Source organism: Nocardioides sp. Bht2 (genome assembly GCF_047308515.1).
Lineage (GTDB): Bacteria > Actinomycetota > Actinomycetes > Propionibacteriales > Nocardioidaceae > Nocardioides.
This window is the reverse complement of the sequence record NZ_JBLBWI010000002.1, coordinates 171,360-227,272: the sequence shown is the minus strand read 5'-3', so window position 1 is coordinate 227,272 and position 55,913 is coordinate 171,360. Positions and strand designations below refer to the sequence as shown.

At 69.5% G+C, this 55,913-nt stretch carries 55 protein-coding genes and 1 riboswitch; of the genes, 20 read left to right on the top strand and 35 right to left on the bottom strand.

Annotated features, from left to right (window positions below; translation table 11 throughout):
* Positions 1 to 104 precede the first annotated feature (104 nt).
* On the top strand, positions 105 to 1,616 hold the full coding sequence (locus tag ACLM5J_RS06265) for an FAD-dependent oxidoreductase (RefSeq protein ID WP_413655210.1): 1,512 nt from the start codon (positions 105 to 107) through the stop codon (positions 1,614 to 1,616).
* A 113-nt stretch (positions 1,617 to 1,729) separates the two neighbouring features.
* Here the strand turns inward: ACLM5J_RS06265 and ACLM5J_RS06260 are convergent, their stop codons facing one another.
* A complete protein-coding gene (locus tag ACLM5J_RS06260; protein ID WP_413655209.1) occupies positions 1,730 to 2,761 on the bottom strand; it encodes an AraC family transcriptional regulator in 1,032 nt (343 codons plus the stop codon).
* 70 nt (positions 2,762 to 2,831) lie between these two features.
* Between ACLM5J_RS06260 and ACLM5J_RS06255 the strand changes: the two genes are divergently transcribed.
* The 3 genes from ACLM5J_RS06255 to ACLM5J_RS06245 are packed head-to-tail and all read left to right on the top strand — an operon-like array spanning position 2,832 to position 6,392.
* Positions 2,832 to 4,331, top strand: a complete 1,500-nt coding sequence (locus ACLM5J_RS06255) for a flavin-containing monooxygenase (protein WP_413655208.1) — start codon at positions 2,832 to 2,834, stop codon at positions 4,329 to 4,331.
* Positions 4,328 to 6,007: an FAD-dependent oxidoreductase gene (locus ACLM5J_RS06250; protein WP_413655207.1), complete on the top strand. Its 1,680-nt coding sequence runs from the start codon at positions 4,328 to 4,330 to the stop codon at positions 6,005 to 6,007. Before ACLM5J_RS06255 ends, ACLM5J_RS06250 begins: the two co-directional genes overlap by 4 nt.
* Before the next feature lie 37 nt (positions 6,008 to 6,044).
* Positions 6,045 to 6,392, top strand: a complete 348-nt coding sequence (locus ACLM5J_RS06245; protein WP_413655206.1) for a zinc ribbon domain-containing protein YjdM — start codon at positions 6,045 to 6,047, stop codon at positions 6,390 to 6,392.
* A 6-nt stretch (positions 6,393 to 6,398) separates the two neighbouring features.
* On the opposite strand, the gene ACLM5J_RS06240 is transcribed toward ACLM5J_RS06245, so the two are convergent.
* Positions 6,399 to 7,043, bottom strand: a complete 645-nt coding sequence (locus tag ACLM5J_RS06240; protein ID WP_413655205.1) for an NAD(P)H-binding protein — start codon at positions 7,041 to 7,043, stop codon at positions 6,399 to 6,401.
* A gap of 250 nt (positions 7,044 to 7,293) precedes the next feature.
* Between ACLM5J_RS06240 and ACLM5J_RS06235 the strand changes: the two genes are divergently transcribed.
* A complete protein-coding gene (locus ACLM5J_RS06235; protein ID WP_413655204.1) occupies positions 7,294 to 7,638 on the top strand; it encodes an ankyrin repeat domain-containing protein in 345 nt (114 codons plus the stop codon).
* A 49-nt stretch (positions 7,639 to 7,687) separates the two neighbouring features.
* On the opposite strand, the gene ACLM5J_RS06230 is transcribed toward ACLM5J_RS06235, so the two are convergent.
* Together ACLM5J_RS06230 and ACLM5J_RS06225 are read right to left on the bottom strand one after the other, a co-directional pair.
* Positions 7,688 to 8,470: a 2-keto-4-pentenoate hydratase gene (locus ACLM5J_RS06230; RefSeq protein WP_413655203.1), complete on the bottom strand. Its 783-nt coding sequence runs from the start codon at positions 8,468 to 8,470 to the stop codon at positions 7,688 to 7,690.
* Positions 8,471 to 8,574: 104 nt separating this feature from the next.
* Complete coding sequence (locus tag ACLM5J_RS06225; protein WP_413655202.1) at positions 8,575 to 9,207, bottom strand: hypothetical protein; 633 nt, start codon at positions 9,205 to 9,207, stop codon at positions 8,575 to 8,577.
* A gap of 117 nt (positions 9,208 to 9,324) precedes the next feature.
* Between ACLM5J_RS06225 and ACLM5J_RS06220 the strand changes: the two genes are divergently transcribed.
* From ACLM5J_RS06220 to fdhD, 3 genes are read left to right on the top strand one after another with little or no spacing between them, the layout of a single operon-like run.
* Positions 9,325 to 10,005 (top strand): hypothetical protein, encoded by a 681-nt coding sequence (locus ACLM5J_RS06220; RefSeq protein WP_413655201.1) that lies wholly within the window; start codon positions 9,325 to 9,327, stop codon positions 10,003 to 10,005.
* On the top strand, positions 10,002 to 11,939 hold the full coding sequence (locus ACLM5J_RS06215; protein ID WP_413655200.1) for a YhgE/Pip family protein: 1,938 nt from the start codon (positions 10,002 to 10,004) through the stop codon (positions 11,937 to 11,939). The genes ACLM5J_RS06220 and ACLM5J_RS06215 overlap by 4 nt, the downstream gene beginning before the upstream one ends.
* Positions 11,940 to 11,978: 39 nt before the next feature.
* A complete protein-coding gene (gene fdhD / locus ACLM5J_RS06210; RefSeq protein ID WP_413655199.1) occupies positions 11,979 to 12,812 on the top strand; it encodes a formate dehydrogenase accessory sulfurtransferase FdhD in 834 nt (277 codons plus the stop codon).
* On the opposite strand, the gene ACLM5J_RS06205 is transcribed toward fdhD, so the two are convergent.
* The 3 genes from ACLM5J_RS06205 to mca all read right to left on the bottom strand — a co-directional run bounded on the left by ACLM5J_RS06205 (position 12,790) and on the right by mca (position 16,299).
* Positions 12,790 to 15,096 (bottom strand): FdhF/YdeP family oxidoreductase, encoded by a 2,307-nt coding sequence (locus ACLM5J_RS06205; RefSeq protein WP_413655198.1) that lies wholly within the window; start codon positions 15,094 to 15,096, stop codon positions 12,790 to 12,792. The two genes, fdhD and ACLM5J_RS06205, sit on opposite strands and share 23 nt — an antisense overlap.
* 70 nt (positions 15,097 to 15,166) lie before the next feature.
* Positions 15,167 to 15,403 (bottom strand): hypothetical protein, encoded by a 237-nt coding sequence (locus tag ACLM5J_RS06200; protein ID WP_413655197.1) that lies wholly within the window; start codon positions 15,401 to 15,403, stop codon positions 15,167 to 15,169.
* Positions 15,400 to 16,299, bottom strand: coding sequence for a mycothiol conjugate amidase Mca (gene mca / locus ACLM5J_RS06195; RefSeq protein WP_413655196.1), 900 nt, complete (start codon positions 16,297 to 16,299; stop codon positions 15,400 to 15,402). Before mca ends, ACLM5J_RS06200 begins: the two co-directional genes overlap by 4 nt.
* Before the next feature lie 75 nt (positions 16,300 to 16,374).
* Between mca and ACLM5J_RS06190 the strand changes: the two genes are divergently transcribed.
* Positions 16,375 to 16,767 (top strand): DUF4307 domain-containing protein, encoded by a 393-nt coding sequence (locus ACLM5J_RS06190; RefSeq protein WP_413655195.1) that lies wholly within the window; start codon positions 16,375 to 16,377, stop codon positions 16,765 to 16,767.
* Between the two features lie 209 nt (positions 16,768 to 16,976).
* Positions 16,977 to 17,471 (top strand): transcription elongation factor GreA, encoded by a 495-nt coding sequence (gene greA, locus ACLM5J_RS06185; protein WP_413655194.1) that lies wholly within the window; start codon positions 16,977 to 16,979, stop codon positions 17,469 to 17,471.
* Between the two features lie 224 nt (positions 17,472 to 17,695).
* On the opposite strand, the gene ilvA is transcribed toward greA, so the two are convergent.
* From ilvA to ACLM5J_RS06165, 4 genes are read right to left on the bottom strand one after another with little or no spacing between them, the layout of a single operon-like run.
* Positions 17,696 to 18,928, bottom strand: a complete 1,233-nt coding sequence (gene ilvA, locus ACLM5J_RS06180; protein ID WP_413655193.1) for a threonine ammonia-lyase — start codon at positions 18,926 to 18,928, stop codon at positions 17,696 to 17,698.
* Positions 18,929 to 18,940: 12 nt separating this feature from the next.
* Complete coding sequence (locus tag ACLM5J_RS06175) at positions 18,941 to 20,278, bottom strand: AI-2E family transporter (protein ID WP_413655192.1); 1,338 nt, start codon at positions 20,276 to 20,278, stop codon at positions 18,941 to 18,943.
* 7 nt (positions 20,279 to 20,285) lie between these two features.
* Positions 20,286 to 21,725 (bottom strand): glutamate mutase L, encoded by a 1,440-nt coding sequence (locus ACLM5J_RS06170; RefSeq protein WP_413655191.1) that lies wholly within the window; start codon positions 21,723 to 21,725, stop codon positions 20,286 to 20,288.
* Positions 21,722 to 22,885, bottom strand: coding sequence for a cystathionine gamma-synthase (locus tag ACLM5J_RS06165; RefSeq protein ID WP_413655190.1), 1,164 nt, complete (start codon positions 22,883 to 22,885; stop codon positions 21,722 to 21,724). Before ACLM5J_RS06165 ends, ACLM5J_RS06170 begins: the two co-directional genes overlap by 4 nt.
* A 135-nt stretch (positions 22,886 to 23,020) precedes the next feature.
* Between ACLM5J_RS06165 and msrA the strand changes: the two genes are divergently transcribed.
* On the top strand, positions 23,021 to 23,659 hold the full coding sequence (msrA, locus tag ACLM5J_RS06160; RefSeq protein ID WP_413655189.1) for a peptide-methionine (S)-S-oxide reductase MsrA: 639 nt from the start codon (positions 23,021 to 23,023) through the stop codon (positions 23,657 to 23,659).
* 38 nt (positions 23,660 to 23,697) lie between these two features.
* The gene (locus ACLM5J_RS06155; RefSeq protein WP_413655188.1) at positions 23,698 to 24,078 is read left to right on the top strand and encodes a hypothetical protein; all 381 of its coding nucleotides are present in this window, start codon (positions 23,698 to 23,700) and stop codon (positions 24,076 to 24,078) included.
* A gap of 42 nt (positions 24,079 to 24,120) precedes the next feature.
* On the opposite strand, the gene ACLM5J_RS06150 is transcribed toward ACLM5J_RS06155, so the two are convergent.
* Positions 24,121 to 24,576: a hypothetical protein gene (locus ACLM5J_RS06150; RefSeq protein WP_413655187.1), complete on the bottom strand. Its 456-nt coding sequence runs from the start codon at positions 24,574 to 24,576 to the stop codon at positions 24,121 to 24,123.
* A gap of 116 nt (positions 24,577 to 24,692) precedes the next feature.
* Here ACLM5J_RS06150 and ACLM5J_RS06145 point away from each other — a divergent pair, with 116 nt between their 5' ends.
* Positions 24,693 to 26,660, top strand: a complete 1,968-nt coding sequence (locus ACLM5J_RS06145) for an ArnT family glycosyltransferase (protein WP_413655186.1) — start codon at positions 24,693 to 24,695, stop codon at positions 26,658 to 26,660.
* On the opposite strand, the gene ACLM5J_RS06140 is transcribed toward ACLM5J_RS06145, so the two are convergent.
* The gene (locus tag ACLM5J_RS06140; protein WP_413655185.1) at positions 26,621 to 27,529 is read right to left on the bottom strand and encodes an ArgP/LysG family DNA-binding transcriptional regulator; all 909 of its coding nucleotides are present in this window, start codon (positions 27,527 to 27,529) and stop codon (positions 26,621 to 26,623) included. The two genes, ACLM5J_RS06145 and ACLM5J_RS06140, sit on opposite strands and share 40 nt — an antisense overlap.
* An 80-nt stretch (positions 27,530 to 27,609) precedes the next feature.
* On the opposite strand from ACLM5J_RS06140, the gene ACLM5J_RS06135 reads away from it, so the two are divergent.
* On the top strand, positions 27,610 to 28,212 hold the full coding sequence (locus tag ACLM5J_RS06135; RefSeq protein ID WP_413655184.1) for a LysE/ArgO family amino acid transporter: 603 nt from the start codon (positions 27,610 to 27,612) through the stop codon (positions 28,210 to 28,212).
* A gap of 4 nt (positions 28,213 to 28,216) precedes the next feature.
* On the opposite strand, the gene ACLM5J_RS06130 is transcribed toward ACLM5J_RS06135, so the two are convergent.
* From ACLM5J_RS06130 to ACLM5J_RS06115, 4 genes are all read right to left on the bottom strand, one after another.
* Positions 28,217 to 30,292 carry a vWA domain-containing protein gene (locus ACLM5J_RS06130; protein ID WP_413655183.1) on the bottom strand — a complete coding sequence of 692 codons (2,076 nt, stop codon included), beginning with the start codon at positions 30,290 to 30,292 and terminating at the stop codon, positions 28,217 to 28,219.
* A complete protein-coding gene (locus ACLM5J_RS06125; RefSeq protein ID WP_413655182.1) occupies positions 30,289 to 31,701 on the bottom strand; it encodes a sigma 54-interacting transcriptional regulator in 1,413 nt (470 codons plus the stop codon). The genes ACLM5J_RS06130 and ACLM5J_RS06125 overlap by 4 nt, the downstream gene beginning before the upstream one ends.
* 93 nt (positions 31,702 to 31,794) lie before the next feature.
* The gene (locus ACLM5J_RS06120) at positions 31,795 to 32,289 is read right to left on the bottom strand and encodes an N-acetyltransferase family protein (protein ID WP_413655181.1); all 495 of its coding nucleotides are present in this window, start codon (positions 32,287 to 32,289) and stop codon (positions 31,795 to 31,797) included.
* Positions 32,286 to 33,005, bottom strand: a complete 720-nt coding sequence (locus ACLM5J_RS06115; protein WP_413655180.1) for a VOC family protein — start codon at positions 33,003 to 33,005, stop codon at positions 32,286 to 32,288. Before ACLM5J_RS06115 ends, ACLM5J_RS06120 begins: the two co-directional genes overlap by 4 nt.
* 25 nt (positions 33,006 to 33,030) lie before the next feature.
* Between ACLM5J_RS06115 and ACLM5J_RS06110 the strand changes: the two genes are divergently transcribed.
* The gene (locus ACLM5J_RS06110; protein WP_413655179.1) at positions 33,031 to 33,420 is read left to right on the top strand and encodes a YchJ family protein; all 390 of its coding nucleotides are present in this window, start codon (positions 33,031 to 33,033) and stop codon (positions 33,418 to 33,420) included.
* Here the strand turns inward: ACLM5J_RS06110 and ACLM5J_RS06105 are convergent.
* From ACLM5J_RS06105 to ACLM5J_RS06085, 5 genes are read right to left on the bottom strand one after another with little or no spacing between them, the layout of a single operon-like run.
* The gene (locus ACLM5J_RS06105) at positions 33,402 to 34,058 is read right to left on the bottom strand and encodes a YigZ family protein (protein WP_413655178.1); all 657 of its coding nucleotides are present in this window, start codon (positions 34,056 to 34,058) and stop codon (positions 33,402 to 33,404) included. The two genes, ACLM5J_RS06110 and ACLM5J_RS06105, sit on opposite strands and share 19 nt — an antisense overlap.
* Positions 34,048 to 35,250, bottom strand: coding sequence for a site-specific DNA-methyltransferase (locus ACLM5J_RS06100; protein ID WP_413655177.1), 1,203 nt, complete (start codon positions 35,248 to 35,250; stop codon positions 34,048 to 34,050). Before ACLM5J_RS06100 ends, ACLM5J_RS06105 begins: the two co-directional genes overlap by 11 nt.
* Entirely contained in the window at positions 35,250 to 35,420 is a 171-nt protein-coding gene (locus ACLM5J_RS06095) for a hypothetical protein (RefSeq protein WP_413655176.1), read from the bottom strand. Before ACLM5J_RS06095 ends, ACLM5J_RS06100 begins: the two co-directional genes overlap by 1 nt.
* Positions 35,421 to 35,459: 39 nt before the next feature.
* Positions 35,460 to 35,801, bottom strand: a complete 342-nt coding sequence (locus tag ACLM5J_RS06090; protein ID WP_413655175.1) for a hypothetical protein — start codon at positions 35,799 to 35,801, stop codon at positions 35,460 to 35,462.
* A 50-nt stretch (positions 35,802 to 35,851) separates the two neighbouring features.
* Complete coding sequence (locus ACLM5J_RS06085; RefSeq protein WP_413655174.1) at positions 35,852 to 36,580, bottom strand: pyrimidine reductase family protein; 729 nt, start codon at positions 36,578 to 36,580, stop codon at positions 35,852 to 35,854.
* A gap of 35 nt (positions 36,581 to 36,615) precedes the next feature.
* On the opposite strand from ACLM5J_RS06085, the gene ACLM5J_RS06080 reads away from it, so the two are divergent.
* From ACLM5J_RS06080 to ACLM5J_RS06065, 4 genes are all read left to right on the top strand, one after another.
* Complete coding sequence (locus ACLM5J_RS06080) at positions 36,616 to 37,206, top strand: hypothetical protein (RefSeq protein ID WP_413655173.1); 591 nt, start codon at positions 36,616 to 36,618, stop codon at positions 37,204 to 37,206.
* Between the two features lie 13 nt (positions 37,207 to 37,219).
* Positions 37,220 to 37,495 (top strand): DUF4031 domain-containing protein, encoded by a 276-nt coding sequence (locus ACLM5J_RS06075; RefSeq protein ID WP_413655172.1) that lies wholly within the window; start codon positions 37,220 to 37,222, stop codon positions 37,493 to 37,495.
* 89 nt (positions 37,496 to 37,584) lie between these two features.
* The gene (locus tag ACLM5J_RS06070) at positions 37,585 to 37,782 is read left to right on the top strand and encodes a hypothetical protein (protein WP_413655171.1); all 198 of its coding nucleotides are present in this window, start codon (positions 37,585 to 37,587) and stop codon (positions 37,780 to 37,782) included.
* Positions 37,783 to 37,788: 6 nt separating this feature from the next.
* Entirely contained in the window at positions 37,789 to 38,868 is a 1,080-nt protein-coding gene (locus tag ACLM5J_RS06065; RefSeq protein ID WP_413655170.1) for a hypothetical protein, read from the top strand.
* Positions 38,869 to 39,121: 253 nt separating this feature from the next.
* Here ACLM5J_RS06065 and ACLM5J_RS06060 read toward each other — a convergent pair whose 3' ends face one another.
* From ACLM5J_RS06060 to ACLM5J_RS06000, 13 genes are all read right to left on the bottom strand, one after another.
* Complete coding sequence (locus ACLM5J_RS06060; RefSeq protein WP_413655169.1) at positions 39,122 to 39,925, bottom strand: ECF transporter S component; 804 nt, start codon at positions 39,923 to 39,925, stop codon at positions 39,122 to 39,124.
* Positions 39,922 to 41,517: an ABC transporter ATP-binding protein gene (locus ACLM5J_RS06055; protein WP_413655168.1), complete on the bottom strand. Its 1,596-nt coding sequence runs from the start codon at positions 41,515 to 41,517 to the stop codon at positions 39,922 to 39,924. Before ACLM5J_RS06055 ends, ACLM5J_RS06060 begins: the two co-directional genes overlap by 4 nt.
* Entirely contained in the window at positions 41,514 to 42,722 is a 1,209-nt protein-coding gene (locus ACLM5J_RS06050; protein WP_413655167.1) for an energy-coupling factor transporter transmembrane component T family protein, read from the bottom strand. The genes ACLM5J_RS06055 and ACLM5J_RS06050 overlap by 4 nt, the downstream gene beginning before the upstream one ends.
* On the bottom strand, positions 42,719 to 43,615 hold the full coding sequence (locus ACLM5J_RS06045) for a hypothetical protein (RefSeq protein WP_413655166.1): 897 nt from the start codon (positions 43,613 to 43,615) through the stop codon (positions 42,719 to 42,721). The genes ACLM5J_RS06050 and ACLM5J_RS06045 overlap by 4 nt, the downstream gene beginning before the upstream one ends.
* Entirely contained in the window at positions 43,612 to 45,246 is a 1,635-nt protein-coding gene (locus tag ACLM5J_RS06040; protein WP_413655165.1) for a hypothetical protein, read from the bottom strand. The genes ACLM5J_RS06045 and ACLM5J_RS06040 overlap by 4 nt, the downstream gene beginning before the upstream one ends.
* Positions 45,247 to 45,327: 81 nt before the next feature.
* Positions 45,328 to 45,439, bottom strand: a riboswitch (cobalamin riboswitch).
* A gap of 115 nt (positions 45,440 to 45,554) precedes the next feature.
* Positions 45,555 to 47,051, bottom strand: a complete 1,497-nt coding sequence (gene gatB / locus ACLM5J_RS06035; RefSeq protein WP_413655164.1) for an Asp-tRNA(Asn)/Glu-tRNA(Gln) amidotransferase subunit GatB — start codon at positions 47,049 to 47,051, stop codon at positions 45,555 to 45,557.
* Positions 47,048 to 48,607 (bottom strand): Asp-tRNA(Asn)/Glu-tRNA(Gln) amidotransferase subunit GatA, encoded by a 1,560-nt coding sequence (gene gatA / locus ACLM5J_RS06030; protein WP_413655163.1) that lies wholly within the window; start codon positions 48,605 to 48,607, stop codon positions 47,048 to 47,050. Before gatA ends, gatB begins: the two co-directional genes overlap by 4 nt.
* The gene (gene gatC, locus ACLM5J_RS06025) at positions 48,604 to 48,933 is read right to left on the bottom strand and encodes an Asp-tRNA(Asn)/Glu-tRNA(Gln) amidotransferase subunit GatC (protein ID WP_413655162.1); all 330 of its coding nucleotides are present in this window, start codon (positions 48,931 to 48,933) and stop codon (positions 48,604 to 48,606) included. Before gatC ends, gatA begins: the two co-directional genes overlap by 4 nt.
* A gap of 56 nt (positions 48,934 to 48,989) precedes the next feature.
* On the bottom strand, positions 48,990 to 49,382 hold the full coding sequence (locus ACLM5J_RS06020) for a cupin domain-containing protein (RefSeq protein WP_413655161.1): 393 nt from the start codon (positions 49,380 to 49,382) through the stop codon (positions 48,990 to 48,992).
* Positions 49,383 to 49,387: 5 nt separating this feature from the next.
* Positions 49,388 to 50,146, bottom strand: a complete 759-nt coding sequence (locus ACLM5J_RS06015; RefSeq protein ID WP_413655160.1) for an HpcH/HpaI aldolase family protein — start codon at positions 50,144 to 50,146, stop codon at positions 49,388 to 49,390.
* Positions 50,143 to 51,300, bottom strand: coding sequence for an amidohydrolase family protein (locus ACLM5J_RS06010; RefSeq protein ID WP_413655159.1), 1,158 nt, complete (start codon positions 51,298 to 51,300; stop codon positions 50,143 to 50,145). The genes ACLM5J_RS06015 and ACLM5J_RS06010 overlap by 4 nt, the downstream gene beginning before the upstream one ends.
* A 67-nt stretch (positions 51,301 to 51,367) precedes the next feature.
* Positions 51,368 to 52,183, bottom strand: coding sequence for a fumarylacetoacetate hydrolase family protein (locus tag ACLM5J_RS06005; RefSeq protein WP_413655158.1), 816 nt, complete (start codon positions 52,181 to 52,183; stop codon positions 51,368 to 51,370).
* A gap of 196 nt (positions 52,184 to 52,379) precedes the next feature.
* Entirely contained in the window at positions 52,380 to 54,602 is a 2,223-nt protein-coding gene (locus tag ACLM5J_RS06000; protein ID WP_413655157.1) for a cytochrome P450, read from the bottom strand.
* 174 nt (positions 54,603 to 54,776) lie between these two features.
* Between ACLM5J_RS06000 and ACLM5J_RS05995 the strand changes: the two genes are divergently transcribed.
* Positions 54,777 to 55,883, top strand: a complete 1,107-nt coding sequence (locus ACLM5J_RS05995) for an NDMA-dependent alcohol dehydrogenase (protein ID WP_413655156.1) — start codon at positions 54,777 to 54,779, stop codon at positions 55,881 to 55,883.
* The last annotated feature ends 30 nt before the right edge of the window (positions 55,884 to 55,913 follow it).

Here is a 55,913-nt window from a genome sequence, read left to right as displayed (position 1 = left end):
CGTCGCCGCGCACCGACATGCCACGAAGTGGGATCTCGGCAGCGGACCGACGCCTTCCGGGCCTAGCGTGTGGCGCGGCACACAACCGGACCGAAGGAGCACAGGTGGGTAACGAGCAGGTCTTCGACGTCGTAGTGGTCGGCTCCGGCGGAGGCGCTCTCGCCGCCGCACATCTCGCGGCCAAGCACGGACTGTCGACCGTCGTGGTGGAACGCACCGACAAGGTCGGCGGCACCTCGGCCTACTCCGGTGGCGCCTGCTGGCTGCCCGGCACCCAGGTCCAGACCCGCCTCGGCATCGCCGACTCCACCGACTCCGCGCGCACCTATCTCGGCGCGCTCCTCGACAACCCCGACACCGAGAAGGTCGAAGCCTTCCTGGCCGAGTCGCCGCGTCTGGTCGCTGAGCTTGAGGAGGACGAGTTCCTCGACTTCGAGTTCACCCCGTTCCCCGAGTACTACGACCGCCCCGGCCGAGTCTCCGGCGGCCGCTCGATCCAGCCCTCGAACATCCTCCGCGCCGACCTCCCCGAGCAGGTCGACGCTCTGCTCCGCCCGCCGGTGGAACGGGACCGCGAAGGCCAGGGCGGCCGCCGCACCCTCTCCGGCGGCCAGGCACTGATCGGCCGCCTGCTCGCCGCCTTCGTCCGCGACGGCGGCACCGTGCTTACCGGCCACACGATGACCGAACTCACCCGCGACGGCGACCGGGTCAGCGGCATCGTGGCCCAGACCGAGGCCGGCGCGGTCACCGTGACCGCACGCCGTGGCGTGATCCTGGCCAGCGGCGGCTACGAGGGTTCGCAGGAGCGGCGCGACGCCCGCGGTGTCGCTGGCTCCGCGACCTGGACGATGGCCCCGCGGGGCACCAACCAGGGCGAGCCGATCGACGCCGCAGCCGCCGTCGGCGCCGCCACCGCCCTACTCAACGAAGGCTGGTTCTGCCCCGGCCTGGCTCAGCCCGACGGCTCCGGCACCTTCACCCTTGGCTTCCGCAGCGGCGTGATGCTGAACTCCGACGGCGACCGGTACGCCAACGAGTGCCTGCCCTACGACCGTTTCGGCCGGGAGATGGCCGCAGACCCCAAGCGGATCCCGTCCTGGTTCGTCTTCGACAACGCCGAGGGCGGCCGGCTGCCTGCGATCGCCATGCCGGAGGGTGACCCCGAGGCACACCTCGCCGCCGGCACCTGGGTCAAGGCCGACTCGCTGGAGGAGTTGGCGGAGAAGCTCGGGCTGGCGAACCTGCCGGCGTCGGTGAAGCGGTTCAACGAGTTCTGCGAGACCGGCGTCGACGAGGAATTCGGCCGCGGCGCCGACGAGTACGACACGTTCTTCTCGTTCGGTCCCGGCGCCAACAAGGCGTTGAACCCGGTCGCCGTGGCACCGTTCTACGCCGCGCGTTTCGTCCTCTCCGACCTCGGCACCAAGGGCGGTGTCGTTACCGACGCCGCGGCCCGCGCCCTGCGCGAGGACGGCTCGGTGATCGATGGGCTCTACGCCACCGCCAACGCCACCGCTTCGCTCTTCGGTGCCTATTACCCGGGCCCCGGCGCCCCGCTCGGTTCGGCGATGGTCTTCGGCTCGCTCGCCGTCCGCGACATCCTCGCTTCCTGAGAGCACGCCTAGGTGGTGTCTGACTCCCAGTAGTGAGGAGCCAGACACCACCTAGCGGCTCGGCGCGCGTACTACTGACGGTTCGGCGCGTACTACTGCCGGTTCGGCGCGTACTACTGCCTGTTCGGGCGGGTGGGGGTGGTTCCGCGCCAGCGCTTGAAGGCGACGATGAAGCTGGACGCCTCGGCGTAGCCGAGCCGGAGTGCGACGTCGTCGACACTGAGCAGGCCGGTATCGAGGAGCTGCACGGCCAGGGTCTCGCGGACCTCGTCGAGCAGGCCCTGGTAGCTGGTGCCCTCGGCGGCGAGCCGGCGACGCAGGCTCCGCTCCCCCAGGCCCAGCGCGGCGCAGACCTCCGCCATCGGCGCGCCAGCGACCAGCCGCTGCGCGATCAGCACCCGGACCTCCTGGGCGATCCCGCTGCGTTGACGGCGGCGCGAGACCAGTTCCGCACACATCGCCTCCGACATGGTGTGCGCGGCGCCACCGCCGGTGGGTAGCCGGGTGTTCAACAGCGAGGCGGTGAAGGTGAGCCGGTCGACCGTCGCGTCGAAGACAGGCTCGGTGCCGAACAGTTCGCGGTAGCGCCGCGGGTCCGCCGGCCGGGGCCCGGTCAGTTCCACCGCGGTAGCTGGAAACCCGCCGGGGCGCAGCTGGTCCAGCACCCGCCAGACGGCGGTCAGATCCCGTTCGGCGAGGAACTGCCGGACATCGGCAGGCAGCGCCGAGTCGTCGAACTCGACCACCACCGTCTCCCCCTCGATCCGCGCGTCGGGGATCGCGAAGCTGAAGCTCAGGTCGATGAATCGCAAAGCCAGGTTGGCCGCCTCCGCCACCGTCGCGCTGGAGAGCAGCGCGAAGCCGAGCACCCCGAAGCTCTCCGCGCGGTACCGGGCCCCGAGCTCCACCCCGCGCAGGTCGGGGCGGGCCGCACGCAGGTTGCGGACCACCCGCAGCTCCTGGCGGGCGGTCACCAACCGGTCGCCGGTCGCCAGCTCGTCGGCCGTCAGGGCGGTCCCGGCGAGCAACTGCGGAGCGTCCAGTCCCCACTCCTGGCCGGCGTCGAGGAGCAGGGCCACGGCCGCCGCGTCGCGGGCGAAATCCCAGGAGAGGGCCGCGGGGCGTTCGAGGTCGAGGCCGGACATGTCCGAAATTGTGGATCAGATGTCCGCCGTTGTCTGCCCCTTGGCCCAACCCGATCCCTACGCTGCCGACATGTCCACCCAGCCTTCGGTCCTCATCATCGGCGCCGGTCTCGGCGGTGTCGGGGTCGCCGCCTCGCTGGCCCACGCCGGCTTCCACGACGTCACCCTGCTCGACCGCGGCGAGGGCCCCGGCGGCGTGTGGCGGGACAACACCTACCCGGGCGCGGCCTGCGACGTCCCGTCCTCCCTCTACTCCTGGTCGTTCGCCGCCAAGCCCGACTGGGGTAGGCGCTACGGCACCCAGCCCGACATCCTGGGCTACCTGCAGGACCAGGTCGACCGGCTCGGGCTCCGCACCAAGATCCACACCCGGCAGCGGGTGGTCTCGGCCCGTTGGGACGCCACCGACCACCGGTGGCGGGTGGTCACCGACGCCGGCCGCGAATACACCGCCGATGTCCTGGTCCCGGCGACGGGCCAGCTCTCCGACCCGGTGATCCCGGCGATCGACGGCGCCGACACCTTCGCCGGCCCCACCTTCCACTCCGCCGGCTGGCGGCACGACGTGGAGTTGAAGGGCAAGCGGGTCGCGGTGATCGGCACCGGGGCCTCGGCGATCCAGTTCGTCCCGGCGATCGTCGACGACGTCGCCGCCCTGACGGTCTTCCAACGTTCGGCGCCTTACGTGGTGCCGAAGCCGGACCGCGCCTACACCAAACTGCACCACACCGTCTTCAGGCTCGTCCCGAGCAGCCAGGCCTTCGGCCGCAAGCTGACCTGGGTGCTCTCGGAGCAGCTCAACTCCGCGATGGAGAAAGGCGGCTTCCTGCCCCGGATCCTCAAGCAGGTCTGGCGCGCGCACCTTCGCCTCACCGTGAAGGACCCGGCCAAGCGCGCCAAGCTGGTCCCGGACTATCCGCTGGGCTGCAAGCGGTTGCTCTTCGCCAACAGCTGGTACCCGGCGATCAACCGCGACCACGTCGCGGTGGTCACCGATCCGATCACCGCCGTCGAACCGGACGGCGTCCGCACCGGTGACGGCACCCTGCACCCGGTCGACGTCGTCATCTGGGGCACCGGGTTCGCCGCCACCGACTTCCTCGGCGAGCTGGAGATCCGCGGCACCGAGGCGACCCTGAGCGAGGTCTGGGCCAACGGCGCCTTCGCACATCTGGGGGTGAGCGTGGCCGGATTCCCCAACCTGTTCTGGGTCTACGGCCCCAACACCAACCTCGGCGGCGGCAGCATAGTGTCGATGATGGAGGCGCAGGCCGGCTACATCACCCAGGCCGTGCAACGCCTCGCGACCCACCGACGTGACGGCGAGCGCGGCGCCCTGGAGCTCCGCGGTGCGGTGGGCGTCGCCTACGACGCGGAGATGCAGCGTCGGTTGGGCGACTCGGTCTGGAACAACTGCGCGAGCTGGTACCGGAACGAGGGCGGCCGGATCATCAACAACTGGCCCGGCACGGTCGCCGAGTACCAACGCCGGACGCGGCACTTCGACGTCACCGAGTACACCGAGTCACGGGTCTTCGGGCACCAGGAGAAGGAGAACGCGTCAGCATGAGCAACCACTACGACGTGCTGATCATCGGCTCCGGGTTCGGCGGTTCGGTCTCCGCGCTGCGGTTGACCGAGAAGGGGTACCGCGTCGGCGTGCTGGAGGCCGGGCGCCGCTTCGCGGACGACGAACTGCCCACCAGTTCCTGGAAGGCGCGCGACTACCTGTGGGCGCCCGCCCTTGGCTGCAAGGGGATTCTCCGCACCACCCTGCTCAAAGATGTGCTGATCCTCTCCGGCGCAGGGGTCGGCGGTGGCTCGCTGGTCTACGCCAACACGCTCTACGAGCCCAGCGCCGCCTTCTACGCCGATCCGCACTGGGCGCACATCACCGACTGGGCCGACGAGCTCGCCCCGGCCTACGACCAGGCCAAGCGGATGCTCGGCGCCACCACCTACCCACGGACCTCGCCGTCCGACGAGGTGATGCAGGAGGTGGCCGCCCGGATGGGGGTCGCCGAGAGCTACCACCCGACCGAGGTCGGCGTGCTCTTCGGCGAACGGCCCGGCGATCAGGTCGCGGACCCGTTCTTCGGTGGCGCAGGCCCGGCCCGGTCGACCTGTACCGACTGCGGTGAGTGCATGACCGGGTGCCGTCACGGGGCGAAGAACACTTTGGTGAAGAACTACCTGTATCTCGCGGAACGGGCCGGTGCCCAGGTGCACGCCGAGAGCACGGTGACCGACGTCCGCCTCCGCTCCGGCGGCGGCTACACGGTCAGCGTGCGGCGCACCGGCGGGATCAGGCGGACCACCTTCACCGCCGATCAGGTGATCTTCTCCGCCGCCGCCTTGGGCACCCAACGCCTGCTGCACCGACTCCGTGACCGCGGCAGCCTGCCCTCGATCTCACCACGGCTCGGCGAGCTTTCCCGGACCAACTCCGAGTCGATCCTCTCGGTCCGTTCGCGGCGGGACGACGTCGACTTCACCCGCGGGGTGGCGATCACCTCCTCGATCCACCTCGACGACGTGACCCACCTGGAACCGGTCCGCTACGGCCGCGGCAGCAACGCGCTGGGCCTGTTGCAGGCGATCCTGACCGACGCCGAACCGGGCAGGAACCGGCTGCTGCTCGGGCTCAAGCAGATGTGGGCCAACCGCCGCGACCTGCCCCGGCTGCACAACCCGAAGAACTGGTCGAAACAGTCCATCGTGCTGCTGGTGATGCAGAGCGCCGACAACTCGCTGACCACCAGCACCGTGCGACGGCCGTGGGGCCGGCGGCTCAGCAGCCGCCAAGGCATCGGCGAGCCGAACCCGGTCTGGCTGCCGAACGCCCACGAGGCGGCGCGCCAGGTGGGCGCGAGCATCGATGGGATCCCCGGCGGCACCTGGGCAGACCTGGCCAACATCCCGTTGACGGGGCACTTCATCGGAGGATGTCCGATCGGGCTCTCCCCCGACGACGGCGTGGTCGATCCCTACCACCGCCTACACGGCTATCCGGGCCTCCATGTGATCGATGGATCCACGGTCGCCGCCAACCTCGGCGTCAACCCGTCGCTGACCATCACCGCGATGGCCGAACGTGCGGTCGCGCTCTGGCCGAACAAAGGTGACGCCGACCCCCGCCCACCCGTGGGCACCGGCTACCGGCGGGTGGCACCGGTCGCTCCGCGGAGCCCGGCCGTGCCGCCGTTGGCGCCCGCGGCCTACCGACTCCCGATCTCGCCGATCTGAGGCTCCCTCCCCGAGTCGTCGGCCGTAGAATCCGGGGGTGACCGCTGAACTTCCGCCCTGCCCCAGCTGCGCCAGTGCCTACACCTACGAGATGGGCGAACTCCTGGTCTGCCCCGAGTGCGCCCACGAGTGGTCGCCCTCCGAAGCAGCGGCAGCGGCGGACGCCGCACTGATCCGGGATGCGGTGGGCAATGTGCTCGCCGACGGCGACACGGTGACCATCGTCAAGGACCTCAAGATCAAGGGCGCCGCGGGCACGATCAAGGTCGGCACCCGGGTCAAGGGCATCCGGTTGGTCGACGGCGTCGGCGACCACGACATCGACGGCAAGGTCGACGGGTTCGGCCCGCTCCAGCTGAAGTCCAGCGTGGTCAAGAAGGCCTGACCCCGCTCAGCCGATCGCGTCGGCGATCGGAGTCGCGCCGTTGTTGAACTCGATGGTGCGGTAATGGGTGGACGGCTGATGGAGTACCTGCGCCACGACGGCGGCGACGTCGGCGCGGCCCACCGCACCCTTGACGACGCCGGGCCCGGTCTCGATCAGTCCGGTCGGCGGGTCCAGGGTCAGCCGGCTCGGCCCGAGCACCGTCCACTCCAGCGAACTGGAGCGTAGATGCTCGTCAGCTGCGGCCTTCGCCTCCGCGTAGGCGTAGAAGGAGTCGTCAGGTGCGACCCCGTGCTGCCGCCCAGCCCCGTAGTAGCTGACCATCACGAACCGTTTGATGCCGTCGATCTCAGCGGCGTCGATGGTTCGGATCGCGGCGTCCTGGTCGACGGCGTAGGTCCGCGCCGGGTCGCCGCCGCCGGCTCCCGCCGTCCAGACCACCCCGTGGTGCCCCTTGAGCAGGTCCGCGATCGCCGCCGTGTCCAGCTCCTCGAAATCCGCGACCACAGGTTCGGCACCGGTTTCGACGACGTCGTCGATGTGCGCCGGGTTGCGGAAGAAGGAGGAGACCTGATGGCCCTCTTCCGCCAGCAGACGGGTCAGCTGAAGAGCCACCTTGCCGTGGCCCCCGATCACTGCGATTCGCGACATGGGCCCACGCTAGCGAAGAAAGTGCCCCTTGGCGGTCTAGTCCGCTGAGGGGATTTTGCTCAGATGCCCTAGTTCTAGGCCGATTGTCAGCCGCTTCAGGAGTGTCAACCCCCAACCAGCAGAACTATCCGCGACTGTCCGGGTTGCGTTAAGGGCGATTCTCGTCGCGCGTTTTGTCTCGTCCGCCGGCCGATCGCGGTGGCATGCTGTCTCTACGCGCATCGGCTGCCCGCCAGAAGGGAGCAACGCCATGTCAGCAGGTGACTGGAAGGCGTTGATGGACGCCATCGACAGTGGCGACTACGACCTCGTCGAGTTCTATGCCGTGGTCGGCGTCGACGTGAGCTACATCCATCCGGAGTACCAGTGCACCCCGCTGGTCACCGCGATCCTCGAGGATCATGCCGAGATCGCGATGTTGCTGCTGGAGCACGGCGCCGACCCCAACCAGCCCTCTCCTCTCGACGAGATGAATCCGCTGGAGGCCGCCGAAGCGATGGACCAGGAGCAGGTCGTCGCGCGCCTTCGCGAGTTGGGGGCCGCGCAGCCGGAGCCACCTGCCGAGGGACCACACCAGCACACGCCCCGGTTCTAGGCGAGGCGTGTGCTGGACCGATCGACTGCGGTGTCACCACCGCTGACGATCAGGAGGAGAAGGTGGCGGTCGCCGAGCCCAAGGTGCTGATGGTGGCGGTGACGACCTGGCCCGGCTCGACCGGGCGCATCGGGCCCAGGGCACCCGAGAGCAGCACCTGGCCGGCACGGAGCGGCACGCCGAAGTCGCGGGCGTACTTGGCCAACCAGGCAACGGCGTTGAGCGGGTCGCCGAGGCAGGCGGCACCGTTGCCGGTGGAGACCTCGACGCCATCGATCGTCATCGACATCTCGACCTCGACCGGCTCGAACTCGTCGAGGGTCTTGCGCTCGGTGCCGAGCACGTACAGACCGCTGGAGGCGTTGTCGGCGACGGTGTCGCCGAAGGAGATGTTCCAGTTCTCGATCCGCGAGTCGACGATCTCCAGGGCGGCGACGGCGTAGTCGATCGCGTCACGGACCTGGGCGATGTCGAGCGGACCTTCGGCGAGGTCCTTGCCGAGCACGAAGGCGACCTCGGCTTCGACCTTGGGCTGGAGCAGGCGCGACATCGGCACGACCTGGTCCTCGGTGTACTCCATGTCGGCCAACAGCACACCGAAGTCGGGCTGGTCGACGCCGAGCTGCTCCTGCACGGCCTTGGAGGTGGCGCCGATCTTGCGGCCCACGATCACGCCACCGGCCTCGACCCGGGCAGCGATCAGCCGCTCCTGGACCTGGTAGGCGGCGTCGATGTCGTTCTCACCGATCAGGTCACGAACCGGCGCGCACGGAGTGGTGGTGGTGATCGCCTGGATCAGCCGCTCGGCGGCGGCATCGATGTTGCTCGTCATGGGGCCATGCTGTCCGATAACGAGCCAGGGGCGAACTGCGGGGGTCCGCTCACCGGAACTCCGCTTCGGCGGCCTCGCCGCGCGCCAGGTTCCGACACGCGGCGCTAGGCGCGTCTGCTGCGCAGCCGCCAGGTCGCACCTGCGACCGCCAGCGCCAGGAGTCCGGCCCCCACGACCCACCAGAGGGTCGCATCGGAGTCGGTCTTCTCCTCGGTCGCGCTGCGCTCCGAATCGGTCGAGCCGGGGTTCGGCTCCGCGGGTTTCTCCCCCGCCACCGTCCGCACCGGCGTCGCCGCGCCCAACACCTGCGCCACCTCCGCCCGGTTGGCGGCGTCCGCGGGCACCGGCGCCGAGCAGAGGCCGACGTTGTACGGGCCCGCCGACCGAGTGCCGTCGTCGAGGTAGAGGAACCAGATCAGAGTGCCGCTCGGCACCTGGCCGAGCCCACAGGCCGCCGACTGGGTGGAGGTCTGCAGTTCCACGGTGCTGCCCACCTCGCCGGCGTAGACCTCGTCGACCGTTGCGGTGAAGGTGATCGGCGCGACCGAGCGCCCCTCCGGCTTCTTGACGGTGGCGGCATCCGCCGTGCCGACGAAGACCAGGTCCGCAGAGTTCGCCTGGTCCGTCAGCGAGAACATCGCGCAGGAACAGGCATGCGCGGGCGCCTGCCCCAGGCTCAACGGGATCACCAGCCCGCTCAACAACGCCACCAACAGTCCTGCGAACGTTCGCCTCATCGACGCACCTTCCTTCACCACCACTGCCGGGCCATCCGGAGCCGGCACTCTCAGATGGGACGCTCCGGCATCACATCCGGTTCCCGCGCCCCACCTCCGCTGCGTAGATTCTTCACCGTGACCGACGAGAGTGACGCCAAGACCGCGGAAACCGTCTCCGAGCCGGCAACGGTGACCCTGTACGCCGACGACGTCGAGCTGCAGCAACCACACCGGGTCCTGCTCCCCCGCACCACCCTGGCCTGTACCAGCGGCGAGTTGGTGGTGGCGGTCGGCCGCCCTGGCTCGGGCCATACGGCGTTGGCGTTGGCGTTGGCGGGCCGGCTCAACCTGAGCAGCGGGCAGGTAACCCTGGGCGAGAGCCAGGACCGGGCCCGGCTGCAACGTTCGGTCGCGTTGATCGACGTCCCCGGGGTCACCGAGCCGGACGAGGGCGTACCCCTGCACACGATCATCGGCGAGGAGCTCGCGATGGCCGGCCTCCCCGCCGGTCGATCCAAGGTCCAACCGGTGGCCGCCGAGTTCGGGCTCGGCGAGGCGACGGAGCTGTCCTGGGGCGAGGTGGCGGCACTGCCCCGGCTGCGGCTGATGTGTCACCTGGCCAGCCGTCGGCGCGGCGTCACCCACCTGGTGCTCACCTACCCCGAGCGCCACGGTCTCAAGGCCGACGAACTCATCGACGCCGTACGGCCGTTCACCAAGGCCGGCTTCGGGGTCGTCATCACCGCGTCCCGAGCGGTCCCGATGCCGGGCCATGTCACCGTGACGCCGATCGGCGCCGAGGAGGAGCTCCGATGAACTCGCTGCGTATCGCCTGGACCGAACTCCGCCGGATCACCGCCGGGCGACTGCCCCGGCTCGCGGTGATCGCCATGATCCTGGTGCCCTCGCTCTATGCCGGGCTCTACCTCTACGCCAACCACGACCCCTACGCCCGGCTCAACCAGGTGCCGGCGGCGCTGGTGGTCGCCGACACCGGCGCCACCGGGACCGACGGCCAGCCGATGGAGGCGGGCCGCAAGGTCGCCGACAACCTGTTGAGCAGCAACTCGTTCGACTGGTCGGAGGTCAGCCAGCAGGAGGCGGAGCAGGGCGTCGAGGAGGGCTGGTTCGACTTCGCGCTGGTGATCGGGCGCGACTTCTCCCGCTCCCTCAGCAGCGTCGGTACCGTCGACCCGCGCCAAGCCCGGATCAGGCTGATCACCAACGACGCCAACTCCTACCTCTCCACCACCATCGCCAACACCGTGGTGGACAAGGTGCGCGACGCCGTCGCCAGCGAGGTCTCGTTGGAGGCGAGCCAGACCTTCCTGGTCGGTCTGGCCGACGTCCGCAAGGGCCTCCTCGACGGCGCCAAGGGCGCCAAGAAGCTCCACGACGGTCTGGCTACCGCCCAGCAGGGCAGCAAGACGCTGCGTGACGGCGCCGGACAGCTGAGCACGGGTGCCGGCGACCTCTCCGCGGGTGCCGACGAGCTCAACACCGGCCTGGAGACGATCGTGACCAAGGTCAGCCCCTTGCCGGCCAAGACCGCTGAACTCGCCCGCGGCGCCCGGCAGGTCGCCGACGCCGACCAGCAGATCGCGGACGTCGGCACCCGGGTCGCCGGTGCTGCCGATCGGGTCACCGAGGGCTACCGCGACGGCCGCAACGATCTCTCCGCGCTGATGGACGAGCAGGGTCTGACCGCGGAGCAGAAGCGTTCCCTGCTGGCGATCTACGACCGGCTCGGCGAACCGATCCGGGCCGCCGACCGGGAAGCCGGCAAGGTCAGCGCCAAGCTGAACACGCTGGCTCGCGGCGCCGACAAGGTGGCGGACGGCGCCGATCAGCTCGCCGCCGCGACCCCGGCGTTGGTGAGTGGCGTGCGGCAGGCCGCCGGCGGGAGCCAGAGACTCGCCGACGGCGCGTCGAAGCTGGAGACCGGTGCCACCAGGCTCTCCGCGGGTGCCACCGAGTTGAACGCCGGCCTGAAGCAGCTCACCAAAGGGGCCGGCGACCTCCGCAAGGGTCTCGCCGACGGCGCGGAGCAGGTGCCGGCGATGGACGCCGAGCAGCGGGCCGCGATCGCGGATGCGATCGGCAACCCGGTCGACGTCCGCTCCCAGGCACAGACCGAGGCCGGCTCCTACGGCGCCGGTCTGGCCCCGTTCTTCATGGCACTCGCCACCTGGATCGGTGGCTATGTGCTGTTCCTGTTGGTCCGCCCGCTCTCCAACCGTGCGCTCGCCGCGAACCAGACCCCGGTCCGGATCGCGCTCGGCGGCTGGTTCACTCCGGCCCTGATCGGCGTCGCCCAGGTGACCACCATGCTGGCGATCGTGGGGCTGGCGTTGGGGATCGAACCTGCGAACGTACTCGGTACCTGGCTCTTCCTGATCCTGATCACCGGCTGCTTCGTCGCGATCATCCACGCGCTCAACGCCTTGTGGGGTACGCCGGGACAGTTCCTGGGGCTGGTGCTGATGGTCCTGCAACTGGTCACCGCCGGAGGCACCTTCCCGTGGCAGACGATCCCGCAACCGCTCTACGTGCTGCACCATCTGCTGCCGATGAGCTACGCCGTCGACGGGTTGCGCCAACTGCTCTACGGCGGCCTGGAGGCCCGCGTGCTGACCGACGTCGCGGTGCTCGGCGTCTGGCTCATGCTCGCGCTCTTCGTCACCTCGCGGGTGGCGCGCAAGCAGCGGGTCTGGACACCGAAGCGGGTGAAGCCCGAGCTGGTGCTCTGACGATGCGCCCGCCGGGTGCGACAGTGCTTGGATGGTGTCATGGGTCTTCGTTCACAGCGCCGCAGTGTGCTGCGGGTTCGCGCCGGTCGTGTCGTCCAGCGCCCCGACGCGTTGGCCGTCGAGGAGCCGCTGGAGATCCGGGTCGACGGTGCCGCCCGGGCGATCACCATGCGGACCCCGGGCGACGACTTCGAGCTCGCGGCCGGCTTCCTACTGGCTGAGGGTGTGATCTCCGGCCCCGACGACGTCGTCCAGATGCGCTACTGCGACGACGGCAGCCCCGATCCCCAGCAGAACATCGTCGACGTCACCCTGCACCCGGAGGCGGCCGCCGCCAGCGACCTGGTCGCGGCCCGGCGCAACCTGGTGACCAGTGCCTGCGGCATCTGCGGGCGCGAGAGCCTCGACGAGGTGCGGATGCAGGCGCGCTGGTCGCTCGCCGACGACCCCGCCCAGATCGCTCTGGGGACCCTGCTCGAACTGCCCGAACGGCTCCGCGCCGGTCAGGCCGTCTTCGAGCGGACCGGCGGCCTGCACGCAGCCGCCCTCTTCACCGCGGCCGGCGAACTGCTCGTGGTCCGCGAGGACGTCGGGCGGCACAACGCGGTGGACAAGGTGATCGGCTGGGCACTGACCCAGGGCCGGGTTCCGGCCCGTGGCCTGGTGTTGCAGGTCAGTGGCCGGATCTCGTTCGAGCTGGTGCAGAAGGCCTGGTTGGCCGGTGTGCCGGTCTTCTCGGCGGTCTCCGCGCCGTCCTCACTCGCCGTCGACCTTGCGCAGGAGGCAGGGATGACCCTCGCCGGTTTCGTGCGCGACGAGGGCCTCAACCTCTATGCCGGGGCCGAGCGGGTCAGCGGCGCGGTTCCAGCCTGACCACGACCGACTTCGAGGTCGGCGTGTTGCTACCGGTGGCGGTGGAGTCCAACGGCACCAGCACGTTGGTCTCCGGGAAGTAGGCGGCGATGCAGCCGCGCGCCGTGGAGTAGGCCACCACCCGGAACGACTCGGCGCGCCGAGGCTCGGCACCGTCCCGGTCGGGCAGACCGACCAGGTCGACCAAGGCTCCGTCCGCGATGCCGAGCTCGATCAGGTCGTCGGGGTTGACGAAGACCACCCGACGGCCCTTGTGGATGCCGCGGTAACGGTCGTCGAGACCGTAGATCGTGGTGTTGTACTGGTCGTGCGAGCGGACCGTCTGCAGCAACAGATGTCCCTCGGGCAACCGGAGCACGTCGATCCGGTTGGCGGTGAAGTTCGCCTTGCCGGTGTGGGTCGGGAACCGCCGCTCATCGCGCGGGCCGTGCGGCAGGATGAAGCCGTTCTCCTGGCGGATCTTGGCGTTGAACTCCTCGAAGCCGGGGATCACCCGGGAGATCCGATCCCGCACGGTGTCGTAGTCGGCGGCGAAGCCGGCCCACATCCCGTCGCCGTCGCCGAGCACCGCGGTGGCCAGCCCACTGATGATCGCGACCTCGGAGAGCAGGTCACCGCTGGCCGGCTTCAGGTGACCGCGCGAGGCGTGGACGGCGCTCATCGAATCCTCGACGGAGACGAACTGGTCGCCGCCGGCCCGGCGATCGATCTCGGTCCGTCCCAGGGTGGGCAGGATCAACGCCCGCTGGCCATGGACCACGTGCGATCGGTTGAGTTTGGTGGAGACGTGCACCGTCAACGCGCACTGGCGCATCGCCGCCTCGGTCACCTCGGTGTCCGGGGTGGCCGCGACGAAGTTGCCGCCGAGGGCGAAGAAGACCTTCACCTCGCCGTCCCGCATCGCTCGGATCGCCTCGACGGTGTCGAAACCGTGCTCGCGCGGCGGCGCGAAGTCGAACTCGGCGCCGAGCGCGTCGAGGAACTCCGCCGAGGGCTTCTCGTAGATGCCCATCGTCCGGTCGCCCTGGACGTTGCTGTGGCCACGCACCGGGCAGACCCCGGCGCCCGGGCGCCCCATGTTGCCGCGCAGCAACAGCAGATTGACCGCTTCGCGGATGGTGGGCACGGAGTTGTGGTGCTGAGTGAGCCCCATCGCCCAGCAGAGCACCGTCCGTTCGGAGGCGACCAGCAGGTCGACGAACCTCTCGATCTCGGCGACGCTCAGGCCGGTCGCCTCGCTGACCGTCTCGTCGTCCAACTCCGCCACGTGGGCGGCGTACTCGTCGAAACCGTGGCAGTGCTCGGCGATGAACCCATCGTCCAGCAGGCCGGAGCCACCCGCTGCCCGGTCGGCCGCATCGCGTTCGAGCAACCGCTTGCCGGCCGCCTGGAAGAGCGCCAGATCGCCGTTGAGCCGGATCTGCAGGAAGAGGTCGCTCAGGGTGGTGCCGCGGCCGAGGACACCGGACGGCTTCTGCGGGTTGAGGAAACGGATCAGCCCGGCCTCCGGCAACGGGTTGATCGAGACGATGGTGGCCCCCGCCTGCTTCGCCTTCTCCAGCGCCGAGAGCATCCGTGGGTGGTTGGTACCGGGGTTCTGCCCGGCGACCACGATCAGGTCGGCGTCGTGGATGTCGTCGAGACTGACGCTGCCCTTGCCGATCCCGATCGTCTCGGTCAGCGCGACGCCACTGCTCTCGTGGCACATGTTGGAGCAGTCCGGCAGGTTGTTGGTGCCCAACTTCCGGGCGAAGAGCTGGTACGCGAAGGCGGCCTCGTTGCTGGTCCGCCCGCTGGTGTAGAACGCCGCTTGATCAGGACCGTCGAGGGCAGCGAGCTCCTCGGCGACCAGTCCGAAGGCGTCGGCCCAGCTGATCGGGCGGTAGTGCTCGGCGTCCTTCTCCAGCAGCATCGGCTCGGTGAGCCGGCCCTGCTGGCCCAACCAGTAGCCGCTGCGCCAGTTCAGGTCGGAGATCGAATGCCGAGCGAAGAAGTCGGTGGTGATCCGCCGCTCGGTCGCCTCTTCCGCGACCGCCTTCGCGCCGTTCTCACAGAACTCGGCTGTGTGCCGGTCGTCGGCCTCGGGCCAGGCGCAGCCAGGGCAGTCGAAGCCCTTCTTCTGGTTGATCTTGAGCATCGTGCGGGTAGCCCGCACGACGCCCATCTGATCGTGCAGCTGACTCATCGAGTGAGCGACAGCCGCTGGTCCGGCTGCATGGTCGGCCGGTGGGCTGACCTTCAGTCCGGAGTCGTCGAAATCGTTGTCAGGAGCGCGACGGGTCACCCCGCCAGCCTAGTGGCTCCGATCACACGGCCCCAGGGCCACCTGCGATCCGGCCACCGGGTCCGGGCCGTCAGGGAGTGGTGGAGTCGCCCTTGTCGTCACCGGGCTTGGCGTCGACCGGATCGCCATAGACACCAGCGGCCTTCGCCCGCTCGGCTTTCTTCAGCTGCCGCACCATGCTCCAGCAGAGCAGGGCGACCGCCACCGCGAGACCGACGAAGATCCACAGCGCCGTCCAACCGGCGACCACATCCTTCGCCTCCGGCGGCGAATCGGCGGAGATGACCAGAGCAAACAGCGACGTCATGACTCCATCCTCTCAGCCGGTACCGCGATACCTGCGAACAGGTCGTCCTCGGGGGTGGAGCTGGGGACGTGGCTCACCACGAGCTCGTAGTCCTCCGTCGGCCAGACCTTCTGTTGGATGTCGAGCGGCACCGCGAACCAGTGGCCGTCGGGGTCGATCTGGGTGGCGTGCGCCAGCAGGGCCTGATCGCGGACCGGGAAGTACTCGCCACAGGGCACCCGAGTGGTGATCCGGGCGTCGTGGGCGGGGTCCTCCTTCCACTTCGCCAACCGCTCCTCCCAGGGCGACTCGAGGCCGGCGGCCCGCATCGCTTCGACGATCGCGACGGTGCGAGGCCGGTTGAAGCCGTGGTGGTAGTAGATCTTGAGCACCTGCCAGGGCTCACCCAGCTCCGGTGCGTACTCGGGGTCGGCGGCCTTCTCGAAGGCGAACATCGAGACCACGTGGCACTGGATGTGGTCGGGGTGCGGGTAGCCGCCGTTCTCGTCGTAGGTGGTCATCACGTGCGGCCGGAACTCGCGGATCAGGCGGATGAGCGGGCGCGCGCCCTCCTCCGCGGAGACCAGTCCGAAGCAGCCCTCGGGCAGCGGCGGCTTCGGGTCGCCGTCGGGCCACCCGGAGTCGACGAAGCCGAGCCAGTCCTGGGTGACGCCGAGGATGTCACGTGCGGCGTCCATCTCGGCGCGGCGGACCTCGGCGATGTTCTCCCACACCTCGGGGCGGTCCATCTGCGGGTTCAACACCGACCCGCGTTCCCCGCCGGTACAGGTGACCACGTGCACGTCCACGCCCTCGGCAACGTACTTGGCCGTGGTCGCTGCACCCTTGCTCGACTCGTCGTCGGGGTGGGCGTGCACATGCATAAGCCGAAGACCGGCGCGCGGCGAAGAAGACATGGCTTGATTCTAGGCGTGGAGGTGCAGACGTCCCGAGTCGGCGATCAGGGAGCGCGCATGGGAGAATCCCGAGCTGTGAGCGTTGACTTGGCAGATCGGTACGGCACCAACCGCGGCGGACGCCGGGTGGTGTTGATCGCCGTCACCGTCGTCATCTCCATCGTCTTCCTGGTCTGGCTCGGCTGGGCCGCCTGGTTCAACAGCTCGGCCGGCGCGAAGTCCCAGCTACAGGGCTTCAAGATCGAGGACGAACACACCGCCACGGTGCGGGTCCTGGTCTCGCTCGACGACGGCGCCGAGGACGTCCACTGCCGGGCCCGGGCCCTGGCCGAGGACAAGTCGGTGGTCGGCGAACTCCGGTTCACCCCCAAGGACGGTTTGAACCAGGAGGTGCTCACCACCGAGCGGCTCGCGGTCAGCGTCGACTGGATCGGTTGCACCAGTAAGGGCCAATCCCGGGCCCAGTGAGCGCCCCGGTCGGCACGCCGAATAAGTGCCCGCGTTGATGCCCGTTTGCTAGCATCGCAACTTCACACCTCGTGCAGGCCCTGCCGTACTGCCGTAGAAGGTCGGCACGCGTGCCCCCTATGCGGTTCCGTATTGCCTGAACCGGCCGAGGCTGACACCAGACCACGTGGGACCAATGGCGGTACCCGCACGGCAAGCAGGAGTAGTCCATGACCGAGCAGAAGACCATCTGGCTTACCCAGGAGGCTTTCGACAAGCTCAACTCAGAGCTCGAGCACCTCAAGGGCCCGGGTCGGCAAGAGGTCATCGAGAAGATCGCCGATGCGCGCGACGAGGGTGACCTCAAGGAGAACGGCGGCTACCACGCCGCGCGCGAGGAGCAGGGCAAGATCGAGGGCCGGATCCGGCAGCTCGAAGACATGCTGCGCCGCGCCGAGGTCGGCGAGACGCCTCCCGACGACGGCATCGTCGAGCCCGGCATGGTCGTCACCTACAAGTTCGTCGGCGACGATGACGACGAGGCCGAGAGCTTCCTGCTGGGCGCCCGGGAGATCGCTCCGGACGACCTGAAGGTCTACTCCCCCGAGTCCCCCCTCGGTGCGGCCATCCACGGCCACGCCAAGGGCGAGACGGTGAGCTTCCAGGCGCCGAACGGCAAGACCCTCGAGGTGATCATCCTGGACGCGAAGCCGTTCAGCGGCTGACGAACCTCATCTGAACATTCAGACGCCAAGGGCCGCCCGGCAATGATGCCGGGCGGCCCTTTCCGTTCTCCGGAGATCGAGCTTGTCGAGATCGCCCCACAGGCCGACCCTCCGGAGATCGAGCTTGCCGAGATCGCCCCACAGGTCTCGACAAGCTCGACCAACGGGCTGGCTCGACCAACGGGCTGGCTCGACCAACGGGTTGGCTCGGCCAGGGGGCGGGTTCACTCGAAGACGCGGTATCCGCGACCACGCAGGTGCGCCAGCACGGTCCGGGCGTGTTCCTCGCTCCGGGTCTCCAACTGCACGTGCACCTCTACCTCGTCGAGGGTCAACGTCGGCGAGGTCCGTTCATGGACGACCTCCAACACGTTCGCCTGTTCGGCGGCCAGCTCCGCCATCAGCCGGGCCAGCCCGCCGGGCACGTCCGGGATGCTGACCCGTAGCGCCAGGTAGCGTCCGGCGGCGGCCATCCCGTGCCGGATCACCTTGCCGAGCAGCAGTGGGTCGATGTTGCCGCCGGACAGCACCGCGACCACCGGTCCGGAGAAGCTGCCCCGGTGCTCCAGCAGCGCCGCGACGGCGACCGCACCGGCCGGTTCCACGACCATCTTGGCCCGCTCCATCAGCGACAGCAGCGCTCGCGACGTCGACTCCTCGCTGACCGTGACCACGCGATCGACGTGGCGCGCGACCGCCCGGAACGGGACGTCGCCGGGGCGGCCGACGGCGATCCCGTCGGCCATCGTCTGCATCGTCTCCAGGCTGATCGGCGCACCACCGGACAGGGAGGCCGGATACGCCGCGGCGCCGGCCGCCTGCACACCGACCACATCGACGTCGGGGCGCAGCGCCTTGATCGCGATCGCGACTCCGGCCAACAGCCCTCCCCCACCGGTCGGCACCAGGACGGTGCGCACCTCCGGTGTCTGTTCCAAGATCTCCAGGCCCAGCGTTCCCTGCCCGGCAACGATGTCGGCGTGGTCGAACGGATGGATCAGCACCGCACCGGTCTCGGCGGCGTATTCACGCGCCGCGACCAGGGCCTGGTCCACGTAGCGGCCGTGGAAGACGACGTCGGCACCGTAGCCACGGGTCGCCTTCTCCTTCGGGATCGGTGCGCCCTCGGGCATGAAGACGGTGGCCTTGATCCCGAGCAGTTTGGCGGCCAGAGCGACCCCCTGGGCGTGGTTGCCGGCTGACGCGGCGACCACCCCGCGGGCCCGTTCCTCCGCGCTCAGTCCGGCGATCCGGGTGTAGGCACCGCGGACCTTGAACGATCCGGTGCGCTGTAGGTTCTCGCACTTCAGATAGGCGGGCGCACCGGTCACTCCGGTCAGCCACCGGGACTCCTCCATCGGGGTGCGGATCGCCACTCCCTGCAACAGGTCCCGCGCCGCCTCGATCTCGCCAAGCCCCACATCGACCGGATCGCGGTCGACCTCGTGTCGGCTCATCTCACTCCTTCGTCAGTGCTGATCCTCGTCGTCGCCGGTGGCGGTGGCCACGATGGCGTCGTCGACTGCTTCCTCGGCCCCGCGGGTCGCCGCTTCGCGTTCCGGATGCTCGGCCAGCTCTTCGTCCTGGGCCAACCTCGCCTCAGGATCATCGTCGCCGATCGGGGTGAAGGCGGCCAGGTGCTGGACGACGGCGTTCAGCACCGCGGCCAGCGGCACCGCGACCAAGGCACCAGCCACACCGGCGACGATCACGCCACAGGCGATCGCGACGATCACCGCCAACGGGTGGACCGAGACGAACCGACCCATCAGGAACGGCTGCAGGACATGGCCTTCGATCTGCTGCACGAGGATCACGCCGAGCAACATCAAGAGCGCGACCCACGGGCCTTGGGCCACCAACGCGACCAGGACCGCGACCGATCCGGCCAGGGTGGCCCCGATCATCGGCACGAACGCGCCGAGGAAGACCAGGACACCGATCGGGAAGACGAACGGCACGTCGAGGACAGCGGCGACGATCATGATCCCGGCCGCATCGACCAACGCCACCACCACAGTGGCCCGGACGAACTGGACCAGGGAGGTCCAGGCGATCCGGCCCGAGGAGTCGACCCGCTCACGGGCCGCACGCGGGAAGAGGCGGACCGCCCAGGCCCAGATCCGATCGCCCTCGGCGAGGAAGAAGTAGGTGGCGAAGACGACGATGAAGAAGCCGGCCAGCAGGTGCGTCAACGCGGTGCCGAGCTCGGTGACGTGGCTGAGCACCTGGGGGTCCTGGGAGCGGGCGGTGATCTCCGCCTGCGCCTTGGTCAACCATTCGTCGATCTGGGTGTCGCTGGCTTTGAGCGGCCCGTCCTTCAACCAGGTTCGGATCTTGTCGAGCCCGTCGACCACCTCGTCGGCGAGATCGTAGGAGCCGGCGATGATCTCGCGGCCCACGAAGGTGAGCAGCGCGGCGACCGCGGCGATCCCGGCGACCAGCACCACCAGCGCGCTCAACGCCCGCGGCAGGCCGGTGGCGCTGAGCCACCGCACGAGCGGTGAGGCGAGAGCCGAGATCAGCATCGCGACCACCAACGGCAAGGTGACCACCGCGAAGTAGGCGAGCAACCAGAGCAACGCGAAGAGTGCGCCCCCGATGATCAGGCCACGCCAGGCCCAGGCCGCCATCAGATCGAGGGCCCAGGGCACCTCGGCGCGGCTGAAGTTCGAGCGACCGCCTTCAACGACCGCGGGTTCGTTACGCCGTTCCCGACCGGCCGCCCACTGCTGGGCGATCTGTTGGGCCAGCCGCTCCGCGAACGACTCGCTCTTCGTGGTGTTCGAGTCGTCAGCGTCGTTCATCACAGGCTCAACCTATGCCACCGTCGAAGGTCCTCGACGAGGCGCTCTCCAACAACCCGCGGGCCAACCGTGCCGCGGTCGCCGGATAGGCGTCGAGCAGTAGTCCGGCTGCGGTGATCGACAGTTCTCGGTCGACGACGACCTGGGGCTGCTCCGGGAGCCGGGCCGACGCGGGGGCCACCAGAGCCGCCGCGATCACCTGCCCAGCAACCGGTTCCGACCCCGCGGCGAGTGTCCGGAGCACACCACCGGAGCCGATCACCCAGGCGACGGAACGCAGGTCCGGCCCGTGTTGCGGACCCGTCGCACTCTGGTCGGGGCGGTGCGGATCGCGTCGGCTCCTCGCGCTCCCCCCGGTGTGACGGCGCACCGCAACATGGATCGCGGTGCTGGCCAGCCGCTCCTCCAGTTGCTGATCCTCAGCGGTCGTCGGCAACCAGGACGGTGTGCCGCGCCGGAGCGCGGCAGCCGGTAGGTCGGCGTCGGTGCCCCAGCCGTGCTCGATCCCGGCGGCGACCGTCTCGACGGCCGACCAGCGCATGCCGAGGTCCGCCTCGACGGTCCGGTTCAGCGGCGTGGTGGCCACCACCTCCCGGGAGAGCCCGGCATCCTCCGGGTCCACCTCGACGACGCTGTAGACATCGGTGGTCGCGCCGCCGACGTCGACCAGCAACAGGTCGCCGGCGACGGCAGAGTCCGCAGCGAGGAGCTCCATCCCGCGCAGGACGACGTCCGGGGTCGCGCCGAGCAGCATCGCCGTGAAACGCGGGTCGTTGCTGAGTTGTTTGCCGCCGATCACGTGGTCGAGGAAGCAAGCGCGGACCGCAGCGCGGGCCGGGCCGGGCTCGAGCACCCCGATCTGCGGCATCACGTTCGCCACAGTGACCACCGGGCGGGAACCCAGGGCAGCCACGGCCTTCGGCTGGGCCTCGAGGTTGCCGGCGACCACGACCGGTCCGTGCCAGCCGGAGCGGCCGATCTCCTCCGCGGCAGCCACGAGCGGTGCCGGGTTGCCGCCGTCGGTGCCGCCGACCAGAAGGATCAGGTCGGGCTCGGCCTCGGCGATCTGCGCGGCGAAGGCCAACCCTTCGGCAGCGGCGATCACGCCGACCACCTTGCCACCACTGCCCAGGGCGACCCGGTGCCCGGCCTCGGCGGTGACCAGCCGCTCGTTACCGACCACCAGGATCCGGAGCCCACCACCGGCGCTGGAGGCCGCGTAGGCGGGTGCCGTCGCGGCTGCCGGGTCGATCTCGGCCAACCGCGCACGGCAGGCGTCGAACCCGTCGATCAGGTCGGTGTCGATCGTTGTGCGGTGACTGGTGGCGGCCACGATCCGGGACCTCGCCAGGTCGATCAGGACGACCTTGGTGAAGGTCGAGCCGTAGTCGACACAGAGCACGACGCCGGCGGAGCCAACGGCTGTGTCGACCACGGGCGCCGTCACCCGAGAGCTCGCTCCAGGTCAGCGATCAGGTCGTCGGCGGTCTCGATCCCGACGCTGATCCGGATCAGGTCGGCGGGGACCTCCAGCTCCGTTCCGGCGACCGAAGCGTGGGTCATCCGGCCGGGGTGTTCGATCAACGACTCCACGCCGCCGAGCGACTCGCCCAGGGTGAAGACCTCGGCGTTCTCGCAGACCGCGAGGGCCTGCTCCTCGCCGCCGACGACCCGGAACGAGACCATCCCGCCGAACCGCTTCATCTGCTTGGCCGCGACCGTGTGCCCGGGGTGCTCGGCGAGACCGGGATAGATCACCTGGCTCACCTTCGGGTGCGCGGTCAGGAAGTCGACGATCTTCTCTGCGTTGTCGCAGTGCCGATCCATCCGGATACCCAACGTCTTCAGGCCACGGTGGGTGAGGAAGGAGTCGAACGGCCCGGCGACGGCGCCGATCGAGTTCTGGTGGAACGCCACCTGCTCAGCCAACTCGAGGTCGCGGACCACGAGTGCGCCGCCGACGACGTCGGAGTGACCACCGACGTACTTCGTGGTGGAGTGCACCACCACATCCGCGCCCAGGGTGAGCGGCTGCTGCAGGTAGGGCGAGGCGAAGGTGTTGTCGACGACCAGAAGGGCGCCCGCCTCGTGGGCGACGGCGGCCAGCGCCTCGATGTCGCCGATGTTCAGCAACGGGTTGGTGGGCGTCTCCACCCAGACCAACTTGGTCTCGCCGGGACGGATCGCGGCACGGACGGCATCCACATCGGAGACGGCGGCCGGTGAGTGCGCCAAGCCCCAGTTCCGTTCGACCTTGTCGAAGAGCCGGTAGGTGCCGCCGTAAGCGTCGTCCGGGATGACGGCGTGGTCGCCGGGACGGCAGACGGCACGGATCAGGGTGTCCTCGGCGGCCAGACCCGAGGCGAACGCGAAGCCGCGCTCCCCCTCCTCCAACGCGGCCAGCACGCCCTCCAGGGCGGTCCGCGTCGGGTTGGCGGAACGGCTGTACTCGTAGCCGCCACGCAGGCCGCCGACGCCGTCCTGCTTGTAGGTGCTGGTGGCGTAGATCGGCGGGATCACGGCGCCCGTAGTGGGGTCCGGGTCGTAACCGGCGTGGATCGCGCGCGTCTCGAACCCGGACTTGGCCTTGTGCTCAGAGGTGCTCACGAGGCGAGCCTACTCGGCACGAAGGGTCGTGGCTCCCCGCCTTCGGGCCCGTCCGGGAAGCAAAGCCGGAACGGCGGCGTTGTAGCCACGTGCGAGGATCGACAACGCACCCACCCCACGTCTTTTGGAGGCACCGTGTTCGGCCGCAAGCCACTCGTCGTCCCGACTCCCGACCAGGCGCTGCCGGGTCGCGCCGAACGCTGGTTCACGCTGGCTGATCGGCACCTGGTGCTCAACGCCCCGGTGGTCACCGACGAGGTGCCCGAGGGCCTGGAGGTCGCCATCTTCGGTCTCGGCTGTTTCTGGGGTGCCGAGGAGATCTACTGGGCCAAGCCCGGTGTCTGGTCGACCTCGGTCGGCTACATCGGCGGCTCGACGCCGAACCCCTCCTACGAGGAGGTGTGCAGCGGTCGGACCGGCCACACCGAGGCGGTCCGGATCGTCTTCGATCCGGCTGTGATCTCCTACGCCGACCTGGTGAAGACCTTCTTCGAGGTGCACGACCCCACCCAGGGCATGCGCCAGGGCAACGACGTCGGCACCCAGTACCGGTCCGGCATCTACACGACCACCCCCGCCCAGGTGGCGACGGCGACCGAGCTCACCCGGCAGTACGGCGACGAGCTGGCCCGCCGCGAGATCGGCTCGATCACCACCGAGATCGTCGAGGCGCCGGAGTACTTCTACGCCGAGGACGGGCACCAGCAGTACCTGGCGAAGCATCCGCACGGGTACCGCTGCCACGCGAACACAGGAGTCGCCTTCCCGGCCTGAGGCCGCTCCGCAGGATCGCCGGCATTGCGTTTCTCGCGATGGGGATCGTCGGGATCGTCGAGCTGGGCCGGCCGGTGCATTGGGGCACCTTCACCGAGGAGTCGACCGACTGCCCATCAGGGCTCGAGAAGAACCGAGGCTGTACCCGTACCGGACGCTGGGTCAGCGACGACGGCACCATCGTCAAGGAGAACATCAAGCTCGACGGCACCGTGGATCCCGGGGAATCGGTGCGCGCCGGCTATCGCCCGGGTGGTGCGTGGGACGACACCAACACCGTGCACACCGAACACTGGGTGAACGGCGGGGCGTGGGTCCCGTTCCTGGGTCTGGTGGGCACCGCCCTGCTGACCTGGTGGCAGCACCGGAAATGGCGCAGACGTCCCGATGATGAGGCTCTGTCGACGACGTCTGTCTGAGCGGTCGCTGATGCGCGCCGGGCGTGGCTCGAAGGACGACCCTCAGCGCTCCGTGCCGCGACGGATCCAGACGTTGCCCCACAGGTCGACGTCCAACATCACCCGGTCCTCACGCTGCGTGAGCGCGGAGTAGGCCCAGATCACAGCCCACAGGCCTGCGGTCACCACGGTCATCACGGCGTGCAGGAAGTGCGAGACCGGCTTCCGGAATCCCAAGACGGCTCCCCGCGAGTTCTGCACCAGCAGGGTCGCCTTGTTGTTCAGGATCTGGTCCTGGATCGCGCGCTCCAGCGCCCAGGCCCGGACCTCGTCGTCGCGTTCGGGGTCCTCCGTCAGCGGCCGCGGATCGTTGAGCCGCGCCGGACGTAGTGCGTACAACGCGATCGCCCATCGGCGTCCGTCCCAACGCCGCCAGACCTCGCCGTCCCAGCGGTAGTCACCCGAGGCGGGCGGGCCGAGACGGGTTCCGAGGCGACGTTCCAAGGTCCGATTACGCATGTCGGGAGCTTAGACCGGATCGTGGCGCACGGTTGCGGAACAGTTGGCCTGGCGTTCATCGCCGCCACATCGCCGCGCCGCAACCCGGACCGCCCGCCCCGGCACGGTGTTGCACCATGGGGACCATTGCGTGGCGACGCGGGACGACCGCCGTACTGCTGGGCGCGACCGCGCTGCTCTATCTCTGGGGACTCGACGAATCCGGATGGGCCAACGCCTACTACTCGGCAGCAGCGCAGGCCGGGGCGGCGTCGTGGAAAGCGTTCTTCTTCGGCAGCCTGGACGCCGGCAACGCGATCACGGTCGACAAGACGCCCCTCGCACTCTGGCCGATGGCACTCTCGGTCCGGCTCTTCGGACTCTCGAGTTGGTCGGTGCTGGTGCCGCAGGCGGTCTTCGGCGTCGCCACCGTCTACCTGATGCTGCGGATCGTCCGGCGGTCCAGCGGGTCGCACCAACTCGGTCTGTTGGCCGGCGCGATCATGGCGCTGACACCCGTTGCTGCCTTGATGTTCCGCTACAACAACCCCGATGCACTGCTGGTGCTGCTCCTGGTCGCGGCGAGCGCGGCGACCCTGCGCGCGGTCGAGGCCAGCGCCCTCGATCCGCGCTCAGCCGGGCGCTGGCTCGCCCTCGGGGGTGCCCTCCTCGGGCTCGCCTACCTGGCGAAGATGTTGCAGGCCTTCGTGATCGCGCCCGCCCTGGTACTCACCTACCTGCTCTTCGCGGCGTTGCCGCTCTCCCGCCGTCTGTGGCACCTGGCCGGTGCCGTCACGGCCACCGTCCTGGCGGCCGGATGGTGGGTGGCGACGGTCGCGCTCTGGCCAGCCGATAGCCGCCCCTGGATCGGCGGATCGCAGGACAACTCCGTGTGGGGATTGACGATCGGGTACAACGGGCTGGGCCGCCTCAACGGCAACGAGGAGGGGTCGATCGGATCGGGACACTGGGGCCAGACCTCCTTGCTCCGCCTGCTCTCCCCCAGCAACGGCGGCCAGGCCGGCTGGCTGCTGCCGACCGCACTGGTGTTGCTGGTGGCCGGCCTGGTCCTGGTCCGTAGCCGCCAGCGCCGGACGTCGCTGCAGGCCGCCCTCGTGCTCTTCGGCACCTGGTTGCTGGTCACCCTGATCGTCTTCAGCCTGATGCGCGGGATCTACCACTCCTACTACGCGGTGGCGCTCGCCCCGGCGCTCGCTGTGGTGATCGCGCTCGGTGGTCGCGAGCTCTGGCTGGTCCGGGCCGAACCCGGGTGGCGGGCGCTGACCGTCCTTCTGGTGGCGACCACGGGTGGCTGGTCCTTCGTGCTCTTGGACCGCAGCCCCGACTTTGTGCCCTGGCTGCGCTGGGCCGTGCTGGCGATCGCCGTGGCCGCGGCGCTGGTGCTGCTCCGCCACCAGAGCCGACGCACGGCTCGTTGGGCGTTGGCGCTCTGTCTGACGGTCGGGTTGACCGGTCCGGCCGCCTTCTCCGTCGCCACGGCGGCGCTCCCGCACCAGGGCGCGGTGATCACCGCCGGCCCCGGCGGCCGCGGCAGCGACCTGCCCCATGCCGACGAACGTCTCGCCGAGGCTGCCCTCGGGGCTCCGCCACTGGGTACGGACCGCCCCGCCCGGAACCCTTCGCGGCACGAGCGCAGCGCCGAACTCGACCAGCTCGCCGAGGAACTCGGCCTCGACCTCTACCGATCGACCTACGGCCCGGCGGGCAGTCTGCTCCACGTGAGCACGCCGTCGCCGCGGTTGGTCCACGTACTGCAGAACGGCCACCGTGACCAACCCTGGCTCGCGGCCACCGTCGGAGCGAACGCTGCCGCCGGCTTCCAGCTCGCCACCGGTCGCCCGGTGATCGCGATCGGCGGTTTCAACGGCACCGATCCGAACCCCGACCTCGCCACCTTCCAGCTGCGGGTGCTCCGCGGCGAGATCGGCTGGTTCATCGGCGGTGGCGTACTGGGGCCACAGACCGGCGGATCCCAAGCAGCACGGGAGATCACCGCCTGGGTGGCCGCACGCTACCGACCCTTCCAGGTGGACGGTGTGCTGCTCTACGACCTGAGCCTGGCTCCGTTGCCGGTGGCCCGCTGAGGTCTCCGCAGAGCCTGGGCGGCGACTCGGACGTCGTGGGTGAGTTCGGCGAGGGTCGGGCTGGCGAACCGCCACCGCTGCCAGTGAAGCGTGACGTCGAGGTGCCGGCCGCCCGGGAGCGGGGCCAGACGCCCCGACGCAAGCTCCGGTTCGAGTTGCGCCTCGGGTAGCACTCCCCAGCCCAGTCCGCTCTTCACCGCCTCCAGGAAGTCAGCGCTGCTCGGCACCCGGTGCACCGTCGGTGGCCGGGGCACGCCGTGCCTGTCCAGGACGACGTCTTGGAGCCGATCCTGCTCGTTGAAGACGACCAGCGGGATCCGTGCCCAGTCGACGGATCGGCCGCGGGCGAACCGATCCAGCAGCTCCGGCGTCGCCGCCGGGCGATAGCGGATCGTGCCCAGGGCGGCCACCTCGCAGCCCTGGACCGGCCGCGGATCGTCGGTGACCGCGGCGAGCACCTCGCCCCCACGCAGCAGATCCTGGGTATGCGCCTGATCGCTCAACTGCAGCCGCAGCGCGGCAGTACCCCGTGCCGCGACCGCTGCCAACACCGGCCGGAACCAGGTGGCCAGCGAGTCCGCGTTGACGGCGACCGGCAGATCCACGACGGCCTCGTCGCCAAGCAGCCGGGCCGCTTCGGCGGCCAGCAGTCGCTGTTGCCGGGCGAGTGAGAGCAGCGGTTCCCCGGCTGAGGTGGCTCGGGCCGGGGTGGACCGGTTCACCAGGACCCGGCCGGTCTGCTGCTCCAACGCCCTGATCCGCTGGCTCACGGCACTCGGCGTCAGGTGCAGCCGCCGGGCAGCGGCGTCGAAGGTGCCCTCTTCGCAGATCGCGAGCAAGGTCTCCAGCTGAGCCAGATCGAACCGCATAGGTTCCAGTTAAGCATTGCTTATGTTCCTGAAGGAACCTTCGCTGGTGTGCAGCACCATCGGCACTTAGCCTCGGACTCGTGCTGGAAGCCGTCACCACCGGGGTGCTCACCGGGCTCGCCCTGATCGTCGCGATCGGCGCCCAGAACGCCTACGTCCTGCGCCAAGGGATCACCCGCTCCCAGGTCGGTCCGGTGGTCGCCGTCTGCGCGATCTCCGACGTCGTCCTGATCGCAGCCGGCGTGGCAGGAGTGGGCGTCCTGATCGAGCGTGCCGAATGGCTGGTGGAGACGACCCGATGGCTGGGCGTGGCGTTCCTGATCGGCTACGGCCTCTTCTCCCTCCGGCGCGCCTACCGAGCCGACTCCTTGCACGCGGAGCCGGGCGGGGCCACCGTCGTCCGCTGGCAGGCGGTCGTGACCGCGCTGGCGCTGACCTGGCTCAACCCGCATGTCTATCTGGACACCGTGGTCCTGCTCGGCTCGATCGCCTCCACCCACGGTGACGATCGCTGGTGGTTCGCCCTGGGCGCAGCGGCTGGGAGCATCGCCTGGTTCAGCCTGCTCGGCTACGGCGCGCGCTTCCTGGCACCGGTCCTGGCGCGGCCGCGCGCCTGGCAGATCCTCGACGTCGCGATCGGGGTCACCATGCTGGTGCTGGCGTTCTCGATCGCCCGCGGCTGACGGGCTACTCGACCCAGGAGCCGCGCTCGCCCCACCAACCGCCGGAGCGACGGGCCTGCGGTGCGTCGCCGGTCGTGCCGCGGTTACCACCGCCGGTGCCACGCTTGGCGTCGCGGGAGCCGAGGTAGGAGTCGACGACGGCGACACCGAGGTCGTCGAGCTCCGGCGCCACCACCGAACCGTCGACCTTGCGGGCCAACGAGTCGACGAACCGGGCCAACCCCGGGTCGTCGCCGAGCCGGAAGATGGTGGTCTGCGCGCCGAGCCGGCGGGCGTTCTCCAACTCCTGCACGGTGTTCGCCAAGGTCAGCGGGTGTGGCGGGTAGGAGAACCAGGCCTCCCCATCGGCGCCGAGGTGGGCGGTCGGTTCACCATCGGTCACGATCAGCAGGACAGGTTGGGCGTTGGGGTGTTTCCGGAAGTGCCGGTTTGCCAGCAACAGCCCGTGATGGAGGTTGGTGCCTTTGGCCCACATCGCGTCCAGCGCGGTGAGCTGCTCCACGTCCATCACCTCGGCGTAGCGACCGAAACCGATCAACTCCAGCGCATCGCCACGGAACCGCGAGCGGACCAGCTGGTGCAACGCCAACGCGGTCTTCTTCATAGGAACCCAACGGCCGTCGAGCGCCATCGAGAAGGAGGTGTCGACCAGCAACGCCACCGCAGCCTGGGTGCGCGCCTCGGTGTCGACCACCTCGACGTCGTCGATGGTCAGCCGTACCGGCATCACCGGTCCGCCCTCACCGGAGGAACGGACCACGGCGTTCAACACGCTCCGGGTGACATCCCACGGTGCCGTGTCACCGAACTCCCAGGGCCGGGTCGAGCCGCTGAACTCCCCGGCTGCGCCCGATCGCTGCACGTCGCGGGCACCCTGACGTCCCGAGATCCGCTCCGCCACGTCGCGGAGCAACGACTTGCCCAGCTGACGCATCGCCTTCGGCGAGAGCCGGAACTGGCCGTCCGAGCCACGCTTGAGATATCCGTTCGAACGCAGCGACTTCTCCAACTCCGCGAGCTGGCGCGCCGAGACGGCGGCGTCGTCGCCGAGCTGGCGGGCCAGGGCGTCGAAGTCGACGTCGTCCATCCGCGCACCGGCGTAGGACTGCTGCAACTGCTCGGCCAGTTCGTCGAGTTCGGCGAGGTCCTGCAACGCCCCGGTACCGTCGCCGAGGCCGAGCCCCTCCTCGCCGGAGAAGTCGGCCGAGCCGCCCCAGTCGAGGTCGGGGCGGGCCGACTGCAGGTTGCCGTCCAGCCGGTCCAGCTGGGCCGAGAGCTCCGGCGAGCCGAACGCCTGCGCGGAGAGCTGCATCAGCTCGGCGCGCTGCTCCGGCGTCATCGAGTTCAGCATCCGCTGAGCGGCGGCCGAGCGCTGCGCCAAGGTGTCCAGCAGTTCGTCGAGGTTGCGCGGGTTCTCCGGGAAGAAGGCCCCGTGCTTGGCCATGAACTCGTCGAAGTCCTCGGGGGTGTCCTCGCCGGCGTTCCGCTTCTCCAGCAGGTCGTTGAGGTCGCCGAGCATCTCGTTGATGGCCTGACGATCCTCGTCGGTCGCGCCCTCCATCGCCTGCTTCATCCCGGCGAACCGCTGGTCGAGCAGCTCGCGGCCGAGCAGATCCTTGATCTTCTCGTAGTCCTCGCGCGCCTGACGCGACTTCCACCGGTAACCCGACAGCTCACTCACCGCCGCCGCGGTCGAGGGCGACAGGTTCTGCAGCTGCATCTCGGAGAGCGCGCGCTCGTCGTCGTCGAGGTCGACGTCGCGGGCGAGCTGCTTGCGTTCCTCCAGGACCGCACGGTCCAACAACTCACGGACCTCGTTGAGCGTCCCGTCGAGGTTGTGCCGCTTCAACAGCTCCTGCCGCTTGGCGAAGACCCGGCGGGCGAGATCCTCCAAGCCCTGTTGGTCGGTGCCGCCGCGCCGCAGGAACTCCCGCATCGCTCGTTCGGGGCTGTAGCCCGCCATCACCTCCTCGCCGATGGCGTCCAGCGCCTCGCCGAGATCGACCGGCGGGGCAAGGGGGTCCGGCCCGCCGCGGTACCTGCCGTAGCGAGAACGGTGTCGGTCGGACCGCCCGGTCATGAGTAGACGGTCTCTCCGGAGTCGCCGGTCTCCTTGGAGATCTTGCGGGCCAGGAAGAGACCCTCCAACGCCAACTCGATCGCGCTGGCCCGTTCCGCGTCGCTGGTCGCGCCGACCTTGGCCGCGACCTGGTCGTAGATGTCGGACTCACCCGCACCGGACGGCGGCAGCGCGGGCAGAGCTGCCAGCAGGTCGCTGACGCTGACCTGTTCGCCGGTGGTGACGGTGGCGCCGTCGCTGAGCGCGTCCACCAGCGGTCCGAAGTCGAGCCCGCGGAGCCGCTGCCGACAGGTCTCGGCGGTGGCGACCCGGAGCAGGTGCTCCAGGATCTCCAGCTCGCGGCCCTCTTCGCCGTTCTCGAACTCGATCTTCCCGGCCAGCACGTCGACCGCGGTCTGCAGGTCGACCACTCGGGCGACGGCGTCGGCTTCACCGAGCACGGTGGCCCGGTGCAGCGCGGCCGCGGCGATCGTCTCGGCGCCGGCGATCGAGAACCGTGCGGAGACGCCGGAGCGCTGGTCCACCGACTGCGACTCGCGCAGCGCACGGGTGAATCGGGCCAGCACCTCGATCAGGAAGTCGGGGACCTGCGCGGTCAGGTCGGCCTCCTGGACGATGACCGCCATCTCGGCGTCGAGCTCGAGCGGGTAGTGGGTCCGGATCTCGGCACCGAAGCGGTCCTTGAGCGGGGTGATGATCCGGCCACGGTTGGTGTAGTCCTCAGGGTTGGCCGAGGCGACCACCAGGACGTCGAGCTCGACCCGTAGCACGTAGCCGCGGATCTGGATGTCGCGCTCCTCCATCACGTTCAGCATCGCGACCTGGATCCGCTCGGCCAGGTCGGGCAGCTCGTTGATCGCCACGATGCCGCGGTGGCTGCGCGGGATCAGGCCGAAGTGGATCGTCTCCAGGTCGCCCAGCGAGCGGCCCTCGGCCACCTTCATCGGGTCGACGTCGCCGATCAGATCCGCGACCGAGGTGTCGGGGGTGGCCAGCTTCTCGCTGTACCGCTCGCTGCGGTGGCGCCACTCGACCGGCAACTGGTCGCCGAGCTCGTCCGCACGCCGGATCGACGTCGGCGTGACCGGCTCGTACGGGTGCTCGCCGAGCTCGGAACCACCGATCACCGGCGTCCACTCGTCGAGCAGCCCGACCATGGTGCGCAGCAACCGGGTCTTGCCCTGGCCCCGTTCACCCAGCAGCACGACATCGTGACCGGCGATCAGCGCGCGCTCCAACTGCGGGATCACCGTGGTCTCCAACCCGTGCAGGCCGGGCCACGGATCGCGGCCCTCGGCGAGCGCGGCGAGGAGGTTGCCACGCAACTCCTGACGCAGGGTTCGGAACTGGTGGCCGGAGGCGCGCAGTGCGCCGACCGTCGTCGAGGCGGGGCGTTCGCTGATCGTCACCTGGCCAACGCTACCCGGCCCCGCCTGATCCGCACGGCCCTCTCAGCCGGTGAACGAGGTGGCCGTCGGGTTCCGCCACACGTGACGAAGCGGTCACAGCTTCAGGTACATCACGTGCAGACCGACCAACCCGTGGCTGCGGGAGTCGAAGGCCTCGGGCACGGTGCCGATGATCTGGAAGCCGAGGGAGCACCATAGTGCGACGGCGGCGGTGTTGGTCTCCACGACGGCGTTGAACTGGATGGCTCGATACCCCTGCTCACGGTGCCAGGCCACCACGTGCTCGCCCAGCAGCCGACCCACGCCTCGGCCCCGCGCCTCGGGCGACACCATGAAACTCGCGGTGCCCACGTGCGCTCCGCGTCCCGGCCGGTTCGGGCCCATCTTGGCGCTACCCACTACCTGGTCACCGTCGACGGCGACGACCGCGTGGCCCGGATCCGGCTCGAGCCAGAGGACCTGCGCCTCGTCTGAGGTGAGCCCGTCGGGGTAGGCGTAGGTCTCGCCGTCGCGGATGATCCCCGCGAAGAACGGCCAGATCTGCGACCAGTCCGCGGGCCGGGCGACCCGGACCTCGAGATCGCTCACGAGTCGGCCTCTTCGATCACGCAGTACGGCAGCCCCCACGGATCGCGCAGGATCAGCCACCCCTCGCTGCTCTCCACCACGGCGCCCAACGTCTCCTGTCGCGCGCGCTCCGCCGCCAGGTCGGTGGTCCGACCGTCCAGGTGCGCCCGGGCCACGCTGCTGGTGTCGCCGAGGCGCTGCACCAGGATGCTGACCGGCAGGCCATCGGTGCCGAACCAGGCGAACTCCGGGTGCTTCGGCGAACTGGCCGGTGCCCAGCCGGTCAGTGCCGACCAGAACTGCACCTCCTGGCGGAACAGCGCCGCGGGCAGGTCCAGACAGACCTGGTCGAACGCCGTGCGATGGGTACCGACCTGGGTCACCGGCCGACGGGTGAACCGCTCGGCGACGAAACAGAAGGCGATCCCGCCCGGCGAGGTCATCGCGACGTAGCCGCGGTCGTCGACCTCCACGGCGCCCAACGCCACCGCCTCGTCGGCAGCCGTGCGCGGGTCGCGGACATGGAGATCCAGATGCACCCCACCAGGCCCTTCGGCGGCCTTCTGCACCCGCAGCGTCGGGTCGCCCTCGGCCGGCAACAACGTCGCGAACTCGCCATGCGCCCCACGCCAGGGCGAGAGCCGGGTTCCGGTCGCGGCCGCCCAGTAGTCGGCTGCCGCCTCGGCACCCTCAGCTGGTAGGTCGCGGAAGATCGTGATCCAGTGCGGCGTCACCATGCTGGCCACACTAATGTGCCGAGTTGTGCAGAGCAGCAACTTTTCGTCGCCGTGCCCGTGCGGCACCGGCCAACCCTTCGACTCCTGCTGCGGCCCGTTGCTTCGCGGGGAACGCTGGGCGGCCACCGCCGAGGCGCTGATGCGATCGCGCTACACCGCCTACACCCTCCGCGACGCCGACCACGTCTTCCGCACCTGGCACCCGCGCACCCGGCCCGCCGACCTCACCCTCGACGACGACGTGCAATGGCTCGGGCTCACCGTGCTCGACACCGCCGACGGCGGTCCGGACGACGAGACCGGTGAGGTCGAGTTCGAGGCCCGCTGCTCGGTGGCCGGCCGGAGCGAGACGATGCACGAACGGAGCAGGTTCGCCCGCCGTGCCGGACGCTGGCTCTACCTCGACGCGCTCTGATCGCGCCAGACCCTCCGTAGCTCCTTCGCTTCGGCCCCTCCACTGGTCAGCTCCGCGAGCACCGCCGTCAGCCGATCCACCGCCTCCGGAAGAACCCCGAGCCGGAGCGTCACCTGCTCGGCGTAGGCGGCATCGATGACGTCGAAGCCCCGGGTCCGCAGCTCACTCTCCACCCGTCCCGCCTCGCCGTGCCCGACCGCGACCTCGTACTCGGCGACCAGGAGCCTTTCACGCTGCCCGGCCTCAGCGAGCCCGGCGCGGACGGCGTCGCCGTAGGCCCGGACCAGTCCCCCGGCGCCGAGCAAGGTGCCGCCGAACCACCTGGTCACCACTGCGACCACGTCACTGAGATCGTGCCCGCGCAGCACCTCCAGCATCGGTGCACCCGCGGTGCCGGACGGTTCGCCGTCGTCGGACGACCGCTGGACCTCGCCGCGCGGCCCGAGCACGAAGGCCGAACAGGTGTGTCGCGCGTCCCAATGCTGCTTACGTAACCGGTCGACGACAGCCCGGGCCGCAGCCTCGTCGTCGACGCGCTCGATGGTGCACAGGAACCGGCTCCGCTTCACCTCGATCTCGGCCTCCGCATTGCGGGCGACGGTCAGGTAGCGGCCGTGCGGCGCGGCCTCACCGGGCAACGCTCTGCTCCCCCTCGCCGACCGCTGCCGGCACGCCCTGGACGACCAATCCCCCGCCCAGTAAGGCGTCTACGGCCCGAAGTCGTGCCTCGGTCACCTCACTGACCGTCGCATAGCCGGCGACCTCCGCACTGGAACCGGGCTGCGTCGGCTCGGCCGAGTTCACCAGGATCGCGCGTCGAGTCCCGCCGTCGGCGAGGTTGGCCAGCACGGTCGCATGCCCGGTCGTTCCGCTTCCCGCGAAGAAGTCCAGCACCACGGCGTCGTCGGCGAAACAGTCCAGAACCCGACGGATCAGGCCGGTCGGTTTGGGCGAGGCGAAGACCGGACCCAGGATCTGCTTCAGCTCTGCGACTGCGGTGTCGGTCGAGCCGACCTCCTGCGCCAACCAGATCGTCGGCAGCTTCTTCCGCCGTCCCTCGTGGAGCCAATCGCGTTGGTGGACGTCGATCCGCTCGCCCAGCTTCCCCCGGACCACCCGGCAGACCAGGTCATCGGGCCGCTCGTCGACCCGCGGCGCGGACCAACGCCAGACCGCGGGCGCGCCGTCGCCGAAGACCGGCAGGATCTCGTGAGCACCCTCGAACCGCGCCGTCGCGACCTGCCCCGACACCGGATCGCCCCACAGCGGGTAGTGCAACGTGGGCGCGGTGATCGGGTTGAACTTCTTGTTCGTGTTCCGCAACGGAAGGTGCCGGTACTGGCGCCCATCCTCAGTGGTCAAAGGGAAATCGCTGGCCTTCACCGTCTCCGCCGACGTCGGATCGAGGCGGCAGTGCGCAGCGTCGCGCGCGTAGACCAACAGGTACTCGTGCGAGGTGGCGAAGAAGGGCCCGAGCTGGCGGCCCTTGGGGTTGAGGTTGACCACCACCTGGGCGATGAAGTTCCGTTCCCCGAAGACCTCGTCGAGCAGCAGCCGCAGATAGGCGACCTCGTTGTCGTCGATCGAGACGAAGATCGCGGCGTGGTTCGCCATCACCTCACGGGCCGCCGTCAACCGCGGCCGCATCATGTCGACCCACATCCGGTGCCGCTCGACGCCGGTGCCGTGCCGATCGTGGTAGGCGAAGCCGTTGCCGGTGTTGTAGGGCGGGTCGATATAGACGACGTCGACGCTCTGCGGGGCGAGGGTCGGCAGCACGTCCAGGTTGTCCCCGACGATCAGGGTGTTGGTCGGCGTCGTCACTGCCATCACCGGGCCACGGCGGTCAGTTCGGTGGCGGCCTTCGGCGACTCAGGAGCCGAGGGGGCGTCGACGGAACCCGTCGTCGGAGGGTCGTCGTCAGTGCTGCAACCGACAAAGGCGCCCGTGCCGAGCACCAGGCCGACGCACACGACGGCGATGCGGGACAGGGCGGACACGGTGACTCCTAACGCGACGGCGGGGATCAGGTGAACAGGTCAGCGGAGGAACCAAGCGCCGACGATGGACGGAACCAGGCCCAACAGCAACCACGGAGTCAGCAGGCTGGCGCGGTGGATGGCACGGCCGGTGACCACCATCAGCAGGCCGAAGACGGCGCTGATCACCAAGAGTCCCCACCGCGACGTCGTGTACTGCTCGTCCAAGCTGTAGGCCAACAGGATCATTCCGACCACGAGGTGCAGGATGGTCGTCACCGCGAGTACCGACATCACCCACTTCTGCACCTGGCCGATCGACATCGAGTCGTTGCGGGGCCGGGCCTGCAGGTTGTTGGGGTCCATCAGATGACGGGGACGCCGCTTGGTCGGCTCAGACATGGCTCTATTGTCTCGTGCCGAGGTCGCCGTCGTCAGGCGGGGCGCGCCGCTCACCGGTGGTAACGCAGGAAGAGGTAGTCGTCCACCTCGTAGATCGTGCCCAAGCGGAGTTGCATCGGCTCATCGAGGAGAGCCCCGTTGGTGATCCGCGACTCCGAGCCGCCACCCACCACCAGGGGCGAGACCGCCCAGCAGAGTTCGTCGACCAGGTCAGCCGCGAAGAGGTCGGCCAGCAACCGCGGCCCACCCTCGCTGAGGATCCGCGGCAGGCCGAGCTCGTAGAGCCGCCTGACGGCGGCCGGCAGATCCACCTGGTCGTCACCGGCCACGATCACGTCGGCCACCTCGGCGGCAGCATCGACCTTCTCCTGGGGCGCGGCGCCACAGGTGATCACGATCGGCCGGACCGGCGCCTCGGTGAAGGCGGTCGAGGTGAGGTCCAGGTCCACCTGGTGGGTGACGACGGCGAGGCGAGCCGCCGGGAGCTGACCGGCCTCGGCCCGCTTCGCAGCGGCTTCGGGCGCGCATCGCACCGGCCCGTAGCCCTCGCCGCGCACGGTGCCCGCACCGACCAGCAGGACGTCGGCGAGCGAGCGCAGGACCCGCAGCAGGACCTGATCGGCAGCACCCGTCAGAGTGCCGACCCGACCGCCCATCGTCGCGGCGCCATCGACGCTACTCACCATGTTCGCCCGCAGGTAGGGCTGCGGAGGAAGCTGATAGGCGTCCAGGGCATCGAGCTGGTCAGGGCCGGGAAGCAGTCGTTGCAAGGTCAGCACAGGCTGATCGTGCCATGGAGGTGGAGAATGGTGGGGTGAGCCCGACGCTGCCTTGGCCGCTACCGAACCACCTCGCGCTCCGCGACGAGCTGATCGCCGCCTGGTCGACCCAACGGGGTTACCACGACGTGCAGCACCTCGCCGAGGTGTTGGACGCTCTGCACCGGTTGGCTGCGGGCGACGACATCGAGCTGCTGCTCGCGGCCTGGTTCCATGACGCCGTCTACGACGGGCAGCCCGAGGCCGAGGAACGGTCCGCGCTGCTCGCCGAGGCACGGCTGGCTGACGTCGCGGGGGTCGATGCCGGGGAGGTCGCCCGTCTGGTCCGGGTCACCGTCGACCATCGACCCGCGTCCGGTGATCGACGCGGTGAACTGTTGGTCGACGCCGACCTGCACATCCTCGCCTCCGGACCGGAGCGCTACGCCGAGTACGTGGCCGGGGTCCGCCAGGAGTACGCCGCGGTCTCCGACGCCGACTTCCGCGCGGGGCGAGCCGCGGTGCTGAGCGACCTGCTGGGCAAGCAGAACCTGTTCCACACCGCCGTCGGCCAGGCGCTGTGGGAGCGCTCAGCGCGCGCCAACCTGGTCCGTGAACTGGCCGAGCTGCGCGGTACCGGCCCGTGACAGGATTGCCCCTGTGACCATCCTGATCGACCCGCCGAGTGTCCCCTGGCGCGGGCGGATGTGGTCGCACCTGGCCTCCGACACCTCGTTCGCCGAGTTGCACGCCTTCGCCGACGCGATGGGCATCCCGGAGCGCGGATTCGACGGCGACCACTACGACGTACCTGCCGAGCACTGGGACGCCCTGGTCGCAGCCGGCGCGGTACCGACCCGCTCCCGCGACCTGGTCGCAGCCCTCCACGCAGCCGGGTTGCGGCGCCGGAAGCGCCGACGTCGCCTCGACGCGTAGCGGCGGTTCGCTACGGCACCCGCTGGCGGCAGGAGTGACCGCGATCCTCCGCTCCGAGTTGTGTCGGACCCTGGTGATGGACTGTTCTCATGATCGAGATCGACGCGACGCACACCCCGTATGAGGTCACTGACCTCGATGCGGGCTGCTTGCTGGGCATGGTCTCGCAGGATCACGTTCGTGCGTTGAAAGCAGTACGTCGGCAGCTGCGGCTGGCGCACCAGTGGTGCGTGTTGAACCCGGTGATGGACGGGTCTCGACAAGCTCGACCAACGGGCCACCGGTGATCGAGCTTGTCGAGATCAGGTCCTGGTGGTTCAGGCACGCCGGCGATCGCGGCGTTCGCGGCTGAGGAGTTCGCGGTCGCAGCCAACCTCACCCGCCAGGGCGCGATGTCACTGTTCGCGGACGCGTTGGATCTGCACCACCGGCTCCCGCGGCTGTGGGTGAAGGTCGAACTGTTGGAGGTGCCGGGTTGGAAAGCGCGCCGGGTCGCTGAGCTGACTCGCAAACTTTCGGCTGAGGCTGCGGCCTGGTTCGATACCCAGCTCGCTCTTGGTGAGCGCTATGGCTGGCCGACCATCGAACGCACGCTGGCGATGGCGGTCGCGAAGTTCCACCCCGAGTTGATCCGCGACAAGACCGGGCCGCTCTCCAAGGCCGACTGGGACGTCACGCTCACTCATAAGCACGGCCCTGAAGGCACCGCCTCCGGCACCTCCACCCTCGATGTAGTGGGCGACTCGCTCGACCTGGCCCGGTTCCATGACCTGATCTGCGAAGAAGCGGAAAAGCTACGCCGCGCTGGAGATGTGGACACACTCGGACAACGGAAGGCGAAGGCACTCGGGTCCATCGCCGAGGCGCAGGACACCCTCGACTTTGGAGGTCTCGACAAGCTCGACCACCGGAAAGATGCCCGGGCCGACGAGGGTCTCGACAAGCTCGACCACCGGGAAGACGCCCGGGCCGACGAGGGTCTCGACAAGCTCGACCACCGGGGTTCCGTTGATCGAGCTTGTCGAGATCACTCCCCGGCTTCGACGGCACGACGCCGGCTGCGGATCTTCGTCCACACCACGCTCACCGATCTCTTCGGCACCGACGACCTCACGATCGCCGACGCAGACAAGCTCGGCCCCGTGCTGGTCGAGCAACTCACCGACTGGCTCAAGCGCCACGGCTCCATCGCCACCATCACCCCGGTCATCGACCTGAACCGCACCTGCTTCGGTGGACCGCCACGACCCACCCGCCTGGATGGCCGAACAGGTCCGTCAACGCGACCCGCACTGCATCTTCCCGCACTGCACCCGGTCGTCCACGGACGCGGACCTCGACCACATCGAGCCCTACGACGCCGGTACCTCTGAACTACGTGGCCCACCGGGCCAAACCCGGCCAGAGAACCTCGCCCCACTCTGCAGACGCCACCACCTCGCCAAGACCCACGGCCGATGGCGCTACCAACGCACCAAAGACGGCAACTACCTCTGGACCGACCACCGCGGACGAGCCTGGCTGGTCACCGCCGTCGGCACCGTCCTCCTCGACTAGCGCTACCCCAAGAAGCCCGCAACCTCCGGAACCACACGGCCACCGGAGGCAGCGGCGCGCCCGAACCCGTCAGGTGCGCTCGATGATCGCCCGCCGCGCGGCACGACGCAGCGTCGCCAGAACGGCGGGCCCCAGCAGCGCGATCGCAACCGCGTTGGTGATCGCGCGACCGGTGTCCCAGCCGCCGGTCGAGGTGAGCAGGGTGTAAATCAAGAAGCGGTGCAGGTTCTCACCCACCGGCGCACCGGCCACATAGGAGAGCTCGGTCTGCTCATGTCCCGGAACCTCGACGCCGAGGATGAAGGGCCAGCCCCACATGTTGAGCAAGATCCCGTAGACGTAGGCGGCGACGATCCCGTAACAGACCAGCAGCACGATCTCGCCGCGTCCCCGGACCCGGCGCGGCAGCAGGCCGGCCCCGAGACCGACCCACCCCGCCACCAGCATCTGGAACGGCAGCCATGGGCCCACCCCGGCAGTGATCAGCGCCGAGGCGAACAAGGAGAGACAGCCCAGCACGAAGCCGAACGCCGGCCCGAAGACCCGGCCACCGAGGATCAGCAGGAAGAAGACCAGCTCCAACCCGGCGGTCCCGGCACTCAGCACCCGCAGCACACCGTTGATGGCAGCCAGTACACCGAGCACGGCCAACACCCGGGCGTCCATGCCGCCCTCGCTCATCTCCGCGAGGACCACCACCAAGATGATCGGCAGCAGCGCCAGGAAGAGGAACGGCGGATCGGCCCGCTGGCCCTCACCCACCTCCAGCAGCAACGGCCAGAAGATCATCATCAGGCCCGCGATCGAGGCGACGGTCAACACGGCCGCCGTCCGCCAACGGATCGGCAGGGCGACCTCTGCGGCGCGACTCATCGCTCGCTCTCCAACGCGGCGGCGACCTCTCTGACCTGCAACCAGTCGGGACCGAGCACCTTCATCACCTGGGGCGCGAAGGCGGGCGACTCGGCGACCACCGTCCGCACCTCACCGTCGGAGACCACCTCACCGTCGGCCAGCACCACCACATGGTCGGCGACCCCGGCCACGAACTCGACGTCGTGGGTGGCCACCAACACCGTGTGACCGGCGTCGGCCAGTGAGCGGAGCGCCGTCGTCAACGCTGCCTTCGCCGGATAGTCGAGGCCACGGGTCGGCTCGTCCAGGAGCAGAACAGGCGGGCGGGCGGTCAGCACGATCGCCACCGCCAACGCCAACCGCTGACCCTCGGAGAGGTCCCGCGGGTGGATGGTCGCCGCGATGCCGGGCGCCATCTGGTCCAGCAGGTCCCGGCAACGCCCCGGCTCGGCACCGGCCGCCGCGTCGGCGGCCTCGCACTCGGCCGCCACCGTCTCCAGGTAGAGCAGGTCGGCCGCGGTCTGCGGCACCAGCCCTACCTTCTCCCGGCGGCCGTCCTTCTTCAGTTCGTGGGTGTCGGCGCCGCTCACCGACAGGGAGCCCGAGTTGCGGCGCAACCGGCCCTGCAGCGTCCACATCAGCGTCGACTTGCCGGAGCCGTTGCGACCCATCAGCGCAGTCACCCGGCCCGGGTGCAGCGCGAGGGAGACCTCACGGAGCACGACATCGCGACCATGCGCGACCACCAGCCGCTGCGCGACCACGCTCGCCTCCCCGGTCGGTTCGGCGCCGACGCTCACCGGCGGCACCAGCCGACGACGGAGCTCGGCACTCCGACGGCGCGCGTCGCGGACCGTCAACGGAAGCGGAGACCACCCGGCGAGCCGTCCCAGCTCCACGATCGGCGGCGCGATCGGAGCCTGGGCCAGCACCTCGGCCGGCTCCCCCACCGTCACCGTGCCACCACGCTGCAGCAGGCACATCCGGTCCGCGAACGGCACCACCCGTTCCAGGCGGTGCTCAGCGATCAGCACCGAGACCCCCAGGTCGTGCACCAGCCGGGTGATCGTGGCCAGCACCTCCTCGGCGGCGGTCGGGTCCAACGCCGAGGTGGGCTCGTCGAGGACCAGCAACCGCGGGTGGCAGGTCAGCACCGCGCCGATCGCGACCCGCTGCTGCTGACCACCCGACAGGGTCCGCAGATCCCGGTGCCGGAGGTCGGCGATCCCCAACAGGTCGAGGGTCTCCTCCACCCGGCGACGCATCGTCGAGGAGGGCAGCCCGAGCTGCTCCATCCCGTAGGCAAGCTCCTCCTCGACCGTGTCGGTGACGAACCAGGCCGCCGGGTTCTGACCGACGTAGCCAATCACGTGGGCCCGTTCCCGAGCCGCCTGCTCGATGATGCTCTCGCCGTCCAGCAGGACGTCGCCGCGCAACGTGCCGCCGCTGTAGGTGGGGACCAGCCCCGCCACCACACCGAGCAGCGTGGACTTGCCGACGCCGGTCGACCCGGCGAGCAGCATCAGCTCGCCGTCCTCGATGGTCAGGTCGATCTCGTCGAGCACCGTGGAGTCGTCGTAGCCGAAGCTGATCTTGCGCAGCTCGATCATGAGCGGCTCCTCTCAGGGTGAAGGTCAGAGACGGCGGGCGCCGAGACCCGGTACTGCTCGACGTCGCGCTCAGGCTCGTCGAGGGCCACGCGCTCCAGCTCGGCCCGTCGTTCCCGGCCCGCCGCCGTCAGCGGTGGCGGAGCCGCGAAGAGCGGCACCACGGCGATCAGGAGTCCGGTCAGTGCCAACAGGGAGACCTCCGGCATCGTGGTGACCGCCGGATAGGCGATCGTCGGCTCCCAGTGCGCCACGCTCCACCCGATCGCACCGGTCGCGACGCCGGACCCTGCTACCAGGAGCTCAGCGGCCCGCCACCGGTCCGGCCGGTACCGGCTCCGCCCGACCCGGCGTCCGGCCACCATGAAGCCGAGCAGCGCGACCAGCACGCCGCCCGCCAGCATCGGGCCGGCCAACCAGCGCGGCGCGGTCAGGTCGAGGAACGCATAGACGCCGATGCAGACGCCGATCAGCCCGATCAGCATCAAGGCTCCGGTGACCCGGCGCTGGGCCGGCGAGGCGCCCGCCGTCCGGCCGTAGCCACGGGTGTCCATGCCCGCCGCCAGGGAGAGTGAACGCTCGAAGGCGTCCTCCAGTATCGGCACCAGCAACCGACGCAGGCCACGGACCCGTCCCGGCGGTCCGCCGCGGAGGTCCTGGGCCGCCTTGACCCGGCTGGCGCTGTCGGCGAGCTGCGGGATCACCGAGATCGCCACCACCATCGCGGTGCCGATCTCATAGAGCGCGGGAGGCAGCGACTTCATCAGCCGCTTGGGGTTGGCCAACGCGTTGGCCGCACCGACCGCGATCAGCAGCGCCGCCAACCGCATCCCGTCGTAGAGACCGGCCAGCAACGATTCGCGGCTGACCGCGCCGAAGAGCCGGATCCCCGCCGCCCAGTCGGGCAACGGGATCTCAGGCAGTTCGAAGAGGATGTGGCCCTCGTCGACGCCGCCGAGCAGGATCCGGAAAAGGATCCGGACCACGATGACGATCAACGCCAGCCACAGGTAGAGCTTGAAGGAGCGGGACCAGAAACCATCCGAACGGCAACTGATCACCACCAGCCACGCCACCGCCATCAGGGACGCCAACAGCAGCGGGTTGCTGGTGCAACTCGCTGCTGTCGCCAACCCGATCGCCCAGATCCACCAGGCCACGGGATGCAACTCCCGATGGATCCGCACACGGCGGGGAGCCTTACTCACGCGTGACGACGCCTCCAAGCGACCGCGCCACCGATCGCGGCGACCACGACCACGGCACCGATCGGAACCCAGATCGGCAGACCGCCGTCGTCAGAGTCCGCCGCGCCGTCGGCCTTGCCGTCGGTCGGTGGACCTTGGGTGATCTCCTCGGCAGGAACCGCGTCCGGTGCCACGGTCGCGGTCGGGTCTGCTCCCGGTTCGCCGGCGGATGCACCCGGACTGGGCACCCCGGTCGGCGTGGCACTTGGCGCCTCGGCCGGAACGTCGGTCGGAGTCGCCGACGGTGACGCGGCGCCGGTCGAGGTGGGCGCGGAGCTGGGCGTCGCCTGCTTCGTCGGCTTCGCGGACGGATTCGGCTTGCTCGGCTTGCTCGGCTTCGGTTTGTTCGGTTGCGGCTTGCTGGCGGTCCGCGGGGTGGGGCTCACGCCCGGTGCCGCTGCACGGCCGGTTCCCTCGTGCCAGGAGAAGGCCACGTAGCCGCCTTCGGGGATTCGCAACGATCCGGCGCCCTGGGAAGCGTAGTTCCAGGTGCCCGATCGGCCGTCGGACCACCACAAGCTCCAGTACTTGGTCGCCGGTGCGGCCTCCGTACACGGGTCGTCGCTGGGGACGCCGGTGACCCGGCAGACGAACCCCTGGCTCCGGCTCGCGTACTGCAGCGGGAACCCGGCACCAGGAAAGATCGCCGAGGCACGCTGGTCGCCACCGTCAGCCGCGCAGCCTGTGCTGGTACCGCCGCCGAGGCCGTTGTAGTCGACCACCACGGTGACGCCGGTAGAGCCGCTACAGACCGCAGCCTCGGCAGGGGTGGCGGTGCCGAGCACACCGACCAGACCTGCCGCGACCGAGAGGACCCCGGTCGCGGTCAGGCCGACGAGGTTGCGCAAGGTCACTTGACGATGACCTTCTTGGTTCCGGCGCGGTTCTTGAACTGACCGGTGACGATCAGCTTGGCTTTGCCCTTCTTGGCCTTCACCTTGATCTTCGCCGTGAAGACGCCCTTGGCGTTCGCCTTACCGGTCGCGACCTTCTTGCCGCCGAGCTTGACGACGACCGTCTCGCCCTTGGCCAGACCCTTGACCTTCACGCTCTGCTTGGTCCCGCGCTTGAGCGTCTTCTTCGTGACGGGCTTGAGCTTCTTGGCACCCAGAACCTTGGTGCTCGCCCACGCGGTGCCCCACGGGGCCTTGACGGTGATCGGCTGGTTGGCCTTGATCGTCTTCGCGGTCACAGTGAAGGAAGCGGACGACTTCGAGACGACGTGGGTGACCGCCGTGCTGGCACGGACACAGCCACGGTAGCCCTCGGGCATACCGCTGATAGTGACCTTGACCGACTTGCCCGCCTGCGCGAACTTCGGGCCGACGATCTTGAGGCGACCGGCCGCGTAAGGGCCGTTGTCGAGCACCGGCAGGGCCTGGACGTCGGCGATCAGCCACTGCGAACGGTCCAGCGGGTCCGCAATGCCGTACCGACGACCGGCGGCCAGCGCCTCGTCGTTGTACGCGATCGCACCGGTCTCGCGGCTCAGCTTCACTTCGCAGGTGCCGAGGACCTGACGCGAGCGCACCCAGACCGATGCCTTCGCCGCTGCGGCGTCCTGGCCGGCCTCCTTGAGTGCCCAACCGGCCAGGCCGGTGGTGTTGGTGTTGACGCCGGTGTCGGGGTCCGCGAATCCGCCGTCGGCGCGCTGCTGCGCGGCGAGCCAGGTCGCCGCGCTCTGGACCGCGGCAGCGATCTCAGGGTTGTCGGCTGCGAGCGGGGCGAGCTGCAGGATCACCAACGCGGTGGTGTCAGCGGCCTGCTCGGCGGGCTCAGCCGGGCTGGCGCCGTCGCAGGTCTGGTCCGCGGCGTCGGCTGCCGGGAAGTAGAGGCGGAAGAAGCCTTGACCAGCGCCGGTGCACTGCTGGTCGAGCAGGTAGTCGACGACGGCCGGCGCCGATGCGCTGTCGAGGTCGCTGAGCGCGCGGGCCGCGAAGGCCTGGCCGATGGTGTTGGCATAGTCGGCCCAGTACTGGTCCGGCGTCGGGTCCGCGTCCTGCAGGCGGCCAGCGATCTCTGGGTCGGTGGAGACCAACCCTTCGACCCGCGCCTGGAGGTCAACCCCACCGAAGGCGGTTGCGTCGCGTCCCTGAGCGACCGCAAGCGCGAGTGCCTTGGCCGACGACCCGGAATACACGGCGTCCTCATAGGTCGTGTACGCAGCCAGATTGGTGGCGATCGCGTCCGTGATCGCAGCTTCGTTGGCGTCGAAGTAATTGTCGTAGGTGTCGAGCGCGAAGGCGAGGTCGATCGTGGTTCCGTAGCTCGGGCCAGAGAACGTCTGACCTTCCCACTCCGACGCCGTGTGCAGCAGGCCGTCCTCCTGCAGGTTGCTCAGCAGCCAGTCGCCGGCCAGCATCCAGCCGGTGATGTCTACCTGTGGCTCGGCCTGCGCGGGAGCGGTGCCCAGGGTGGAGAGGGCGGTGATCGCCAACGCTCCACCGGCGACGGAAGCGCCGAGGCGACGCAGTTGAGTCTTCATGGTTTCCTCCTGCTGCGGCCAGCGGGAAGATGCCCTGAATCAGGCTCAGGGTGCCTGCCCGCTGTTTTCCACGACAGCGTTGATGTCAGGACGCGTCACAGGGGGTGCTCCGGCTGCCTCGGAAGAGGATCACGGTTGCGGGTCAGCGCCGGAGTCTCACCGGCTTTCCCCGCCTGTAGGCGTGTTCTTGGTTGTGCCCTCACGGTACTACGTGCGCGCGGGGGCCAAGAATCGGTCGACAAATGAGAGACGGCGGCCGTTCCCAGGCATCAGGTACCGGGAACGACCGCCCTCATCGAGCGCTCAGCTCAGCTCAGCTTCTCCAGCACGAGCTCGCGGACGCGGCCGGCGTCGGCCTGGCCGCGCATCTCCTTCATCACCGAGCCGATCAGCGCACCGGCGGCCGAGACCTTGCCGTCGCGGATCTTGTCGGCGATGTCCGGGTTCTCGGCGATCGCCTTGTCGACGGCAGCCGAGAGCGCACCCTCGTCGGAGACGATCTCCAGGCCGCGGGCCGCGACGATCTCCTCCGGCGTTCCTTCGCCGGCGAGCAGGCCGTCGAAGACCTGGCGGGCCAGCTTGTCGTTGATCGTGCCGGCGTCCACCAGAGCCTGGACCGCGGCGACCTGCGCCGGGGTGACACCGAGCGCGGAGACCTCCACACCCTGCTCGTTGGCACGGCGGGCGAGCTCGGTCAGCCACCACTTACGGGCTGCCTGCGGCGCCGCGCCGGCGGCGACCGTCTCCTCGACCAGGTCGAAGGCGCCGGCACCGACGGTGTCGCGCATCTCCAGGTCGGAGAAGCCCCACTCGGCCTGCAGCCGCGCGCGGCGCAGCCACGGGAACTCGGGCAGCGTGGTGCGCAGCTCCTCGACCCACTCCCGCGACGGCGCCACCGGTACCAGGTCGGGCTCCGGGAAGTAGCGGTAGTCGTCGGCGTCGGACTTCGGCCGGCCACTGGTGGTGACCGAGGTGTCCTCGTGCCAGTGCCGGGTCTCCTGGAGGATCTTCTCCCCCGCACCGAGCACCTGCGCGTGGCGACGCATCTCGTAGGCGACCGCCCGCTCGACCGAACGCAGCGAGTTCACGTTCTTGGTCTCGGTCCGGGTGCCGAGCGTGCCCGAGCCCTTGGGCGCGAGCGAGAGGTTCACGTCGGCGCGGATCGAGCCCTGGTCCATCCGGGCGTCCGAGACGCCGAGAGCGACGATCAGCTCACGCACCGCGGCCACGTACGCCTTGGCGACCTCGGGCGCCTTCGCCCCCGCACCGAGGATCGGCTTGGTGACGATCTCGATCAGGGGGATGCCCGCCCGGTTGTAGTCGATCAACGAGTAGTCGGCGCCCTGGATGCGGCCGGTCGCCCCGCCCACGTGGGTGGCCTTACCGGTGTCCTCCTCCATGTGTGCGCGCTCGATCTCGACCCGGAAGGTCTCCCCGTCGACATCGACGTCGAGGTAGCCCTCGAAGGCGATCGGCTCGTCGTACTGCGAGGTCTGGAAGTTCTTCGGCATGTCCGGGTAGAAGTAGTTCTTCCGGGCGAAGCGGCACCACTCGGCGATATCGCAGTTGAGCGCCAGACCGATCCGGATCGCCGCCTCGACAGCCTTGGCGTTGACCACCGGCATCGCGCCCGGCAGCCCCAGGCAGGTCGGGCAGACCTGGGTGTTCGGCTCGCCGCCGAACTCGGTCGGGCAGCCACAGAACATCTTGGAGTTCGTGTTCAGCTCGACGTGGATCTCCAGACCCATCGCGGGGTCGTAGCTCTCCAGGACCGCGTCGAAGGAGGGCAGGGTCGCGTTGCTCATCGAGCCACCTCCGCGGCGTTGTCGGCCTCGAGCCGAGGGTCGAGCTTGTCGAGACCCAGAACCGGGCCTTGGAGTTCCTGGGCGACGAGCGCCTCGACGGCGGCACCGACGCGGTAGAGCCTGTCGTCGGCGAGCGCCGGCGCCAGGATCTGGAAGCCGACCGGGAGGCCGTCCTCGGCAGCCACGCCGGCAGGCACCGAGATGCCCGGGACGCCGGCCAGGTTGGCCGGGATGGTGGCGAGGTCGTTGAGGTACATCGCGATCGGGTCGTCGAGCTTCTCGCCGAGCGCGAAGGCGGTGACCGGCGAGGTCGGCGAGACCAACACGTCGACGTCGGCGAACGCGGCGTCGAAGTCACGCTGGATCAGGGTCCGGACCTTCTGGGCCTGGCCGTAGTAGGCGTCGTAGTAGCCGCTGGAGAGGGCGTAGGTGCCCAGGATGATCCGGCGCTTGACCTCGTCACCGAAACCGGCGTCGCGGCTGGCCCGCATCACCTCTTCGGCGCTCGGGGTGGCGACACCCTCGGGCAGGACCCGCAAGCCGTAACGCATCGCGTCGAACTTGGCGAGGTTCGAGGAGGCCTCGCACGGCATGATCACGTAGTAGGCGGCGAGCGCGTGCTCGAAGTTCGGGCAGGAGACCTCGACGACCTCGGCACCCGCAGCGACGAGAAGGGCGATGACGGCGTCGAAACGCTCCTGGACGCCCTGCTGGTAGCCCTCGCCCGAGAGCTCCTTGACGACGCCGACCTTGAGGCCGCTCAGGTCGCCGAGGGCGCCTTCACGGGCCGCCTCGGCGAACGCGCCGACGGGGCCGTCGATGCTGGTCGAGTCCATCGGGTCGTGACCACCGACGAGCTCGTGCAGCAGCGCCGCGTCGAGGACGGTCCGGGTGACCGGGCCGACCTGGTCCAGCGAGTTGGCCATCGCCACCAGGCCGTAGCGCGAGATCGAACCGTAGGTGGGCTTCACGCCGACCGTGCCGGTGACCGCGCCGGGCTGGCGGATCGAGCCACCGGTGTCGGTGCCCAGGGCCAGCGGGGCCTCGAAGGCGGCGACGGCCGCAGCCGAGCCACCGCCGGAGCCACCGGGGATCCGGTCCAGGTTCCACGGGTTCCGGGTCGGGCCGTAGGCGGAGTGCTCGGTGGAGGAGCCCATCGCGAACTCGTCCATGTTGGTCTTGCCGAGGATCGGCAGACCGGCCGCGCGCAGCTTCTTCACCACGGTGGCGTCGTACGGCGGGATCCAGCCTTCCAGGATCTTCGAACCGCAGGTGGTCGGCTGGCCGATGGTGGTCAGCACGTCCTTGACCGCGATCGGGACGCCGTCCAGCGCACTCAACGGCGCACCCGCCGCGCGACGCTCGTCGGAGGCCTTCGCCTCGGCGAGGGCGCCTTCGGCGTCGACGTGCAGGAAGGCGTGGACACCGGCGGTCGCGTCGCCGTCGACAGCGGCGATCCGGTCCAGGTGGGCCTGGGTCAGTTCGACCGAGGTGACCTCACCGGCAGCCAGTGCGTCGGCCAGTTCGGCGGCGCTCTTCGTCAACCAGTTGCTCACTGCTCGTCCCCCAGGATCTTCGGAACGCTGAAGCGTTGGTTCTCGCTCTCCGGGGCCATCGCCAACGCCTGCTCTGCGGTGAGGCTGGGCGTGACGACGTCAGCGCGGAGGACGTTGGTGAGCGGCATCGGGTGCGAGGTGGCCGGCACGTCGTCGCCCGCGACCGCGCTGATCGACCGAACGGAGTCGAGGATCACCGACAGTTGCGGGGCAAGGTGGTCGAGCTCGGCGTCCGAGAGATCAATCCGGGCGAGGTTGGCCAGGTGGGCCACTTCGTCTCGGGTGATCTCAGCCGGCCCACTCGCGTTAGCGGGAGTCTGAGACATGGACGCGATTCTAGTGCGACCGGGCGACACTCGACCGCACGGCCACCTCGGCACCCTCAGGCATCGGCAGCGAGCATCGCCTCGAGGTCGACCTGAGCCAGCAGGTCGGCGCGCGGCGGCGCGAAGTAGTCGATGTTCACGCACGGTCCCTCGGTCGGTTCCACGTAGTGCTCCGCACCGCGGGGCACCAACAGGAAGGAGCCCGGTCGCATCTCGTGGGCGACCCCGGCCACGTGGTAGAGACACCGGCCCGAGGCGATGAAGACCAACTGGTCGAAGTCATCGTGGACGTGCGGGTTCAGGGTCATCCCGACCTCGAGCTCGTGGTGCGCGATGAGCAGCTCATCGGTCGCGAAGAGCCGTCGGCGGACGCCCGGGCGGATCTCCGTCTGCGGGATGTCGTCCCAGTTGACGACCTTGCCGAAGAGCGCGGGGTTGAGTCCAGACATCAGCGTTACTCCTTGGGTACGACGGCCCGGAGGCCTTGGGCCAGCAACTGCAGGTCCGAGCCGACGACGACGTAGGACGCCGTGCCGAGCCCGAGGTCGGCGAGGGTGGAGGCGTCAGCGGACCAGCCGCCGAAGGCGACTCCCGCACTGACCGCCGCACTCCGGACACCGTCGACGGCGTCGGCCAGCTCGTCGGCACCGGGCATCCCCAGGCTGACGGCGAGGTCGGTCGTGCCGACGAAGGCGACGTCGAGTCCGCGGACCACCTCGGCGAGGGGTTCGACGACCGGAGTCTCGATCTGTCCGACGAGGAAGGGCGGGTCCGCCTCCTCCCCCGCCAGGAAGTCGGCGAGCCCGATCGCCCCGAACCCGGCGGCTCGGTTGGCCAGGCTGACCGACCGGGCACCGGACGGAGCGAACCGACAGGCCGCGTGCAAGGCACGGGCCTGTTCGACGGTCCGCAACGTGGAGAGCTGGATCCCGGCGGCGCCGTTCTCCAGCAGTCGGCAGATCAGGCCGGGGTCGACCGCGGGGACCCGGACGATCACCGGCAGGTCGCAGACCGAGCCGTGCCGGATCAGGCCGATCGCCTCACCCTCGGTGAGCGTCGAATGTTCCAGGTCGACGACGACGAAGTCGAGATCGGCAGCGGCCGCGAGCTCCACCACATCGGGAGCCGCCAGCTTGACGAAGGTTCCGAGGAGACGGCCCTTGCGGGCCAGCCTCACTCGGAGCCCTCGTCGCTGCTGATGGACGGCACTCACGCCGACTGGCCACCTCGCCAGGCGACGGTCTCGACCAGGGCACCGTCGTGGAGCACCGTGGTCGGCTCGAACCGCGGAGCGGTGATGGTGTTGCCGGAGGCGTCCGGAAGCACGACCTCGCTGGTCTCGGTCAGCACCGTCACGTTGGCGCGACCGCCGACCTCGAGGCGGCCGTAGCCCTCCTTGTCGAGGCCGAGCAGCTCGGCCGGGACGATCGTGGCCCGGCGGATGCACTCGTCGAGCGGCGCGCCGAGCGCGTGCAGCTTCGAGATGCTGGTGACCAGGTCGAAGACCGGGCCGTGCCAGTTACGGGCGCTCGTGTCCGAGCTCAGGATGTCGGGCAGGAAGCCCTGCTCGATCGCCTGCTTGGCGACCACGAAGCTGAGGTTGCTCTTGCCGTGGGCGGAGTCGAAGAGGACACCGCGCTCGCGAGCGGCCATCACCTCGGCGAAGACCTTGCCGTCCTCGAGGATGCCGTTCGGCTTGCCGGTGTAGCAGTGCGCCACGATGTCACCGGCCCGCAGGTGTTCCAGCACCGTGGGCACCGGCTCCTCGGTCTCACCGATGTGCACCATCAGCGGAAGGCCGGCCTGCTCGGCTAGATCGACCGACTTCTTGAGCAGCATCTGCCAGTGCTCGCCGACGACGTCCTCGGAGAGCCGGATCTTGAAGCCGCGCACGACGTCGGGGTTGGCGGCCGCGGTCGCCAGCGCGTCGTCGACGACCAGGGTCTCGGGGTTGAGCAGCTCGCCGAAGCGGAAGTCGATCAGGCCCAGCACCGAGACGTTGAGGAAGTTGGTGACCCGCATCGCGTTGCCGTCCACGACCAGACGCCGGAAGGCGTCGAAGGTAGAGGCACCGGCGGTACCGGCGTCGGCGACGGCGACGACGCCGCGTCGCAGGTGTGCCTCGTCCGCCGGGGCACCGACCTTCGAGACCTGCTCGAAGATGTGGCTGTGACCCTCGACCAGGCCGGGCACCACGGTCGAGCCGGAGCAGTCGATGACCTGCGCGCCGTCGCGGGGCAAGTCAACACCGATCGCGGCGATCTTCGAGCCGGTGATGGCGACGTCGCTGCGCTGGTTCAGGCCCGATGCCGGGTCCAGGACGGTACCGCCCGCCAGGACCAGGTCGAACCCTTGTTGCTCGGACATGTGGACTCCTCGTTGATGTGATGGCGAAGTGGGGACGGTGCGAGCGGCAGCCCGCGCCGGGGGTGGGTCAGCCGGTCGGCGTGCCCACAGTGGTGACCAGCGGCAGCACTGGGCCGACCTCGATCTGGATCCGGTCACCGGGCGCCAGGAAGCGGCCGAGGTCCTGGCCGGTGCCCGCGGGGGTTCCGGTGAGGACCACGTCGCCGGGCTCCAGGGCCGCGAACCAGGAGATCCGGGAGACCAGGTCCGGGATGTCGAAGATCATCCCGGCGCTGGTGTCGTCCTGACGGAGCTCGCCGTTGACCCAGGACCGGACCTGGATCGCGTCGGGGTCGGTGAACTCGTCGGGCGAGCAGAGCGAGCTGCCCAGCGGGTTGCAGCCCGGGAAGCTCTTGGCGAGGACGGGGGTCGCGGTGCGGCGCATGACGTCACGGGCGGTCATGTCGTTGGCCGCCGTCAGGCCGGCCACCGCGTCCCACACGTCGGCGGGTTGGGCGCGGTGCAGACGGCGTCCGATCACCACCGCGATCTCCGCCTCGTAGTCGAGTTGCTCGGTGGCGTCGGCCGGCACCGCCACCTCGCCGCCGGGAGAGAGCACGGCTGAGGGCGCCGCCAGGTAGATCAACGGCTCGGCGGGAGCCTCGCGTCCGGCGTGGGCGGCCTTCGAGCGGTAGTTGAGGCCGACGCCCCACAGCGCACCCGGACGCCCGAGCGGGGCAAGGAGCTGGAGGGAGTCGAGGGAGCACCGCTCAAGGACGGCGCAGTCGTCGAGGACGTCGAGCGAGCCCGTCGCGCCGATCAGCGCACCGAGGTCACCGAAGGGGGTGTCGAGGAGCTCGACCTCATCTCCGACGACGCGGCCGATCCCGCGTTCTGTAGTCACTGCGTGCATGTTGGCTATCTTTTATTGCGAGACAGCATCATGTCAAGCAATACGCATGCGAGATGGACACCCAGTTCGGAGCAGCTCGGACGTCCTGCGCCGGCCCGCGCCGATCCCCTTATTTACAAAGGGTTCTATGCAGCACAAACACCCGGCACCGAAGGTCGGTGCCGGGTGTTGCGATTCTCAATATGCGTTACAGATCAAGCACTAGGCGAGATGAGCACGAGCGACTGACACAGATGATCATCGATCGCCCGGCGTCGCGTTCGGTCTCACTGAGGACCTCATCGCGGTGGTCCGGCTCACCGGCGATGACCCGGGTCTCACATGAGCCACAGAAGCCCTTCTCGCAGTCGTAGGCGACGCCGGGGACCACCTCACGGACCACTTCGATGAGCCGCTTGTCCACCGGGACGTCCAGGACCACACCGGTCCGCGCAAGCTCCACCTGGAACGGGACGTTGTCCTCGGTCGAGGTCAGCCGCGCCTCCATCTCGTCGCTCGCCGCGAAGCGTTCGACGTAGAGCCGGTCGCGGCGCCCGAGATCGTCACAGACACCCTGGACCGCGGAGATCATCGCGCCGGGGCCACAGCAGTAGATCGCCGTCGACTCCGGGCTCTGCGCCACCGCGGCTCGCAGGTCGGGAATGCCCCGCTCATCCTCGGGGACCAACTCGACTTCGATGCCTTCCAGGGCGGCCAGCTCGTCGACGAATGCCATCGACCGACGAGACCGGCCGCCGTAGAGCACCCGAGCCGTCCGGCCGCGGGCCGAGAGCGAGCGCGCCATCGCCAGGATCGGCGTCACCCCGATTCCGCCCGCGATCAACAGGTACTCCTCCGCCTCCACGAGCGGGAAGTGGTTGCGCGGCCCACGCACCGTCAGCTCCAGTCCGCCGACGGCGACCTCGTGGAGCTCCTCCGAGCCGCCTCGGCCCGAGCGCTCGCGGAGAACGCCGATCCGGTAGGTCTCCGGATCGTCGAGGGGACCACAGAGCGAGTACTGCCGCAGGCGACCCGAGGGCAACCGCACCTCCAGGTGCGCTCCCGGCTCCCAGGCCGGCAGCTTGGAGCCGTCGGAGGCGCGCAGGGTCACCGCGATGACGTCCTCGGCAGCCGCGTCGACGTCATCGAGGACGACGTCGAAGGTGTCGCTGCCCTGACTCGCGACCGTGAACTGCTCGACCTGGTCACCGACCCGAGGACCGGGCGTGAAGGTCGCCGGGATGACATCCCAGCCCATGTGGTTTCCGCGCGAGGCATAGCCCACGACGTTCTCCCGGTCGACCCGGTAGTCGGGCATCCGGGTGAGTACCTGATGGATCATCTCCTGGAACATCGCTCGGGCGAGGTGCGCGCCGGGGCAACGGTGCGTACCGATACCGAAGGTCAGGTGCCGGCTGGCGTCGCGATCGAGGCGGACCTCCTGGGGCTCGCTGAACACCTCGGGGTCGTGGTTGGCCGCGAACCACGGGACCAACACCCGCTCACCGGCCATCACCGGGCAGCCGCCGATCTCGGTGTCGGTGGTCGCCGTCCGCGACATCGCCGTGACGGAGCCGTAGCGGCGCAGGAACTCGTCGGTGCCGTCGATCAGAAGATCGGGTGCATCGATCAGCTGCTGGCGCATCTCCGGGTACTCGTCCAGGTGCACCAGCACCGAGCCGGTCAGGGAGGTCGTGGTGTCGACGCCGCCGGTGATGGCGATACCGATCACCGAGAACAGCTCGGCGTCACTGAACTCGGAGCCGTCGGCCTTGCGCTCCTCGATCAGCCGGCTGATCACGTCGTCCTGGGGCTGGGCGCGGCGCTCGGCGATGAGCTCGGCGAGACGCTTCTCCATGTACGCCATGCCTTCGTAGGCGCGCTGCGCGCGCTCACTACCGGGCTCGGAGGTGAAGACGTCGTGGATCGGTCGCCCGATCCGCTTCCAGTCCTCCTCCGGGAACCCGATCCAGTCCAGGGTGACCGCGCTCGGCAGCGGGTTGGTCAGCACCTCGACCAGGTCGACACTGCCCTCCTCGATGAACTCGTCGACGATCCGCGAGGCGTGCCGCGCGATCATCGGGCGCAGTTCGTCGACCGCGGCCGGAGAGAGGATCAGGTCGAGCAGGCGGCGGTACTCGACGTTGTCCGGCGGGTCCATCTCCAGCGGGTACTGCATGTTCCCGCCGAACGGTCCGCTCGGAATCACGATCGCGGTCCCCTCCAGACCGGCAGCGGCACGCGTCGAGGAGAAGAGCGCATCGTTACGCGCGACCTGGAACACGTCGGCGTAGGTCGTGAGGTAGACGTAGCCGTTCTCATGTGCGTTAGACCGACCGACCGGACATTTCTCGCGGAATTCCGCGTAGTAGCCAACGATGTCGTCGCGGCATTCCGGCGAATGGTGGTCGAAGTTCTCGTAGGTTGACATACCCGTCCTCATCGGCCCATTTTCCTGTGTGAGCAAGCTCTCAAAAAGAGTACCAACGTCTCGCAAGACGAGTCAACGTCTCGCATTGCGCAATCGCTTCTCCTGGCTTACGGTCAGGGAGACAGCACATGACGGCCAGCTCGAGCCGTACCAGGACACGAGAAGGAACAGCCCATGCGAACCAGAGGCGCCATCGTCCGCTCCGCCCCCGGCCCCTACGAGGTCGTGGAGCTGGAGGTTGCCGACCCCACCCACGGCGAGGTCCAGGTCCGCCTGGTCGCCGCCGGGCTCTGCCACTCCGACGACCACATCGCCGTCGGCGACTCCCCCGTCGCCATCTACCCCTTCGCGCTCGGGCACGAGGGCGCCGGCGTGGTGACCAAGGTCGGACCCGGGGTCGACGACCTGGCCGAGGGCGACCACGTCGTCTTCTCCTTCCTGCCGGCCTGTGGCCGCTGCCGCTGGTGCGCGAGCGGCATGCAGAACCTCTGCGACGAGGGCGGCAAGGTCTGGATGGCCCCCGAGGTCCCCCGGGTCCGCCTCACCGACGGCACCCCGGTCGGCCAGATGTGTGGCGTCTCGGCCTTCATGGAGGTCACCACCATCTCCGCCCGCTCCGCGGTGAAGATCCCCGCCGACATCCCGCTCGACAAGGCCTGCCTGGTCGGGTGCGGCGTCGCCACCGGCTGGGGCGCCTCGGTCAACTCCGCGGCCACCCGCCCCGGTGACGTCGTCATCGTGATGGGCATCGGCGGCATCGGCATCAACGCCGTGCAGGGCGCCGCGCACGCTGGCGCGACCACCGTCATCGCGGTCGACCCCGTCGACTTCAAGCGGGAGCAGGCGAAGCTCTTCGGCGCGACCCACTCCTTCGCCACGATGGACGAGGCCGCCGAACTGGCCCGCCAGTACAGCAACGGCCAGGGTGCCGACGCAGCCGTGGTCACCGTCGGCATCGTCGACTCCGAGCACATCGGGCAGGCCTTCGCGGCGATCCGCAAGGGCGGTACCGCGGTGGTCACCGGTCTCGGCAACGGCGCCACCACCGGAGCCCCGATCAACCTCTCCGAGCTCACCCTGTACCAGAAGCGCATCCAGGGCTCGCTCTTCGGCCAGTGCAACCCCACCGCGGACATCCCCGCTCTGCTGGAGATGTACCGCTCGGGCCACCTGAACCTCGACGACATCGTCACCCGGACCTACTCGCTCGACGAGATCGGCCAGGGATACGAGGACATGCACGCCGGACGCAACCTGCGCGGCGTCGTCCTCTTCGACTGAGCAGAACAACGAAAGGCGGGCCCGCACCGA

Bases quoted from the DNA above. Each gene is read 5' to 3' on its own strand.
- ACLM5J_RS06260 (WP_413655209.1), bottom strand. From the start codon at position 2,761: ATGTCCGGCCTCGACCTCGAACGCCCCGCGGCCCTCTCCTGGGATTTC.
- ACLM5J_RS06255 (WP_413655208.1), top strand. From the start codon at position 2,832: ATGTCCACCCAGCCTTCGGTCCTCATCATCGGCGCCGGTCTCGGCGGT.
- ACLM5J_RS06250 (WP_413655207.1), top strand. From the start codon at position 4,328: ATGAGCAACCACTACGACGTGCTGATCATCGGCTCCGGGTTCGGCGGT.
- ACLM5J_RS06240 (WP_413655205.1), bottom strand. From the start codon at position 7,043: ATGTCGCGAATCGCAGTGATCGGGGGCCACGGCAAGGTGGCTCTTCAG.
- ACLM5J_RS06235 (WP_413655204.1), top strand. From the start codon at position 7,294: ATGTCAGCAGGTGACTGGAAGGCGTTGATGGACGCCATCGACAGTGGC.
- ACLM5J_RS06230 (WP_413655203.1), bottom strand. From the start codon at position 8,470: ATGACGAGCAACATCGATGCCGCCGCCGAGCGGCTGATCCAGGCGATC.
- ACLM5J_RS06225 (WP_413655202.1), bottom strand. From the start codon at position 9,207: ATGAGGCGAACGTTCGCAGGACTGTTGGTGGCGTTGTTGAGCGGGCTG.
- ACLM5J_RS06215 (WP_413655200.1), top strand. From the start codon at position 10,002: ATGAACTCGCTGCGTATCGCCTGGACCGAACTCCGCCGGATCACCGCC.
- fdhD (WP_413655199.1), top strand. From the start codon at position 11,979: ATGGGTCTTCGTTCACAGCGCCGCAGTGTGCTGCGGGTTCGCGCCGGT.
- ACLM5J_RS06200 (WP_413655197.1), bottom strand. From the start codon at position 15,403: ATGACGTCGCTGTTTGCTCTGGTCATCTCCGCCGATTCGCCGCCGGAG.
- mca (WP_413655196.1), bottom strand. From the start codon at position 16,299: ATGTCTTCTTCGCCGCGCGCCGGTCTTCGGCTTATGCATGTGCACGCC.
- greA (WP_413655194.1), top strand. From the start codon at position 16,977: ATGACCGAGCAGAAGACCATCTGGCTTACCCAGGAGGCTTTCGACAAG.
- ilvA (WP_413655193.1), bottom strand. From the start codon at position 18,928: ATGAGCCGACACGAGGTCGACCGCGATCCGGTCGATGTGGGGCTTGGC.
- ACLM5J_RS06175 (WP_413655192.1), bottom strand. From the start codon at position 20,278: ATGAACGACGCTGACGACTCGAACACCACGAAGAGCGAGTCGTTCGCG.
- ACLM5J_RS06155 (WP_413655188.1), top strand. From the start codon at position 23,698: ATGGGGATCGTCGGGATCGTCGAGCTGGGCCGGCCGGTGCATTGGGGC.
- ACLM5J_RS06150 (WP_413655187.1), bottom strand. From the start codon at position 24,576: ATGCGTAATCGGACCTTGGAACGTCGCCTCGGAACCCGTCTCGGCCCG.
- ACLM5J_RS06145 (WP_413655186.1), top strand. From the start codon at position 24,693: ATGGGGACCATTGCGTGGCGACGCGGGACGACCGCCGTACTGCTGGGC.
- ACLM5J_RS06140 (WP_413655185.1), bottom strand. From the start codon at position 27,529: ATGCGGTTCGATCTGGCTCAGCTGGAGACCTTGCTCGCGATCTGCGAA.
- ACLM5J_RS06130 (WP_413655183.1), bottom strand. From the start codon at position 30,292: ATGACCGGGCGGTCCGACCGACACCGTTCTCGCTACGGCAGGTACCGC.
- ACLM5J_RS06115 (WP_413655180.1), bottom strand. From the start codon at position 33,005: ATGGTGACGCCGCACTGGATCACGATCTTCCGCGACCTACCAGCTGAG.
- ACLM5J_RS06100 (WP_413655177.1), bottom strand. From the start codon at position 35,250: ATGGCAGTGACGACGCCGACCAACACCCTGATCGTCGGGGACAACCTG.
- ACLM5J_RS06090 (WP_413655175.1), bottom strand. From the start codon at position 35,801: ATGTCTGAGCCGACCAAGCGGCGTCCCCGTCATCTGATGGACCCCAAC.
- ACLM5J_RS06070 (WP_413655171.1), top strand. From the start codon at position 37,585: ATGATCGAGATCGACGCGACGCACACCCCGTATGAGGTCACTGACCTC.
- ACLM5J_RS06060 (WP_413655169.1), bottom strand. From the start codon at position 39,925: ATGAGTCGCGCCGCAGAGGTCGCCCTGCCGATCCGTTGGCGGACGGCG.
- ACLM5J_RS06055 (WP_413655168.1), bottom strand. From the start codon at position 41,517: ATGATCGAGCTGCGCAAGATCAGCTTCGGCTACGACGACTCCACGGTG.
- ACLM5J_RS06040 (WP_413655165.1), bottom strand. From the start codon at position 45,246: ATGAAGACTCAACTGCGTCGCCTCGGCGCTTCCGTCGCCGGTGGAGCG.
- gatB (WP_413655164.1), bottom strand. From the start codon at position 47,051: ATGAGCAACGCGACCCTGCCCTCCTTCGACGCGGTCCTGGAGAGCTAC.
- gatC (WP_413655162.1), bottom strand. From the start codon at position 48,933: ATGTCTCAGACTCCCGCTAACGCGAGTGGGCCGGCTGAGATCACCCGA.
- ACLM5J_RS06020 (WP_413655161.1), bottom strand. From the start codon at position 49,382: ATGTCTGGACTCAACCCCGCGCTCTTCGGCAAGGTCGTCAACTGGGAC.
- ACLM5J_RS06010 (WP_413655159.1), bottom strand. From the start codon at position 51,300: ATGTCCGAGCAACAAGGGTTCGACCTGGTCCTGGCGGGCGGTACCGTC.
- ACLM5J_RS06000 (WP_413655157.1), bottom strand. From the start codon at position 54,602: ATGTCAACCTACGAGAACTTCGACCACCATTCGCCGGAATGCCGCGAC.
- ACLM5J_RS05995 (WP_413655156.1), top strand. From the start codon at position 54,777: ATGCGAACCAGAGGCGCCATCGTCCGCTCCGCCCCCGGCCCCTACGAG.